Genomic DNA, 57,671 nt, shown 5'->3' with positions numbered 1-57,671 from the left:
GGCCGAAGCGGTCGGGGTGCGGCTCATCCAGCTGGCCGGATACGACGAATACTACCGCGAATCGAACGCGCGCACGCGGGAGAACTTTCTCCGGAACCTGCGCCGGGCGGTGCACTTTGCCGCCGCGCACAAGGTGCAGCTCGGTTTCGAGACGATGGAGACGCCCTTTATGGACACCTGCGAAAAGGCGATGCGCTACGTCGCGCAGATCGGTTCGCCCTATCTGTCCGTCTATCCCGACATCGGCAACATGACCAACGCGGCGAAGCTCTACCGCACCGACGTGCTCGACGACCTCGCCAGCGCGGGCGGGCACATCGCGGCGATGCATCTCAAGGAGACGCGCCCGGGCGTCTACCGCGAGGTCCCCTACGGGACCGGACATGTGGATTTCCCCGGCGCGGTGCGAAGGGCGCTCGATCTCGGGGTGCGCGCCTTTACGGCCGAATTCTGGTATACGGGGGAACCGGACTGGAAGGCCCGGCTTCTGGAAAACAACCGGTTCCTGCGCCGCCAGTTTGAGCGGTGCGGGGACTGTTGAGGGGGGATAAAGACATGCTGGAAGCGCTGAAACAGGAGGTCTGGCGGGCGAACATGCGGCTGCCCGCCCACGGGCTCGTGACCTTCACCTGGGGGAACGTCTCGGGCGTCGACCGGGAAAAGGGGCTCGTGGTGATTAAGCCGTCGGGCGTCGAGTACGAGGCGATGCGTCCGGAAGACATGGTGGTTGTTTCGCTCGGGACGGGCGAACGCGTGGAGGGGGCGCTCAACCCCTCCTCCGACACGCCGACCCATCTGGAGCTCTACCGGGCGTTCCCCGGACTTGGGGGAGTGGTGCACACCCACAGCCGGTGGGCGACCATCTTCGCCCAGGCGGGGATGGGCGTCCCCGCCTACGGCACCACCCATGCCGACTACTTCTACGGGGAGATTCCCTGCACCCGCCGGATGACGGCGGAGGAGATCGCCGGGGCTTATGAAAGGGAGACGGGCGCGGTCATCGTCGAGCGGTTCGCGGGGCTCGACCCCGCGGCGGTCCCCGGCGTGCTGGTCCACAGCCACGGCCCCTTCGCGTGGGGGAAGGACCCGATGGAGGCGGTGCACAACGCCGTCGTGCTCGAGGAGGTCGCCATGATGGCCTGGCACTGCAAGGCGCTCTCAGGGAACACCCTCGAGCCCATGCAGCGGGTGCTGCTGGACAGGCACTACCTGCGCAAGCACGGCGCGCACGCCTACTACGGGCAACAGGAAAGATAACTCTGGAAGCGGAAAAGGGCGGGGCCCGCCGGAAGGCGGGCCCCGCCCTTTTTGTGACTGCCCGGGGCAAAAATACTGGAAATCTTAGATTTTCTTTGTTTACTTCTGTGGGAACTGTATAGCAAATCCACTTGTTTTTTAGAAATATATGGGATAAAATAATAATTACGAATCACAAAACGATCACAGGCCCGCAGACGGCCGGAAAGAAGGAGAGCATGAACCAGCTGGAACAGGATTCCCTGCGTTTTGTCGCCCTCCTTTCGAGGATGTACTTTGCAGAACGCGACCTCGACGGCGTGCTCGCGCGGATGACGGACGACGTGGAATGGATCGGCACCGGCCGCCAGGACGGCTGCCGCGGCATCCGCGAAGCGCGAAAGATGCTGGAGATGGAACGGCGCGTGTTCCACGGCTCCTTTTCCCTCGAGGAGGACGGCTACGAGGCCGCCGCCCTTACGGAGGAGCTCTGCCTTGTCACGGGGGAGATCTGCCTGCGGGAGAAGGACATGCCCGCCGGGCAGCCCGATCTGCTGCTGCGGGTGTCCTGCATCTGCCGCCGGGAGGCGGACGGCCTGAAGCTGCGCCAGCTGCACCTGTCGACGCCGAGCAGCGAACAGCTCGAAGGGGAATTCTTCCCGCACACCGTCTCGGAGGAGGGGACCGGCCGTCTCCGCCGGATGCTCAACGAGCGCACCGCCGAGCTGGAGGAGATGAACCGCGACCTCAACGCGCTGACCAACAATATCCCGGGCGGCGTCATCTGCTGCGAATACGGCGAGACCCTCAAGCTGATCCAGTACAGCGAGGGGTTCCTCTCGATGTTCGGCTATACGGCGGAGGAGCTGCAAACCCGGTTCCATAACAATTTCGCCGGGATGATCTATGAAAAGGACCTGCGCGGCGTCTGGGAGACGGCGCTCCGGCAGCTTGCGAAGAGCAACACCAAGGAGATCGAATACCGGGTGCGCTGCAAGGACGGGCGGCTGGTGTGGGTGCTCGACCGGGGCCAGCTGGTGGAGGACGAGCGCGGCCGGAAATGGTTTTACTGCATCCTCATCGACATCACCCGCACCAAGAAGGCGCAGGAGGAGTTGCGCCTGAGCCTCGAGCGTCACCAGATCATCATGGACCAGACGACCGACATCATTTTTGAATGGGACATCAGCCGGGACTATCTCAGCTGTTCCTCCAACTACCACAAAAAATTCGGCTACCACGCGCTGAAGGAAAACGCAAGCGTCGCGATCGCCGGGGGCTCCCACCTGCATCCGGACGACATCGAGCGCTTCTGCCTGCTGGTGCGCAACGTCCGGGAGGGGACCCCCTACAGCGAGACGGAGTTCCGCATCGCGGACGCCGCGGGGAATTATATCTGGTGCCGGGTCCGCGCCACCCTTCAGGTGGACGAGAACGGCCGCCCCGCAAAGGCGGTCGGGGTGATCATCGACATCGACCGGGAGAAGCGCAGGACCCAGAAGCTTCAGGAGAAGGCGGAGCGGGACGCGCTGACGGGGCTTTACAACAAGGGCACGACCCAGACGCTGGTGGAAAAATACCTCGCGGAGGACGCGGGGGAGACGAGTTCCGCCCTGATGATCATCGACGTGGACAATTTCAAGCTCGTCAACGACCTCTACGGCCACCTGAGCGGCGACGCAATGCTCTCCGACGCGGCCAGCGCGCTCAAGAAGATGTTCCGTTCGGGCGACGTGGTCGGCCGCGTGGGCGGCGACGAGTTCTGCGTGCTGATGCGCGGCATCCGCGACGCCGGGATCGTCTCGCGCAAGGCGGAGGACATCCTGAAGGTCTTCAGCGACCTGAGCCGGAAGGAAGCGGCGGGGGAGAACCTCTCCTGCAGCGTCGGGATCGCGCTCTATCCCCAGGACGGCGCGGATTTCAACACCCTTTTCTGCAATGCGGACCGGGCGCTCTACCGTGCGAAGGAACGGGGAAAGAACGGCTATGCCTTCCATTCGGAAGCGTCGGTTAGGGGACGGAGGGACAGCGTGCGGCTGATGCCGAGGACCTCGGTGGGCGCGCCGATCGATTCCGACCGCAACGCCGGCGTCATGGACGACCGGCTCGCGGAATATGTGTTCCACGTGCTCTACCGGGCGGCCGACGTGGAGGCGGCGATCCCGCTGATCCTCGAGATTGTCGGGCGGCAGTTCGACGTCTGCCGCGCCTATCTCTTCGAGATTTCGGAGGACGGGTGCAGCTTCCGCAACACCTTCGAGTGGTGCCGCGAGGAGGCCCGCGAAAAATTCGGCGAAACGGCCGGCGAGACGTTCGCTTGCGGGGATTTTTCCCGCCAGCTCGACATGCTCCGCGAGACGGGCGTCTTCTACTGCCGCGACATCTCGCTGCTGCCCGGTCCCGTGCGTGAGCTGATGGAGCGGCGGGGGGTGCGCTCCGCCCTCCAGTGCGCCATCCACGACGGCGCGGAGCTGCACGGCGGGCTCGGCTTCGACGAGTGCCGCAGCAACCGCCTGTGGACGCAGAAGCAGGTCGACACCCTCACCTTCGTCTCCGAGATCGTAAGCGCCTTCCTGCTCAAAAAGCGGGCGCAGAGCCGTGCGAACCGGCTGGTCGGCAGCCTGGAGGCGGTCCTCAACCACCGGGATTCATGGGTATTCGTCGTCGACCGGGACAGCTTCGAGATCCTTTACGCCAACGCGCGGGCGCGGGCGCTTCTTCCCGGCCTGCGTGTCGGGGAGCGGTGCCATATGGCGCTGTTCGGGAGCCCGGAGCCCTGCACCGGCTGCCCCGTGCTGCTGGAGGGTTCCCCCGCGGGCGCCGAGGTGTACAGCCCCCTGCTCAGGAAGCGCTTTTCCGCCCGCATGGAGGAGGTCGCGTGGTCGGGGGAGCGGCGCGCGTTCCTGCTGACCTGCTGCGAGACCGAGCCGGTAACCACCTGATGAAAGAGCCCCGCCATTCGGCGGGGCTTTTTGATGCCGCTCTGTCATTTGTGAAGTTTTTTCGTGTAATTATTGTGTAATCACAAATAGAAGGCATAAAAATTGAAAAAGTTTGTGGATAAATTTGACTTGTGAAAGGGGGAATCCAATGATATAATAGAAAAAATTTGTCCGGGACCTTTCGGATGCAGGGGACCGGAGGTGGAGGTTTTCGAGTATGGCGACGCATCTGCTCGATTTGCAGCAGCTTTCCATTGGGGAAATCAATGATCTTCTCGACCTGGCGCAGCATTACCGGGACGGGGGCCCGCTTCCCGATTGCAGCGGCGCTATTGTTGCCAATTTATTTTTTGAGAATTCGACCCGCACTCAGTATTCCTTCCAGACGGCGGAAGAGAGACTGAATATGCGGGTCATTTCTTTTGTCCCGGAGACCTCGTCGCTCCAGAAAAACGAGAGCTTCTACGACACGGTCAAGACCTTCGACTCGTTCGGCGTGAACGCGCTGGTCATCCGCCACAGCGAGAACGAATACTACAACGACCTCGTCGGGCATGTCCGCGCCGCGATCTTAAACGGCGGCGACGGCACCGGAAGCCATCCAACCCAGAGCCTCCTCGATCTGCTGACGATCCGGCAGGAATTCGGCGGCTTCGAGGGGCTCAAGGCGGTCATCGCAGGGGACATCGCCCACTCGCGGGTGGCGCACACCAACTACGACATCATGACACGCCTGGGGATGGAGGTCGTGATGAGCGGCCCGAAGGAATACATGGAGGACCGCTACCCCTACGAGCCGTTCGACGAGGCGGTCGCCACGAGCGACGTGGTCATGATGCTGCGGGTGCAGCGGGAACGCCACCCCGACGGCACCCCCTTCGATCCCGCGCGCTACCACAGGGAGTACGGGCTTTCGGCCAAACGCGCCGCCTCGATGAAGAAGGGCGCGATCATCATGCACCCCGCGCCGGTCAACCGGGGGGTCGAGGTCGCGGACGAGGTGGTCGAGTGCCGCCGCAGCCGCATCTTCAAGCAGATGGAAAACGGCGCCTTCGTGCGCATGGCCGCGCTGGTGCGCGCGCTCGAGAGCTGATGGCGCTGCTCATCCAAAACGGGCGCGTCTACCGGGAGGGCAGGCTGGAACGTGCCGACCTGCTCGTCGAGGGGGACCGGATCGCGGCGATCGGGGAGGGCCTCCCGCAGGCGCCGGGCGCGCGGGTGTTCGACGCCTCCGGCTGTGTGGTATCGCCGGGCTTCACCGACCTGCACGTCCACCTGCGCGAGCCCGGCTTCTCCCACAAGGAGACGGTCGCCTCGGGCACCGCGGCGGCCGCCGCGGGCGGGTTCACGACGGTATGCGCGATGCCAAACGTCTCGCCTGTGCCCGACAGCCCCGCGCGCCTTCTGCCGCAGGCGCGCCGGATTGCGCGGGACGCGCGGGTGCGCGTGGTTCCCTACGCGGCAATCACCCGCGGGCGGCGGGGGGAGGCGCTCTCCGAAGTCGCCGCGCTTGCCCCGCACGTTGCCGGGTTTTCGGACGACGGGCGCGGGGTGCGGTCGGAGGAAACGATGCGCGCGGCGATGGAGCGCGTCGCGGCGGCGGGGAGCTTCGTTGCCGCCCACTGCGAGGTGGAAGCCCTCATCCCGGCGGGCGGCTGCTGCCACGACGGGGCGTTCGCGCGGGCACAGGGCTTCCCGGGCATCCCGTCGGAGAGCGAATACGCGGAGATCGCGCGGGACATCCGGCTTGCCGCCGAAACGGGGTGCCGCCTGCACATCTGCCACCTCTCGACGAAGGAGGGGGCCGCGCTGGTGCGCAAGGCGCGAAAACGCGGCCTGCCGGTCACCTGCGAGGCGGCGCCCCACAACCTGCTCCTCTGCGACGGGGAGATCCCGGAGGATGAGGGACGGTTCAAGATGAACCCGCCGCTGCGCGCGGCGGACGACCGCGCCGCGCTCGTTGAAGCGCTGCTCGACGGCACGATCACGGCAATCGCCACCGACCACGCGCCGCACACGGCGGAGGAGAAGTCGGGCGGCTTCCGGGGGAGCCTCTATGGGGTCGTGGGCCTCGAGACGGCGTTCCCGGCGCTCTACACCGGGCTGACGGAGCCGGGGCTACTGCCGCTCGGGCTGCTGCTGAAGCTGTTGACGGCGGGGCCGCAGGAAATCTTGGGGGAGCGGCGGACGCTCGCGCCGGGGGAGGAGGCCTCCCTCACGGTGCTGGACCTGCGGACGGCGCGAAAGGTGGAGCCGGAGCGGTTTTTGAGCCGCGGCAGGGCGACCCCCTTCGCGGGGCGGACGCTGCGGGGCTGGCCGGCGCTCACGCTCTACCGCGGAAAAGAGGTCTACCGGCGCTGGCCGGGAATTCAGACAGAGGGGTGACAGGATGGAAAGACCACGGAAGAAGCTGGTGTTTGAAAACGGCCGGGTATTCGCGGGCGAGGGGTTCGGCGCGGATGCCGACGCGGTGTGCGAGGCTGTTTTCAACACCTCGATGGTCGGGTATCAGGAGATCTTCTCCGACCCGTCCTACTGCGGGCAGTTTGTCTGCATGACCTATCCGCTGATCGGCAACTATGGGCTCGCGGCGGACGATTACGAGACGAAGACGCCGCGCATCGGCGGCTTCATCGTGCGGGAATATAACGACAGCCTCTCCAACTTCCGCGCGGCGCGGACCCTTTCAGAGGTGATGGAGGAGTACGGCGTCCCCGGCATCGCGGGGCCGGACACCCGGGCGATTACCCGGATGCTCCGCAGCGAGGGGAGCATGCGCGCGCTGCTGACGGACGCTGACACGCCCGACGCGGCGGCGCTTGAACAGCTGGCCGGCACGCCCGTCCCGCGCGACCAAGTCGCGCGGGCGAGCTGCAAAAAGCCCTGGCGCTACCGCACCGCCAACGCGCGCTATTCCGTCGTGGCGGTCGACTGCGGCGTCAAGCACAACATCATCCGCTCGCTGGCGGCGCGCGGCTGCGACGTGACGGTCGTGCCTTACGATACCCCCGCCAAAGCGGTGCTGGCGATGGAACCGGACGGGCTCTTCCTCTCGAACGGGCCGGGCGACCCGCGGGACGTCCCCGAGGCCGCCGCGCTCGTGCGGGCGCTCCAGGGCAGGCTGCCCATCTTCGGCATCTGCCTCGGCCACCAGCTCATCGCGCTTGCGAACGGCGCGCGCACCTATCAGCTCAAATTCGGCCACCGCGGCGGCAACCACCCGGTTAAAAATCTGCTGACCGGCAGGATCGAGATCACGAGCCAGAACCACTCGTTCGCGGTCGACCCGGAGAGCCTTTCGGGGACCGGCCTTACGGTGACGCACCAAAACCTGCTCGACGGCACGGTCGAGGGGCTGGAAAACGCGGCCCAGCGCATCTTCTCGGTGCAGTACCACCCCGAGAGCGCGCCCGGTCCGCAGGATTCGGCCTACCTGTTCGACAAGTTCATCGCCTCGATCGAGGCGTTTTTAACAGAGAGGGGGGACCGGGATGCCGAAGCGTACTGATATCCGCAAGATCCTCGTGATCGGCTCGGGCCCGATCGTCATCGGCCAGGCGGCCGAGTTCGACTACTCGGGCACCCAGGCCTGCCTCGCGCTGCGGGAGGCGGGCTACACCGTCGTGCTCGTCAACTCCAACCCGGCGACGATCATGACCGACACCGACGTCGCCGACCGCGTCTATATCGAGCCGCTCACGCTGGAATTTGTGGCGCGCATCATCCGCAAGGAGCGCCCCGACGCGCTCCTGCCGACCCTCGGCGGCCAGACGGGGCTCAACCTCGCCATGCAGCTCGCCAAAAAGGGGGTGCTGGGGGAGTGCCGGTGCGAAATCCTCGGCACCGGCTTCGACGCGATCGAGCGCGCCGAGGACCGCGAGCTCTTCAAGGAGCTCTGCGCGGCGACGGGGGAGCCGACCCTCCCGAGCGACGTCGCCACGACGGTGGCGGAGGCGTATGAGAAGGCGCGCGCCATCGGCTATCCGGTGGTCCTGCGCCCCGCCTTCACCCTCGGCGGCACGGGCGGGGGCTTCGCGGAAAACGACGCGGAGCTCGGTCCTCTCGCGGAAAACGCCCTGCGCCTTTCGCCCGCCGGGCAGGTGCTCGTCGAAAAGAGCATCAAGGGCTACAAGGAGATCGAATACGAGGTCATCCGGGACAGAAACGACACGGCGCTCGCCATCTGCAACATGGAGAACGTCGACCCGGTGGGCATCCACACGGGGGATTCGATCGTCGTCTGCCCGAGCCAGACCCTCACCAATAAGGAGTACCACATGCTGCGGGACGCCGCCCTGCGGCTCATCCGCGCGCTGGGCATCGAGGGGGGCTGCAACGTGCAGTTCGCGCTCGACCCCGACTCCTTCCGCTACTACGTGATCGAGGTGAACCCCCGCGTCTCCCGCTCCTCCGCGCTGGCGAGCAAGGCGAGCGGCTACCCAATCGCGCGGGTGTCGGCGCTCATCGCGGTGGGCTTTACCCTCGACGAGATCGCCCTCGCCAACACCCCCGCGAGCTTCGAGCCCGCGCTCGACTACGTGGTCACCAAGATCGCGCGCTTCCCCTTCGACAAGTTCGACAAGGCCAGCCGCCTGCTCTCCACCCAGATGAAGGCGACGGGCGAGGTCATGGCGGTCGGGCGCACCTTCGAGGAGAGCCTGCTCAAGGCGGTGCGCAGCCTCGAGGCGGGCGCGAACTGCCTGCGGCTTGAAAAGTTCGACGCCTCGTCCGACGCGGAGCTGTGGGAAATTCTGCGCAATCCGACCGACGAGCGGCTGTTCGCCATCGCCGAGCTGCTGCGGCGGGGCGCGCCGGTGCGGAGGATCTGCCGGACGACGAAGATCGACCGGTTCTTTGTGGAAAAGCTCGCGGGCGTCGTCTCCTTCGAGTGGGAGCTCGCGGCGCGCCCCGGCGACCTCGAGCTCCTGCGCCGCGCCAAGCGGATGGGGATTTCGGACGGCGGCGTCGGGCGGCTGTGGGGGAGGAGCGAGTCGGAGATCTTCCTCCTGCGGAGGGAAAACGGCCTTCTGCCCGTCTACAAGATGATCGACACCTGCGCCTCCGAATTCGAGAGCTACGTCCCCTACTTCTACTCGACCTACGAGGAGGAAAACGAAAGCGTCGTGACCACCCGCAAAAAAATCGTCGTGCTCGGCTCCGGCCCCATCCGGATCGGGCAGGGGGTGGAGTTCGACTACTCGACCGTCCACGCGATCTGGGCCATCCGGGAGGCGGGGTACGAAGCAATCATCATCAACAACAACCCCGAGACGGTCTCGACCGACTACACGGTGAGCGACAAGCTCTACTTCGAACCGCTCACCGTCGAGGACGTCATGAACGTGCTGGCGCTCGAGCGGCCCGACGGGGTCGTCGTGACGCTCGGCGGCCAGACGGCGATCAACCTGGCGGCGCGGCTCGACGCGCTGGGGGTGCCGCTCGCCGGGACCGGTTGCGAGGCGATCGGCCGGGCGGAAAACCGCGGCAGCTTCGAGGCGCTCATGGAGCGGCTGGGCATCCCGCAGCCGGAGGGACGCGCGGTGACGACGCTCGAAGAGGGGCTTGAGGCCGCGAAATCCCTCGGCTACCCGGTGCTCGTGCGGCCGAGCTTCGTGCTCGGCGGGCGGGCGATGCAGATCGTCGTCTGCGACGACGACCTGCGCCGCTACCTCTCCGAGGCGGTGCGCGCGAGCGAGGACGCGCCGGTGCTCGTCGACCGGTACGTCGAGGGCAAGGAGCTCGAGGTCGACGCGGTGTGCGACGGGACCGACGTCTTCATCCCCGGCATCATGGAGCACGTCGAGCGCACGGGGGTGCACTCGGGCGACTCGATCAGCGTCTATCCGACCTTCTCGGTGAGCGGGGCGGCCTGCCGGACGATCGTCGACTACACGGTGAAGCTGGGACTCGGCATCGGCATCAAGGGTCCCTTCAACATCCAGTTCATCGTCGATCCGCAGGAGAAGGTGCACGTCATCGAGGTGAACCCCCGGTCGTCGCGCACGGTGCCCTTCCTCTCCAAGGCGACGGGGATCAACCTGGCGGGCGTCGCCGCCAGAGTGGCGCTCGGCCAGTCCCTCCGGGAGCAGGGCTATGAAACCGGCGTTGCGCCGAGGCGGGACCGCTGGTACGTCAAATGCCCCGTCTTCAGCTTCTCAAAAATCCGGGGCGCGGACGCCTATCTCTCGCCCGAAATGAAGAGCACGGGCGAGGCGCTCGGATGCGACAAAACCCTCTACCGCGCCTTCTACAAGGCGCTCAAGGCGGCGGGCCAGCGGGTGGTCAATTACGGGACCGTCCTCTTCACGATCGCCGACCGGGACAAGGAGTGGTCGCTGCCCTACGCCCGACGGTTCTACGAGTTGGGCTTCAACATCGAGGCGACGCAGGACACCGCCAACTTCCTCAAGCGGCACGGCATCCGGACCCGCCTGCTCCACAAGATCAGCGAGGGCTCGGAGGAGATCCCCGACAGCCTGCGCGCCGGGCATGTGACCTACGTGGTCAACACCCTCGGCCCCGGCTGCGGGGAGAATCCGGCCAAGGACGGCTATCGCATCCGCCGGCTCGCGGTGGAGCATAACGTGACGATCTTCACCTCCCTCGATACCACGGCCGTGCTGCTCGACGTGCTCGAGGAGTTGACCGTCGGCGTTTCGACGATCGATGCGGGGAGGGGGGACGCCGATGTATAAAAACGCCCTCTACCGGGTGGCGGAAAACCGCCCCATCGCGCGGGAGGTCTTCCGGATGCGCCTTCTCGGCGACACCCGCTGGATCACGGCCCCCGGACAGTTCGTGAACGTGCGCGTGGACGGGTGCTACCTGCGCCGCCCGATCAGCGTCTGCGACTGGGACGGCGGCGGGCTCACCCTCGTCTACAAGGCGGTGGGGAAGGGGACGCGCCTGCTGTCCCGAGCCCTCCCCGACGAAATGCTCGACCTGCTGACCGGGCTGGGCAACGGCTACGACCCTTCGGCGGCGCGGGGGAGGCGGACGGTCCTCATCGGCGGCGGGGTGGGCGTGCCGCCCCTCTACGGCCTCGCCAGGCGGCTCGCGCTCGCCGGCGAGCCGCCCGCCGCGGCGCTCGGCTTCCGGACGGCGGCCGACGCCTTTTTGGCGGAGAGCTTCCTGACGCTCGGCTGCGAGGTGCTCGTCGCCACGGCGGACGGCAGCCTCGGGGAGCGGGGCTTCGTCACGGAGCCGCTTTCCCGGCTCGATTACGGTTATTACTTCGCCTGCGGCCCCGAGCCGATGCTCGCCGCCGTGCACGCGCTCGGGCGCGAAAAGGGCGCGGAGGGCCAGCTCTCCTTCGAGCGTCGGATGGGCTGCGGGTTCGGCGCCTGCATGAGCTGCTCCTGCGAAACGCTCGCGGGCCCCAGGCGCATCTGCGTCGAGGGGCCGGTGCTCCGGTCAGGGGAGGTGCGGTTCTGATGGACACTTCGGTAAAGCTCGGGGAGCTTACCCTTCGGAACCCGGTCATCCCGGCGAGCGGGACCTTCGGGTTTGGCCATGAGATGGCAAAGTGGTACGACCTCAACCGCCTCGGCGCCGTCGCGCTCAAGGGGACGACGCGGGAGGCGCGCTTCGGCAACCCGACGCCCCGCGTCGCTGAATGCGAGGCGGGGCTCTTAAACGCGGTGGGGCTTCAAAACCCCGGCGTGGACGCGGTCGTCCGGGAGGAGCTTCCCAAGCTCCGCGCGGTCTATTCCGGGCCGGTGATCGCGAACGTCTGCGGCTTCTCGGCGGAGGAATACGTGGAGGTCGCGCGGCGGTTCGACGAGGTGGGCGCGGACATCCTCGAGATCAACGTGAGCTGCCCCAACGTGAGGCACGGGGGCCTTGCGTTCGGCGCTTCGTCCGAGGCGGCCGCGGCGATCACGGCCGCCGTCAAAGCGGCGGTCAAAAAGCCGGTCTACATGAAGCTCTCCCCCAACGCGGCCGACATCGCGGCGGTCGCACGGGCGTGCGAGGAGGCGGGCGCGGACGGGCTGACGCTCATCAACACGCTGCTCGGGATGCGCGTCGACCCGCGCACCGGCCGCCCGCTCGTCTCGACGGTCACGAGCGGCTTTTCCGGCCCCGCGATCAAGCCGGTCGCCCTGCGGATGGTTTTTGAGGTGTGCAGGGCGGTGAAGATCCCGGTCGTCGGGGTGGGCGGGATCGCCAGCGCGGACGACCTGCTGGAATTCCTCTCGGCGGGCGCGAGCGCGGTGCAGATCGGCGCGCAGAACCTCGTCGACCCATACGCCTGCCTGCGCGTGGTGGAGGAGCTTCCGAAAAGGATGGAGGAATACGGGATCCGCGATTTAAAATCGATCATCGGGAGGACGGGAAATGGTAAATAAAGATGTAATCATCGCCTGCGACTTTGGGACCCGGGAGGAGACGCTCGCGTTCCTCGACCGGTTCACGGCGGAAAAGCCCTATGTCAAGATCGGCATGGAACTTTTTTACGGGGAGGGCCCGCAGATCGTGCGGGAGGTGAAGGCGCGGGGGCACCGGGTCTTCCTCGACCTGAAGCTGCACGACATCCCCAACACGGTGCGCCGCGCGATGAAAAATCTCGCGAAGCTCGGCGTCGACATGACGAACGTCCACGCGGCGGGCACGATCGAGATGATGGAGGCGGCGAAGGCGGGCCTCGAGGAGGGGGCGGCGGGCCGCCGCCCGCTGCTCATCGCGGTGACGCAGCTCACCTCGACGAGCGAGCCGCGGATGCGGGAGGAGCTGCTCATCCCGGCCCCGATGGGCGAGGTGGTGACGCGCTACGCCGCCAACGCCCGCGCGGCGGGGCTCGACGGGGTGGTGTGCAGCCCGCTCGAGGCGGCGCTCGTCAAGGGGAGCTTTAGCGGCGGCTTCCTGGCGGTGACGCCCGGCATCCGCTATCCGGACGCGCGCGCGGACGACCAGGCCCGCGTGACCACCCCCGCCCGGGCGCGGGAGCTCGGCGCGGACTACATCGTCGTCGGGCGGCCGGTCACGGCGGCGGACGACCCGGTGGGGGCCTACCGCCGCGTCAGATTTGATTTTCTGGGGGAGTGATGAGGATGCGGACAGAGACGAAGATCGCAAAGGACCTGCTTTCCATCGGGGCTGTATTCCTGCGCCCCGATGAGCCGTTCACTTGGGCGAGCGGCATCCGCTCGCCCATCTACTGCGACAACCGCATCATCCTCTCCCATCCCGCCGTCCGGCGGGAGGTGGAGGCGGCGCTGGCGGCGCTCGTGAAGGAACGCTATCCCGGCTGCGGGCTGCTCGCCGGGACGAGCACGGCGGGCATCGCCCACGCCGCCTACGTGAGCGAAATCCTCGGCCTGCCGATGTGCTATGTGCGCGGCGCGGCCAAGGACCACGGACGGGGGAACCGCATCGAGGGACGCGCCGAACCGGGGGCGAAGGTCGTCGTGATCGAGGACCTCATCTCGACGGGCGGCTCGGTGCTCGAGGTGGTGGACGCGCTGCGGCAGGCAGGCTGCGAGGTGCTCGGCATCGCGTCGATCTTCACCTACGGACTTGAGAAGGGTGTGAAGCGCCTCGCCGACGCGGGAGTCCAAAACGCCTCCCTCTCCTGCTACGACGCGCTGCTTGCCGCGGCTGTGGAGGAGGGCGTGATCGCGCGGGAGGATGTGCCCCGGCTCGAACGGTTCCGCCAAAACCCGCAGGACGGGGGCTGGATGAGCCTGTGACGCAAAATCCGCATTGACATCCGCCCGCCGCGGTGGTATTTTATCTCGTGGAATTCATGGATGAAGGAGAGTTTACAATGCACCAGATGAAATACAGCAGCATCGCCTTCGACGTGCCCATCCGCGAGGAACTGATCGCGGCGGAGCTGGAAAGCAACCGCGTCCCGCTGCCGAAGATGACCCCGGAGGAGCACATCCGCGACGCGCTCGCCCATCCCATCGGCACGGGCACGCTCGACACGGTCGTGAAGGCGGGGGAGACGGTCTGCGTCGTTATCCCCGACACCACCCGCAAATGGCAGTCCCCGGCAATCTACGTGCCGATTCTCGTGGAGGAGCTGAACGCCTGCGGCGTGCGGGACGAGGACATCCTCATCGTCAGCGCGACGGGCACCCACCGCCGCCAGACCCGCGAGGAGTGGGCCGGCCTCGTGGGGGAGGAGATTCTCGGCCGCGTCCGGTGCGAGGACCACGTCTGCACCGACGACGCGAACCTCAAATTCATGGGCGTCACCTCGCGCGGCACGCCGGTGTGGCTCAACGCCCACGCGATGGCCTGCGACAAGCTGATTTTGACGGGCGGCGCGGTCTATCACTTCCTCGCGGGATACGGCGGGGGCCGCAAATATGTCCTGCCGGGCATCGCCGGGCGGGAGACGATCATGAAAAACCACAACCTCGCGCTCAACGAGGGCTTCGGGAGCGGTTCCAACCCGATGGTGCGCAGCGCGAACCTGACCGGGTCGAACCCCTTCCACGCGGACATGGCGGAGGCGGCGGAGCTGGCAAAGCCCTGCTTTCTGCTGAACGTCGTCGCGGACGGGGACTTCAACATCATCCGCGCCTTCGCGGGGGACTATATCGAGGCGCACGCGGCGGCCTGCAAGCTGGTGGACGACATCGACGGGGTTTACGTGGAGGAGCGCACCCCGCTGGTGATCGCGTCGGCGGGGGGCTATCCCAAGGACATCAACCTCTACCAGACCTCCAAGACGCTCAGCAACGCGCGGGCGGTGGTCGCGGACGGCGGGACGATGATCCTGCTGTCCGAGTGCCGCGAGTCGTTCGGCGACGCGGACTGCGCGCGCCAGATCTGCGGATTCGACAATATGCTCGACCGGGAGCGCGACCTGCGGGAGAACTTTTCGATCGGCGCGTATGTCGGGTTCCTCTTCTGCGAGAGCGCGGAGCGGTACCGGTTCATCATGGTGACGGACATCCCGAAGGAGAAGTTCGCCAATACGAAGATCCACGCGGTCAAAACGCTCGGGGAGGCGCTCGCGCTCGCGAAGGAGCTCAACGGCGGCTCGCTGGAACTGCGCACGACCCTGCTGCCCCACGGCGCGAACACCCTGCCGAAATTCCGGGACGGGCAATGAAATTTTATGCCGTTTTTTTACAAAAACAGCTCCCGGCAGGTGACAAACCGGGGGCGCGGGTGTTACAATAGAGGTAACCAAACAGGAAGGGGTGTCAGCTATGAGAAAATTTACCATCCGCTTAAAGGAGATCAACGACGTCAAGGAGTTTGTCAACACCGTATCCAGATTTGAGGAGGACGTGGATCTCGTCTCCGGCCGCTATACCATCGATGCGAAATCGATCATGGGCATCTTCAGCATCGATTTGGCCAAGCCGATCGAAGTGATCGTCCACGGCGACAACGAAGCCCGTTACGCCGAGGCGCTCAAGGCCTATATCATCTGAATCAGGCGGTATCCTGAGGGCGCGCCCCGCTTTGGGGCGCGCCCTTGTTGCATTGCGCCGGCCGATCGGGTACAATGGACGGAGGAAAGGGGGGCGTATGTGATGGAAAAGCCCGCGCGGCTGGAATATTTTGGGACGCTCGGCCCCGCCTGCGCCGACCCCGGCATTCTGTCGGAGCTCTTCGAGGCGGGGATGACGGGGGTGCGGCTCAACCTGTCGCACACCTCGCTTGACCGGTGCGGCGGCTGGCTTCGCAGCCTGCGGGAGGCCGCCTCCCGCACGGGTGCGTGCCCCGAGCTGCTCATCGACCTGCGCGGTCCCGAGCTGCGGGTCGGGGAGCTGGCCGTCCCCGTGCGGCTCGCGCGGGGGGAGAGGGCCGTGCTCGGCGAAGGCGGCCTGCCGGTCCCCGGGCTGATCTTCTCCGCGCTGCGCCCGGGGCAGGAGATCCTGCTCGACGACGGCGCGCTTCTCCTGCGCGCCCTGCGCTGCGATGAAAAAAGCGCGGACTGTGAGGTGCTGCGCGGCGGAACTCTGCAATCCCGCAAAAGCATCGCCCTGCCCGGGGCGGCGCTGCATCCGCCGACCTTGCAGGAGAGCGACCGCGAAAACCTCGCGCGCATCGGGGAATGCGGCGTGACCGGCGTGATGCTTCCCTTTGTGCGGGGCGCGGACGACCTGACCGCCCTGCGGGACGCGCTATCGGCGGCGGGGGCGGAGGGCACGCGCGTCTTTGCCAAGCTCGAAAACCGGGAGGGCCTCGCAATGCTGCCGGAGCTTTTGCCCCACGCGGATCACATTGTGATCGCGCGCGGCGACCTCGGCAACGATCTGCCCCTCTGGGAGCTGCCCGCGGCGCAGAAATCCGCGGCGGAAACCTGCCGCGCGGCGGGAAAACCGTTCATGGTGGTCACCCAGCTGCTCCATTCGATGCACCACAGCGCGGTGCCCACCCGCGCCGAGGTGTGTGATATCTTCAATGCCGTGCTCGACGGCGCGTCCTCCCTCATGCTGACGGGGGAGACGGCGGTGGGGGAGCACCCCGCCGCGGCGATGCGCGTTTTGGTAAAGACCGGGGAAGAGGCGCTGCGCTGGCGCGCGGCGCATTGAGCGGACCGTCCGTTCGACCGGACACGTCAAAATTTCCTCCGTAATTGGGAATTTTATATTGACAAGCCCCCCATTGGATGCTATAATAAATCTCGCGGTCTGAATTAGGATCGCCGCAAAAATTGGGGGCGTAGCTCAGCTGGGAGAGCGTACGGTTCGCATCCGTAAGGTCGAGAGTTCGATCCTCTTCGTCTCCACCAAAAAAACAACTGCTATCGAATCAGATAGCAGTTGTTTTTTTGCCTGTGAGACAAATTTCTCGTGCGCGTGCCGTCATCGGATATAAGCGGATTCTGGGACGGCTAACGCCGCCTTATTCCTCCATCATGTAGTAACGCCGTTTCCCCTTGGAAATGGTCTTATACTCAATTGCCTCAGTTGGACAGCCGCAGATGCAGGCCATGCAGTGGGTGCAGTTCCCCTTCCAGACAGGCTTCCCATCCACCATTTCGATGTTGTTTAGTGGGCACCGCTTTGCGCACTTGCCGCAGGAGACACAGGCATCCGAAACTGTAAAGCCCTTGTCTTTGATATAAAACCGATAATAGAGCGGGTTGAACGGCCCGCTGATGAAGCGTCCTCCCAAAGTAACCGTTGTCTTGGAGAACGGTTCGCCCCGTCCGATCTTCTGGGAAAGCGCTGAAAAGACCGGCTTCGCCCGGGCGATCATGGCCGCGCATTCGCTCTCGCTGGGCACTGTGGACAGGGCAATATAGTTCTCCGGCATCTGTACCGACGCAAGCCCTTGGTAAGTCAATCCGGTTTCCCCGCACAGCTTCGCGGCGTAGGCCGCCGCATTCCCCTGGGTGCCGCCGCCGCGGGTCAGGACAAAATAGGCGTCCCGGCTGCCTTCAAATTTCATCTCCCGAATCCACTGCTCCACCACCTTCGGCACACGCCAGGCGTAGATCGGTGCGGCAAACACCAGCGGACGTTCCGAATGGAACGTCTTTTTTTCTCCCTTTTTCAAGCAGTCATTGATAAAAACCAGTTCATCGCCCAGCTCCGCCGCGATTTGTTTCGCCGCAAGCTGGCTGTTGCCGGTGCCGCTGAAATAAAAGACCATTGATCATGTACCTCCGCGTCAATCTTTCATGATGTAATATCTGCGGTTACCCTTGGAAGCGGATTTATACTCGATTGCCTCGGTGGGACAGCCGCCGATACAGGCCATACAGTGGGTGCAATTGCCTTTCCACCTGGGCTTTCCGCTCTTCATGTCGATGTTATTCAGCGGACACCGCTGGGCGCATTTGCCGCAGGAAACGCAGGCTTCCGACGCGGCAAAGCCCTTGTCATGGACAAAAAGGGCGTAAAACAGCCCGTTGACCGGCCCGCTGTTCATCCGGTCCTTGAACGAGATGGCGGCTTCGGGAAACGGTTCCCCCTTTTGTATCAGCGCGGCCAATGATGCTATGCGCTCCCCGGCTTTTTCCAGGATCGCCGCGCATTCCGTCTTATCCGGCGTATTGGACAACGCCACATAGTTATTCGGCATGGCGACCAGCGCCAGACCCGAGAAGCGCAGTCCCTTTTCCCCACAGAGCTTCTTTGCGTAGGCGGCGGCATTGCCCACGCTCCCGCCGCAGGTCAGGACAATATAGATGTCTTTCGTCCCCTCAAACTCCGTCTCACGAATCCACCGCTCCACCACCTTTGGCATCTGCCAGGCATAGGTGGGAGCCACGACCACCAGTGGGCGTTCCGAATGGAACGCTTCTTTTTCGCCTCTTTTGAGGCAAGCATTGATGGAGACAAGCTCATCTCCGAGCAGTTCCGCAATTTGCTTTGCCGCCCGCTGGCTGTTGCCGGTACCGCTGAAATAAAAAACCATTCCCATACACTCCTTCTCTTATTCAGGTTCGATCCCGCTGACCATCTGCTTCAGATATTCTTTCGCCTGCTCCTTGGAGCACTCCTTTTTGTCCAGGTATTTCCACTCCAAAATAATCAGGATCACCTGGCTGTACAGGTTCGCCGCCATCTCCTGGGGCACCTTGAAGCGGTGGGAATCCGGATTGCTCTTAAAGGCCGCCGACATATTGGACAGCAGGTAAAACCGGATTTGGTTGATAAAATACAGGTTGGGCGGGTTATTCTTCAAGATCGCCCCCACCGTCTCAATGCTCCGATCCAAAAAATCGAAGCAGTTTTCCATCAACTTATTCATCCGCTCCACGCAATTCCCTGTGTCCCGGCAGCCGCTGTCCAACCGGTCGCGGACCGCCATCATGCAGTATTCCAGAAGGTCGTATTTGTCGTCAAAATAATTATAGAAGGTAGCCCGGGGCAGCATGGCCTTTTCGCACAGTTCCCCGACGGCGATCTCCTCAAAAGATTTTTCAGAGAGCAGAGAAAGCAGCGATTGCTGGAGAGAATAAAGGGTGCGGCTTGCTCCAATGGTCAATTTTTTCGTCAAGTCATATTTCACTTTTTGCAACTCCTTTGACAAATTTTTGGTTTTGTCTAAATTTCTACGTCCGTTTAATTCTGTCACTTGCCTTTCCATGAAAACCATTATAGACTAAAGACGAAATCCAGACAAGTGCAAAAATATAAACATTTGAAAAAACAACTATCTGGATGTGTAAATGGTCTGTTCCGCCACAATCAAAAATCAAAGCGAGGTTTCAAATATGGAATATCCCCATTTGTTTACACCCGGGAGGATCGGCCCGGTGACGGTCAAAAACCGTCTGGTCATGACCGCCATGTGTGTCGGGCTTGCCCACCACGACGGCGCGGTGAGCGACGCGCTTGCCGCCTATTACGAGGAGCGGGCCGCCGGAGGCGTGGGGCTCATGATCACCGAATGCACCCGTGTGAACGAGACGGACGCCGTGGCTTACCCCAGCATGCTGTCCATGTCCCACGACCGGTATATTGAGCCGCTCCGCAAAGCGGCGGAACGGGTGCACGCCCATGGAGCCAAGCTGTTTATGCAGCTCTACCACCCCGGACGGCAAAATGTGGTGCTCTTTCCGACCATCTGGCGGTTTAACGAACGGATGGCGCGGATCTTCCCGTCTTATTGGGATTGGTATTTCAAGATGGCTGGCAGGTTCGACGCCTCCATGATCGACGATCCCAAAACCGCGAAGCGGATGGAAAAGTACATGAAGCCGCTTCTGGCCCCCAGTGACGTCCCCTGTGGGCTTGGGGACAACCCCGTCCGCCATCAGAAGACCGTCCCCATGACCATCCCGCAGATCAAAACCCTGATCGGCCAATTTATCGCCGCCGCGGGGCGGGTGAAAAAGGCCGGGGCGGACGGAGTGGAGCTCCATGCAGCCCACGGCTATCTGCTCCAGCAGTTTTTAAGCCCCTACACCAACCGCCGGGAGGACGATTACGGCGGCTCGCTGGAAAACCGGATGCGGCTTCTAAAGGAGATCATCGAGGGCGTCAAGGCCGAATGCGGACCGGATTTTCCCATCAGTGTGCGCCTCTCGGTGGAAGAATTTTACGACACGATCGGTTATCCCGGCCAGGGCATCCTCTTGGAGGAGGGCGTGGAGATGGCAAAGCGGCTGGAACGCTTCGGCGTCGATGCGCTCAACATCAGCAGCGGCAACTACGACACGGCGCAGACTTCCTGCGAGCCCATCAGTTTCCCCCCAGGCTGGCGCAAGTATCTGGCGAAAGCGGTCAAGGAGCAGGTCAGAATCCCCGTCATTGCGGCCAACCTGATCCGCACACCGGAGCAGGCTGAGGCGCAGCTCAATGAGGGGACGCAGGATTTCATCGCCATGGGCCGTTCCTATCTGTCCGACCCCGAATGGGCCAAAAAAGCAATGGAGGGACGGAGCGGGGAGATCAACCGCTGTATCTGCTGCCTGCGCTGTATGGAGTCTTTTCAGGAGAACATCATGAACGGCAAGCCGGTGGAGTGCGCGGTCAATCCCCGTGCCTGCCGGGAGAGCAAGTTCCCCCGCACCGCGCCGAAGGATGGGTGGCAGCGGCCGGTCGTAGTGGTGGGCGCCGGCCCGGCGGGACTCACCGCGGCCAACGAGCTGGCGGCGCGGGACTTCAAGGTGACCGTGCTGGAACAGGGCGGCGCCCCTGGCGGACAGCTCATCCTGGCGGCGGCCCCACCGCTCAAAGAGAAAATGGACTGGTTCATCCAGTATTTGACCCATCAGGCCCTCCAGCAGGGCGTGGACATCCGATACAACACCAGGGCTGCCAAAGAGGTCATAGAAAGTTTTCGCCCCTACGCGGTGTTCCTCGCCACCGGCGCGGAAGCGGCAGCGCCGCGGATTCCCGGCTCCGATTCGGACACGGTGACCACGGTCACGCCGATTTTGACAGGCGAAAGGACCTACGCCGGAAAGGAGGTTGCCGTCATCGGTTCCGGCATGACCGGGCTTGAAACGGCGGAGCTTCTGATGGGGCAGGGGAACACCGTTACCATCATCGAGATGGCGGATCAGATCGCCCCCGGCGCTTACCCCATCAACGCCTCCGACGTGATCGGGCGGCTGGAAAAGGGCGGCGTGCGGTTCCTGCCGGGCCGGAGGCTGGAGCGCATCGGCGACGGGATGCTTTATCTGAGGCGCAAGGACGGCGTGCTGGAAGAAATCCGGGCCGACGCCACAGTGCTGGCCATCGGTGTGCGTAGCAATAGCGCCTTGGAGAAAGAATGCACCGGGCACTTCGAGCGGCTTTATTCCATCGGCGACGCGGTCACGCCCGGACGCATCGGTAACGCCACCCGCAGCGCCTTCATGCGGGCCCGCGGGTTGCAATAAACCCATTTACACGGATTTAAGGAGCCAAATATTATGAGAGAGCACAGAATAGAAATCAGCCATGACAAATGTATCGGATGCGGGATGTGTGTGCGGGATTGCCCCGCCTACAACCTTGGACTGAAGGATAAAAAAGCGGTGGTAAGGTCGCAAAGCTGCCTGATGTGCGGGCATTGCGTCGCCATATGTCCCAAAGCCGCCGTTTCCATTACAGGCTTTGATGAGCCGCCAATCGAAATAGAGAAACCGGTGGCTTTGGACCCGCATCAGCTTCTGGAGGCCATCCGCACCAGGAGAAGCATCCGGCAGTACAAAGAGAAGCCCGTCGCCCCGGAGGTCCTTGCGCAGATCATCGAGGCCGGCCGTCTGACGCCAAGCGGCGGCAACGCGCAGAATGTCTCCTACATTGTGCTTCAGAAGGAAATCCGCCGTTATGAGCAGATCGCGGTGCGGTTTGCGAAAAGGCTGCTGCCTGTGGTGAAGCTGATGAGCACGACCGCGCGAAACGCCGTCATCGACGACCATTTTTTCTTCAAGAACGCACCGGTTGCCATTGTTGTGGTTTCAAAGGATGAGATCAACGCTTCGTTGGCCGCCTCCAATATGGAGCTGATGGCCGAGGCCCTTGGCTTGGGCGTCCTGTACAGCGGCTTTTTTGCCCGGATTGTAAACACTTTCCCCACCCTTCGCCGCCAGCTGCATCTGACCCATGCGAAAGCGGTGACCACGCTGGTATTGGGATATCCGAACGTTCACTATCGCCGCACCGCGCAGAAGGACCCGGCGGATATGTATTATCTGTAACGCGGGAGTCCATTTGGGACGAAATTGATACGGCGTACCATGGCATGGATGCCGGATGTCGGTGTAAGTCGCGGTAACCCTTTGGAACTGTACAGCGTTTATCAATACACTGTAGATAAGTACACGGATTTTCGGGGAAAAGGGCCCGCTTTGCGGACCACTCGGGAGAGCGTACGGTTCGCATCCGTAAGGTCGAGAGTTCGATCCTCTTCGTCTCCACCAAAAAAACAACTGCCATCGAATCAGATAGCAGTTGTTTTTTGCCTGCGGAATAAGCACGCCGAACCGTCAGAGTGCTCGACTCAGCGATTCAAGATATCCCGGTGAATCACTTCCATGTTGAACCCCTGCGTTTGCGTCCGAACCCTCCTCAATGCTGCGAGCCTCCCCGTCTCCCGCGTCTGCGGCCGTCCACGGTTGTTTCAGTGTCATAACATATTCTTTATCACGAATCCAGGTTTGTGCTTGGCTCGATAGACCAAAACTTTTGGTGAACGGGTGCTCGGTGAGCAGTTTGACTTTCGAGGTCCGTCCTTTTTGATTGCCGCCAAATCGCGCATGACCGTGCCTATATAGCAAGTGAACCAAACGATAGCAATGCTTTATAGAAATTAAAGGGTGGAAATGTTATAATTATTATAATGTGAAATACGGCAAGGAGATGTCATGGTGGGAAGCGAACTGGAACTGCATCAGGTCATATACGCATATCTGCTTGCCCAAATTCAGTTTGGATATTATCGCTGTGGGGAGAGCCTTCCCAGGATGGAGGAGTTGTGCCGGCAGTCTCATATTTCAATCGATACCGTTGCCCAGGCATATCACCGTCTGCGCCGCGAGGGAGTTATCTCACTGACCCAAAAAGCCGGGGCCAAGGTGTCTGTCTCCTATTCTCAGGAGGAGATCGACGGGCATGTACGGCACTATTTCGCACAGCGTGAAGCCGCACTTCGCGACCTGAGCTGGTCTATTTGGCCGCTGTTCGGCTGGGCTTTGTGGCTGTCCCTGAAGCACTCGCCGCCGGAGGCTGCGGAGCGGATGGTGCATCTGACCCGTGATGAGGAGAGGCCACCCACCGTCATTTGGCATTACCTAGAGCAGCAGTACGGCGCGCTGGGAAACGATCTGCTGATGCGGTTGATGCGATACCTCTACCTCTTTTTCCAAGGGCCGTTCTACAGTGTAAAGGAGAACACGCCCTATTTTGAAAAGGGTCTGTTTTGGCAGCAAAACGTGGCGGTCCTCAGCCGCAACGGAAACTGGGCCACGCTGAGAGACGTTCTGAAGACCGCACAGGACGACCTCGCGCACGCGTTGTCCCGATTTTATGAAGATCGGATCGCAGAACCAGTTCCGCAGATCGGCTTTTGCTGGAACGCCTATAAAAAGTCTGCCCAACTTCGGTATTCCCTGGCCGTCGAGCTTCTGACCGACATCAGTCGTGGGATCTATCCAGTGGGCAGTTTCCTCCCGCCGGCCCACCGGCTCGCCGTCGAAAAGGGAGTTTCCATCAGTACGGTCCGCCGGACACTCAGCCTGCTGGGCGGCATCGGAGCGGTGAAATCGTTCAGATCCCGCGGCGCTCAGGTCCTATCCCCCATGGAGAGTACGGAGAACGCCGACCTCACACAGCCGGATATCCAGAACCGGCTGCTGGATATGGCCAAATGCTTACAAATATACGCCCTGTCCGCCCGGGCCGTGTCTGAACTCACTCTGGCTTCCCTGGACTGCGGCGGGCTCCGCCTGTGGAAGGAACGCCTGCTGGAGCTCCGGGACAGCCGGCGCCTTGAATTAATGACCTATGTGTCCATGGGACTGATCTCTGAGCACACCCCCAGCCAGACGATTCGGACCATCTATTCTGAACTCTTGCGGCTTCTCTTCTGGGGGCATCCGCTGCGTGGATTGAGGGGGACCCCCGAAACAATAAACCGCGTCGCCGCACCGTTCCTGAACCGGATGCTCCAGGCATTGGACGAACGGGATGTCTTCGGCTTTTCCACCGTACTGGAAGAACTGGTGGTTCGTGAGTTGTGCATTACGGTTAATCAACTGGTGCAGTTAGGGATCCGAGGCGCGGAAAATATCCTGATCCCCGTGAAAGGAGAATTCTGGGAAATGGAGAAATGAAGTGATCCTAACGAAAATCTAACAAAGAGTATGATATCCTTTCCACAGTATCCCGCGCTGCCAAGGCATTGCGGAAGTGGAAAGGATTTTTTTATGAAGACAACTCTTTATGCGAAACTGATGGCGGCGTCGCTTAGTTTGCTCCTGGCGCTGACCGCATGCATGGGTCCATCCCCCAATAAAAACACCTCCAGCACCACGCCCACTCCCATCGAGACCGCCACAAAGCCGATGACCGTTGGCGCGCTTGCCGACTATTTCATCCAGGCCGCGGACGACTACCATCCCGGCGCCGATCGCGTCGGGGTGCTGGAGGGCTTTGACGAGGCGGAGCAGGCCACCTGGCTCCAGATGTTTGTCATAGCCAGCCGGGCGTTCGGCCAGTTGCCCGCTCCCATAGGCAACGGTAAAAACACCGCACCGCCCCCCGTCGATCTGACCGACGCGCCCGAGTGGGCCTGGAGTGCGCTGCGTAACCTGTCCAATGGGGGCGTGCTGGCCGCCTCCGACCTGGGCCTGCCCGAGCTGGAGACTGCGCCCGAGACCACGGACCAGGACGCTCCTACCTCCGATGGCGAGGGGATGTCTGCCCCGGAGACCGACATGACGGACAATATGGAGAGCGACCCCGCCAAGCTCGCCGATCCCAAGGACGCTTCCTCCGGCGAGGACGGCAATGACAAGATGAACGCACTCGTAACCCGCAAGGACGCGGAAATCGTGGCCCAGCGGTTTTTCCAGGTCTTCGGCACCAATCTCAAGGACAACTTCTACGCCGCCGTCAACAAGGGTGAGCTGGACGCTCTGGAGCTCCCTGGCGACGGTTCCACCATGGGCGGCTCCAGCACCGTGGTGGCCAACACCGACAAGCAGCTTCACGACCTGATCCTGGAGATCGTCCACAGCGGCGAGGACTACCCCCAGGGCAGTGCCCGGCAGAAAATCCGGGACCTCTACCAGAGTGTTCTGGCGCTGGAGGAACGCAACGCCGCGGGCGTAGAGCCCCTGCGGAAGTATCTGGACGCAGTAGACGCGGCCAAAAATTTCTCTGAGCTCAACGCGGCCATCGCCCTGGCGGTCAAGGAACTGGGCAACTTCGGCAACGGCATTTTCCCCATGGTGGCCGTCACCGACACCCAGGACAGCAGCAAAAAGGTCATGCAGCTCATGACCATGTACCCCATGTTTACTCCCGAGGACTATGCCGACCCGGAAAACGGGATGGTGAAGGAATACCGGGAGGGCATGATCTCCCAGCTCATGGCGGCAGGCGAAGGCCGGCCCGAGGCGGAACAGCTGGCTGACGGCATCCTCCGTATGGAGAAGGCCCTGGCGGAAAACGCCTCCAGCGCCGAGGAGATGGGCAGCCTCCAGAGCCAGTCCAACCGCTACACCCCCACGTCTCTGGACGAGCTGATGCCCCAGGCCAAGCCCTCCGAGCTGCTTGTCGCCATCGGACTCAAGGCCGACGCCCGGATGCAGGTCTTCGACGACAAGCAGTTCGCAGCCTACGCCACATGGTTTACCGAAGAGAACCTGGAGCTATTCAAGGCGATGCAGAAGAGCGCCCTGATTTCCGGCTTCAGCCGGTACCTGAGCCAGGAGCTGGCGGAGAAGTTCGGTTATGAAACAGGCGCCCCCGAGGAGGCCGCCAACGAGGCCGTGCAGTCCTTCCTCTCTGAGGAACTGGGCCAGCTTTACGTGGAGCGCTACTTCCCCGCCGAGTCCAAGGCCGAGGTGGAGAAGATGGTGCGGATGATGATTGAAGCCTTTAAGACCCGCATCAGCCGGCTGGACTGGATGGAGGAATCCACCAAGCAGGAGGCCATGAAGAAGCTGGACAACATCACGGTCCTGATCGGCTACCCCGACCAGTGGGATTTTAACAATGCCGACATCAAGAGCGTTGCCGACGGCGGCAGCTACTTTGCCAATGTGTCCGCCTCTGAGGCGGACAAGTGGCAGAAAGCCGTTCAGGGCCTGGACGAGCCGGTGAATCCCCGGCGTTTCCCTATGGCGGCCTTCACCGTCAACGCCGCAGCCAGCCGGAACACCAACACCCTCATTTTCCCCGCGGGTATCCTCCAAGCTCCTTTCTATGATAAGAATGCCTCCTTTGAGGCCAACCTGGGGGCCATCGGCAGCACCATCGCCCACGAGATTACCCATATGTTTGACGATGGCGGCGCCCAGTACGACGCCACCGGCACCGTGCGCAACTGGTGGGCGGACAGCGATTACACCCACTTCCAAACGCTGTGCAAAAAGGCGGAGCATTTCTACGACGGTTATGAGGCCGCCCCCGGCATCCCCGCCAATGGCAAGGAGACCCTGAGCGAGAACATTTCTGACATCGGCGGCGTTGCCTGCGGCCTGGAGGTTCTCTCCACCATGGAAAACCCCGACTACGACGCCTTCTTCCGCAGCTTCGCCCGCCAATGGCTGCGCGCGGGCAGCTATGAGACGCTGGCCGGGCTGGCCCAGTCGGATGTGCACGCCCCCAATATCCTGCGCACCAACCGGGTGCTCTCCAACTTCCAGGAGTTTTTCGACACCTACGGCATCCAGCCGGGCGACGGGATGTATGTCGCCCCTGAGGATCGCATCGTGATCTGGTAATACTAATTGGCGGAGGCGTTGGAAGCGCCTCCGCCATTGACAAGCCTGGAAAAGTCCAGTGCGCTGGAAAAAGGGAGTGGAGCCATGAAACTGCTTTTGGTGGAGGATGAAGCCCTGCTGTCGAAGAATATCGCCAAGGGACTGCGCCTGCTGGGGTACGCGGTGGACTGCGCTTATGACGGCTTGGAGGCTCTGGAGCTGTATGGCCTTAATGATTACGACCTGATGATTCTGGACCTGAACCTGCCCAAATTGGACGGCATGGAGGTGTTGCAGCGCATCCGGGAACAGGACGCCGACTTTCGCATCCTCATTCTCTCCGCCCGGGACACGCTGGAGGACAAAATCAGCGGCTTGGATGGGGGGAGCAACGACTACCTGACCAAGCCCTTCGAGTTCAAGGAATTGGAGGCCCGCATCCGTGGACTGCTGCGCCGGAGCTTCACCACCGCCGATCCCCAGCTGCGCTGCGGGCGCCTGCGGGTGGACACGGCGGCCCGGCGAGTCTGGTGCGGCCAATCGCCGGTGGAACTGACCCGCAAGGAGTACGCGCTGCTGGAATACCTGCTGACAAACGCCAGGCGGGTGATCGGCGCGGAAGAGCTGATCGAGCACGCCTGGGACAGCGAGGCCGACCCCTTTTCCAATGCCTTCCGCTTCCACATCCACTCGCTGCGCAAAAAGCTGGACGAGGCGGGGGCCAGAGACTATATCATCACCCAGCGGGGCCAAGGCTACCGCATCCAAAACCCGGAGGAGGCTTCATCTTGAAAACATGGACCTTGCAGGCCCGTTTGACAGCCATTGTGGCCGCCATCCTGCTTTCGGCCTGTCTACTGCTGACCACCAACTCCCTGTTCGCCGCACGCGCCTATTACGGGGACTATGCCGCGCTGCTCGAGTCCGGTCTGGTGGAGGTGGATCCCGCCTGGGAGGAGGGCGCGGGGCCGGACGACGCGCTGGCCTCCCCGATTGAATTCTATCGGGAGGCATCCCAAAAGTTTTCCGCCCAATCCCTTTTGGCCATGGCGCTGATAGCGCTGTTGGCCGTGGGTTCCACCTATCTGGCCACGGGGCAGGTGCTGCGTCCGCTCAAAAACCTGACGGCGTCCGCAGGGAGAATCGATGGCCGGCACCTGGATCGGCGTGTCCCAGAAGCGGGCGCCCAGGGGGAGGTGCTGGCCCTCACCCGATCCTTCAACGGGATGCTGGGGCGGTTGGAGGAGTCTTTCCTCATCCAGAAGCGCTTTGCCGCCAGCGCGGCCCATGAGCTAAAGACCCCGCTTGCCGTCATAAAATCCGCCCTTCAGGTGCTGGAGATGGCCCCCCACCCGTCGGAAGCGGACTACCGGGAATTCATGGCGGACACCGGCGAGAGCCTGGAGCGCATTATCAAGACGGTGGACGGGCTCCTGTCCCTGGCGAACCCAAAGGAGGTGCCGATGGACGAGACGGTGGAATTGCGCCCGGTGCTGGATCTGGCGGTGCGGGAGCTTTCCGGCAGGGCGGAGGAATGCGGGGTAACGCTGTCCGTCGGCGGCCAGGCGCCGCCGGTGCGGGGGGATGCCGACCTCCTATACCGGGCATTCGCCAACTTGATTGAGAACGCCGTCAAGTACAACCACCCCGGCGGGGCGGTCACCGTGACGCTGGGGCGGGAGGGACGCGAAGTCAGCGTCACGGTGAAAGACGACGGCCCGGGTATCCCGGCAAACGCGCTGCCCCACATCTTTGAGCCTTTTTACCGGGCCGACCCCTCCCGCTCCCAGCAGATCCCCGGTTCCGGCTTGGGGCTGGCCGTGGTCCAACTGATTGTGGAGCGCCATGGCGGGGAAATCCAGGTGCAAAGTCGGCCGGGGGCTGGTTCGGCGTTCAAGGTCCTATTGAAAGGGTAGCTGCCCATTGCTCCGGCCACGCGGGGGCGCGGCGTCCGAAATCTCCAAAACCCATTGCGATTGCCGGTTTTTTTTGCTATACTGATAGCAAAACAGAATAAAACGGTATGTGAACACAATGGCTCAAACGGGCGTTGCTCCCAAATAGGTGGTTGGAAAAGTGGATAAAAGGGCGAGAAGCACAAAAGACGCGCCCGCGGGCTGCCCCGCGGGAATTGAATCTTTGAAGGCCGGCGTAATCCGCTGCCTGCTGGATGACCCCCTGACGATTTTATGGGGAAACTCCAGCTTTTTTTGTATGGCGGCATCCGCGGGGGAGGGCTTTGGCAGCTTAAAGCAGCTATATGAGCCGCTGCCCGGCGAATTTGCAAAAATCCGCCGGGCGGCGTTGCAGGCCGCGCACAGCGGCCCCGGCATGTCTTTGACCGTCCGTCTGCCCCAGCGGGGAGGCGGCTTTTGCCATGCGCGGCTTTTGGGGACGATAGCAAATGAGGAGACGATGGGGGCGCAGGTGCTCCAGGCTGAGTTCACCGGCGTTGACGATCTGGTGGCGCAGACAGAGGAGCAGGCCCGGCTGTACCGGCAGCAGCGGCATTGTTTTCGTTCGGTATTGGACATCTATGAGGGCAACGCCTATGTGAGCGACATGGAAACCTATGAGCTTTTGTATGTGAACCAAACCTCCTGCAAGGTGCTGGGAGCCCAGGCCCACCAGCTGGTGGGGCGCAAATGTTATGAAATGATCCAAGGGCGTACTTCCCCCTGCCCGTTCTGCACCAACGGCAAATTGTGCAGCGAGACGTTTTACACCTGGGAATTCTACAACCCGAACCTGGAGCGCACCTTTATCATCAAGGACCTGGAGATCAACTGGGAGGGCCATCGGGCGCGGCTGGAATTGTCCCATGACAGCTTCAGCGCCGAATATAAGCTGGCGAAAAAGGATCAGGAGCGGGACGCGCTGCTCAACAGCGTCCACGGCGGGTTTGCGCGGGTGGACGCCCGGGATCTGCGGACAATCCTCTGGTACGGCGGCGAATACCTGGACATCATCGGCTATACAAAAGAGCAGTTTGAGCAGGAACTGCAATCCAAATGCACCTATGTGCATCCAGATGACATCGATTATGCCGAGGAAGTCATGCGCCAGTCCCGGGAAACCGGCGAGGCCACAGCGGTGGAGCGGCGGATTGTCACCCGCGCGGGGGTGACCAAAATTGTGTCCGTCACCTTCCGGTATGTCAGCGCGGAGGATAGCTGGGACGGTGTCCCCTCCTATTACAGCGTGGGCCTGGACATGACCACCGAGCGGCAGGAGCAATCCCGCCAGCGGCAGGCGTTGGAGGCCGCCTGCCAGGCGGCCCGCGTCGCCAACGACGCCAAGACGAATTTCCTAGCCTCCATGTCCCACGATATCCGCACCCCCATGAACGCCATCATCGGCATGTCGGTCATAGCGCAGGCCAACCTGCACTCCCCGGAAAAGATGCGGGACTGCCTGGGGAAAATCAACATCGCCAGCCGTCACCTGTTAAACCTCATCAATGAGGTTTTGGACATGTCCAAAATTGAGAGCGGGAAAATCGACCTGGAGCCTGAGGCGGTTTCCCTCGCCGATTTGATTGAGGATGTGATGGAGGTGTTCCGGCCCCTGGCCACGGAGAAGCGCCAGACGCTCCAGGTCAACGCCGAACGGGTCCGACATGAGAAGGTGGTGACCGACGGCGGGCGCTTGCAGCAGGTCCTGGTGAACCTGCTGTCCAACGCCGTCAAGTATACCCCCGATGGCGGGACGGTGGGCTTGCGAATCCAGGAGATGCCATCCTTTGCCAAGGGCAAGGGGCAGTATTCCTTCAGTGTGACCGATTCCGGCATCGGGATGTCCCGGGACTTTATCCCGCATCTTTTTGAACCCTTTTCACGGGCGGACGACGTGAAAACCAGCGATATCCAAGGCACGGGCCTGGGCATGGCGATCACGCAGAACATCGTGCGCATGATGAACGGCACCATCGAGGTCAAGAGCAAGCCGGGGGAGGGCAGCGAGTTTATCGTCACCATCTCCTTCGATTTGTGTGAGGAGGAGACGGCGGATACCGCAGCGCTTTCCGGGCTGCCGGTCCTGATGGCGGACGATGATCCGATCATCTGTGAAAGCGCCTGCGAAATACTCAATGAACTGGGCATGCGCAGCAGCTGGGTGCTGTCCGGCCGGGAGGCCGTCAGCCGGGTGGTCGCGGCCCATGAGGCGGCGGATGACTTTTTCGCCGTGATACTGGACTGGATGATGCCCGGCATGGACGGGCTGGAGACGCTCCGGCTCATTCGGCAGAAGGTAGGCCCGGATGTGCCCATCGTCATCATTTCCGCCTATGATTACTCGGAGATAGAGGAGAAGTTCCGGCTTGCGGGCGCCGACGCCTTTATTACAAAGCCGCTGTTCAAATCCAAAATGATACATACCTTCCACAAATTCTGCCGCCAGGACCGCCTGGGCGTCCAGGCCGCCCCCGCCGGGAAACGCCGCCCCCGCATGGAGGGCAAAAAGCTGCTGCTGGTGGAGGATAACGAGCTAAACCGTGAGATTGCGGTGGAGCTGCTGGCGATGCACGGCCTCTTGGCCGACACGGCTGAAAACGGGCAAATCGCGGTGGAAAGGTTCCAGGCATCCGCTCCCGGGGAGTACGCCTGCATCCTGATGGATATCCAAATGCCGGTGATGGACGGCTATCAGGCGTCAGAAGCCATCCGGCGCCTGGAGCGTGAGGACGCGCGCGCCATCCCCATCTTAGCCCTGACGGCCAACGCCTTCGCCGCCGATGTGGGCAGGGCGCACAGCGCCGGCATGAACGACCACATCTCGAAGCCAATCGACGTGGACCAGCTCATAGGGGCGATTCAGCTTTGGACGAATAATAAAAGAAAGCAAAAATAATTTGAGTCAAACAGGCTTGAAACGGCGGAGCAGGAAAATAGCGTCACCTTTGCCGAGATGGCGATTCAATTTATCCAGCCAGTCGAAAGCGACAGTGCATCAGCGACGGGATGCCCGCTCTGCACCGCAAGGACGGCATGTAGAAGCCCGAACCGAATGTCACGATACTGGCGTAGGAATGCGCGGGCGGTATCTACAGCCTTTGTGTTGTTCCGTACGTTACAGCAGCACGGTATGTTCATAAAAGGGCCCGCTTTGCGGACCACTCGGGAGAGCGTACGGTTCGCATCCGTAAGGTCGAGAGTCCGATCCTCTTTCATTAGCCCAATTTGGATGCGTAGGCATCAAAGTGGGCAACAAAATGGGATTACGGGGTTTCCAGTTTCGAAACTGGAAACCCCGTTTCTTGTGGGTGCAACTTTCGCAATTTGTGGCAAGTAATAAACGATGATTTAGGGAAATGGCATGCAGCAGCATCAGGTTTGATGCAAGATTGGAAACAGCCGGTACCAGCGCTTTGTAAATCAAAAATAATGGCTTCATGGGGCGGCATCTGTATGCCGGCATCCATAAAGCCGTTATTTCTGATGAGGTGTTCCGTGCTGCTTAAGGCAAAGGCCAACCTAAATCGCGGGATAGAGGTCTTGTACTGCAATCGCCTTGATGTACATCAAAGGCCGATACGGAAACCAAATCTTCGCGCACGTTCAAGCCAACGATCGAGCCGCTTCTCCGCCGCCCGTCGGTTACGGTGCGACGGCGGGATCTTTTCCCATACGGTCGCGCAGAATCCGTGCAGGGCGGCGACGTTTGGATAATCCCGGCAGGCTGCGGATTGCCGGGCGGCAATCCAGGCGACGGCGGCCTCGTTCCCCCATACCACGATCTCCATCCTGATACGGACGAACCATTCCCGCGGGATAAAACAGACCTTGTATTGGGGACGCTGTTCCAGCGCGCGTCGGATCGCTGCCAATTGATCCACCAGCTCCTGCGTATCCAGGTAGATCCGCCTTTTGCAGACGGCGCTCAAGGGCCGGCAGAGGTGCCGCGCATTGTCCAAAGTCTCGTCAATGCTCTCCGCGCAGAAGATATGGCGAACCTCAGCCTCCTTGTCTATTTCCCATAGAGAGATCGTTAAAAGCCCAAACTGGCGCTGCAGCAGCGCCAGTTCGCACGGTTCCAGCCGCAAAGCGACGGTTTCCCACCGAATCCCCAGATCCGGAAGCGCTTGAATCAGGTACATCGGTTTTTCCCGGTTGTACACCGCGCCGCGCAGGAAGTCTTGCGGCTCGGAGAAAAAATTGTAGCGAAAACGCTGCCTGGAACGTTTTAAGCAGGCGTCAAAGTGTGCTTCCACCTCGGCCACGCCGGCGGGGTCGGTGCGGATGATGGCCGTTGGGCCGTTATCCTCCACCCGCACCTGGATCATGAGCCTACCGCGCAGGCCGATCAGGATTTTTTCATGCTCCAGCAGGCGAAAGTCGTCGTAATAATAGCTCTGGATATATCCCATCAGATGCGCCCACAGCCACGGGCCGCAGGCAGACGCAACGTCGCTGGGCCGGTAGTCGGTGCGCAGCACAACTTGCAGTTGCTTGCCGCGTTCCAGCACCTGGCGCAGTTGTTCCTGCAAGGGGAGGTTGTAGCCCTCGTCCCTCGTAAATAGCTCCAGCCCTTCTGGGCAGGCAAACAGGATCCGTCCAGAACCCGTCTGCGTGAGCGCATAGTCAAGGAACTCCCCCAGAAGATTGCGCACCACCGCGTCCCCAGAGCGCATTCCCGCACCCAAAAGGTGCTGGGGACGCGCTTGGTTTTTCCTACGTAAGCGCCCGCTCCGGCACAAAAAAAGCAGCTCCTCCCGGTGCTCCCACGATCCGCCCGTTTCTCCGAGCCACTGCTCCAAGAGCTGCAGCGGCGGGATACCCTGTGCCAGGCCCAGCGGAACGGCCTCGGCCAGCAGCGTCCGGACTTCATTACCGCACGCGTCGAGAAAATAGTCCGCCAGCTTGCGCCGCCAACGGGCGTTTGGCCTGCGTGAACCGGTGCGCCAGCGAGAAATGAGCGAGGGGTCTGTTTCCAGCGCGCGGCTGAGCTTCTCCGGATCCACACGGGCCAATTCCATCAGAAGTGCAAAATTCGTCAGCATGTCTCTCATCAAATTCGTCTCCTTTTCTCGATTCACCCGGGGCCTTCCGCTCCGGGTTCTTTTAATTTAACGAGGTTTTAAAATGGTGTCAATTTATTGACAAAGTTTATATTTTTTGGAAACAATTTGACAAATAAGTTCATAATTGACAAAACATGGAGACCAAATTACGATAAAGGTACCGATGGGCCCACCGGAAATTAGATAAGGAGGCATTTTTTGAGTATGGTCGTGATTTGCCTAGATACAGTGGTAAAAGATAAAGAAGTCTCAAAAGAAGACTTCTGCAAACAGTGGGACGATCTGATGAACATGGCGAAAACGCAGACTGGGACTTTCGAGGTGCAGCTCAAGAGCGATAAATTATCCGTCAGCCTGGAGATTGACCCCAAGACCCTTTATGTCGTAAGCAAAAACGCGGCGATATCATACAGTATAATCCCCGTGGACACTGAAGTGAAAATTACCATGATTAACTTGATAGACGCCATTAACAACTTGATTAAAAACGGGGAGCACGCAGATAAGAAATGCAAAGCGCTTGCGGTTTTCACCGTCAGCGAGGCCGCGCGCTTCTCACTGCTCAGAAGTGTTTTGTATTGGACGACACAGGGCGCGGAATTCTCTTGGAACAAGATCCTTCCGCTGCTCCGCCTGTGGGAAAAAATCCGCGAAGAATCAGGAATTACAGAAGTGACCACTCCAATCAGCGTAACCAATTTGGAAGACTACATAAAAAAGCAGGCGGCGGGAACCGGCGGCAGTCAGCTCCAGAATTATAAGAATGCCGAAAGCGCATTCGACTATATCCAAAGTATCATCGAACCGATGTTGTCCTCCCCCTGTTGAAAGGAGCGTAAATATGGCTGAAAAAAGCATCCTGCAGTCGCTGCAGGAGAATTCGTCCGCCGACGTCATGAACGTCATCTACGACAACGTCAACAGGCTGCTGGGGGCGGGGAACCAGCTCTTTGTCATGGAATTCCCGGCCCGCCCGCTCAACGCCCACACCTACGAATACAACACCGACGACTGCTACAGCACCCTGACAAAGCCCTACCCGGTGCAGGAGGCGGAATTTCTGCTCAGCGACCAGCTCTTCGACGTCTCGCCCGTGGTGCAGGGGCCGAACGGGGAACGCCTCTCCACCGTTTTCAACACGGTGATCAACAACTATGTGCCGCGGCTGGAAGCGCTGAGGAGCTTCGTCCACGACCAGAAGAACCTGCGCGAATGGCTGATGACCCCCGTGGAGGACGAGGTGCGCGGCGAGCGCAAAACCCTCTCCCGCATGGCGATGGCCAGAGAACTCTACGACGAGTTCCTCGAGCGGCGCAACGAGTGGTACAGCGTCAAGAATCAAACCTATGAGGAGTACAAAGCGCGGGACGATTTGGATGGCTACGCGCGGTGGCTTTCCTCCGAGGGGCTGGTCCAGGAGGAGATCGTCAGCAACTTTTACAACGACGCCGTGGTGCGCGGGCACTACCACGAGGTGCTTACCATTCTGGGCTTCCTCAATGTCTCATCGCCTTCTGAAGCGCTGGAAAGCACAAAACAGAAGATGCGCTCCAGCCTGCGCCGCTCTCTGGACGGATCCACGGACGTTTATCCGGTACAGTTTCAGCCCAGCGACTGGTTCAGGGCGTTGCGTCCCAACCTGAGTCCCAAGGACCTGACCATGGCCACCGACAGCCTCGTCGCGGATTACCGCGCCAAGCAGAAGCACCTGCGCAGCCTTAAAGAGCAGCTGGGCGAACAAACTGTCGTTGAGGTGCCTCCGGAGGAACAGGAACGGTTACAAAACGAGATCAGAACCTGCGAGCATCGGCTTTCCGAATCCCAGCAGCAGCTGATCGCCCAGTACGGCGAGGGGGCGGTCTCAGCAATCAAAGCGGTCGTCAGCGTCTACAAGGAAGCGGTGGATCCAATCTCCAAGGCCCGGACGGTGATCGAACAGATCCAAAAGGCGGGCGAGGGAAACCTGAGCCCCACCGAGAGCCGCATTTACGGGCTTATCGAAGGGATTGCCGGGGAGGTGGTGAACGGGGTCCTCAAATCCTGTCAGGCGCAGGAAAAGATCCAGCAGGACATGAAGCAGCTCAACGACGCCCGCATGGCCTACTCGGAATCCAAGGTCAAGGACCTGCGCCTGCAAAAGATGCGGCTTGAGGAGCAGATCCAAAACGTCCAGGCGGATCTGGACTTTCTCGCCCCGCTGGTCACCGGCACCATTTCCGAAGCCGACAGGCAGGGCGACCAGGTGCCGGACGCATCCCTGATGACGGCGACAGATGGGGCGGCGGACGAGAACTTCATGGACGTCGTCATTAAGAGCGACGAAACGGGCAGTTTTTCCAGCAGCGGCAGCTCCTCCAGCGCCAGCCAGAGCAGCTGGAGCGTGGGCGGCTGGTTCTGGTCCGCCAGCGCTTCGCACTCCCAGCAGAGCGCGGAGGAACACCAGAAAAAACTGGACATGAACAAAAAACTTGAGATTGGTTTTCGGATTAAGAAAGTTACATTTGACCGGGGAGGCTGGTTTAATCCCACCCTCTTTAAGCTCAGCGATCATTATTTCCGTCTGGCGGACATCCGGGTTAGCAGCGGCCTGACCAAGGATCAGATCCGCGCGATAAGCGCCTCGGGGCAGAATGTGGCCGGCCGTCTGCGATCGCTGGTCACTTATGACGCCGTGGTGGACGGCGCGAACAAGCAGCTCGATTATGTGCTGCCCGCTTTCCCCACCGGCTTTGTGGTCGCCAAGGACGTTACCATCCGGATCCAATCGAGCAAGGAGGAATCCGAGTCCAGCCGGCAGTATATGGAAAACCACGAGGCCAGCGGGGGCGGCATCTTTGGTTTCCGCCATAACTCATCCAATTCCAGCAGGAGCCAGAGCGAATCGGCCTATTTTGGCAGTTCGGCCAATTATTTCTATATCCGCATCCCCGGACCGCAGATTTTAGGCTGGTTTCTCGAACTCACGCCGGCGGATAACGCCTCCCCATACCGCGAGCTGGATCCCAACCTCTATTCTGACGCGTTGGAGGCCCTTGCACCTAAAGAGCCCATCCCGGAAAGCGAGGGGACGCTTTGAGCCAGAAATTGATTCTGCCGATCAATCAGGCGCTGCTCACCGCGAGCATGAAGACGCAGGCATATCTGGACAGATTCCATTTCGTCCACTATGGCGTGGACCTGGTGAGCAGCCGAGGGGAGCGGACCGTCTACGCCTCGGGGGAGGGGACGGTTTTGGATACCGGGACGGATTCGGTGGTGGGAAACGTCGTCGCCGTTGTGTATCCCCAAGCGCAGGGGCGTGACGGCGGGAGCGTCGATCTCGTCCTGCGGTATTTCCATCTGGAGCGTATCCTTGTGAAAAAAGGGAATGCTGTCAACAAGGACACGCAGATTGGCCGCTATGGCAACACCGGGTCGTTGAAGATGGCCCCCCACCTGCACCTGGAAGCCGACGCGGATACCGCGCACCCTCTTTTCAGCCCCACCGTCCTGCGCTCCAGCTTTCTCCATGGGCGGTCGGCAGGTGCAAACGATGAGACGATCCGCAATCCGATCGACTGGCTGTTCTGCAAGCAGAGCCCGCCCGACTGCCAAAGCTACCGTACCGCCGGGGATGAGTACATCCGTCCCGAGGACCTGGAAATCGGGATGGTGTAGACCGTGCCGGCCTTCGTCCGGCAGCTCTTTGCCGAACCTATTTTGAGCGGATAAAGCAGGGCGCCGCCCCCCAAGGTACCAGCTTGGGGGATCGGCGCCCTGTATTGCTATGCCTGATTCTGATGACTCCTAAGCCCATTCCATGTTTCCGCTATGCAAGCCATATCCTGCATAAACAGCATCTGTTTAACCCGTTAATCAGCCAGTTGATCAAGCCGTCTTCCAGATACGCCTTCTCAGGAACCTCTGTGTGCGCCGCCCCTTCATATTCTGTAACTTGGATATCGGCGTTGCGTTCTGTCAGGGCCGCCGCGCAGTTTATGGTGGACTGAGGGGTTACCACCGTGGCCGATGTACCCGTTCCAGCATGCGAAGCAATCCCGTGTCTTTCACATATTCAAAAATCTGGTACTCGTTCGCTCCATCCACCGGCTGCCAGGAGAGCTCGATCGCGCCAGAGGATACGGCTGCTGCCGTTACAACAGGCGCCGCCAGGGTTGCAAGCTCCACCTTTTGTTCCGGTTCTTTGCCATGCAGCACCTGGATCACACGGAATCCCACGTCCTCATATCCGGACGATTTCTTCCATTTCAGAGATGATTTTCTCACCGCCCGGCTTGCCCGCGGCCTCGCCCCGCAGTTCGGACAGCTTTTCTTCTTTTCTCGCGAGAACAGCGTTGTAATTCTTGATGACAACGTCCCGCAGATTCAGATAATTTTCTTCTGTCGGGCTTTTCTGATACAGCGAAATCAGTTGTTTCGTTTCTTCTGTGAGTTCCGGTTGTTCCTTTTCGATCAACGCGCTTTTTTCATACGATGCGCATGCTGTCAGTGCAACTGAGAAAAACAGGCATATGGTCATACACGCTGCCAACAGGTAGGAAATCCGTTTCTTCTTCATTGCGGGTAGCCTCCTTTTATGATGTTTTTATCATACAGGAGCCGCCCCTGGAAAAACGACGGCATAACTGTGGCCATTCTGCGGTAGCCATTTACCAAACATCCGGCGCCCCAAAAACGCGGTATTTACTGCGGCCAGCCATGCTCATCCCGTTTGGCAGCGTTCAAAACCAAGGTGAAAACGGCGCCGCCGGCCGGAAGGTTCGCCGCCCTGAGCTCCCCGCCCATATTCTGCGCGGCGGAACGCGCGATGGTCAGCCCAATGCCAAAGTTGCCGCCCTTCCCCTTGTAGCAGCGGTCAAACAGATGCGGCAAATCCTTTTCGGAAATACCTTCGCCGTCATCGGATACCGTAATGGAGATCAGGCCCTTTTTAGCGGTCACCAACATGGTCACTGTCTTTTTCGCGTAGCGGATTGCGTTGGTCAGCAGATTTTCCAGCACCTTGCAGACCAGCTCGTATTCACCCTCCACATAAAGGCTGTGGTCAAAGGAAGGCAAGGAAAGCGTAATCCCCTCCTCAATCGCGAGGCCGTTCACCCGGTCGAGGCAGTCCTCCACCGGGCCGGCAATCCGCACAGGGCCGAGCGCACCGTTTTGCCCGCTTTCAAGGCGCGACAGGGTCAACAGGCTGTTGACCCTGTCGGTGAGACGGGCGCTCTCCTCGAGGATGGTGTGGGCGGCCTCGCCAGGGCTGCGGAAAAGTCCGCGTTCGATCCTCTGCGCATATCCGCCGATGGACATTAAAGGGGTGCGCAGGTCATGAGATACGTTCTGGAAGAAGTCTCGCTGGGCCTCGTCCGACAATTTCAGCTTTTGCACCATCCGGTTCATGGCGAGCCGCAACTCCTCCAATTCCAACAGCGGGAAAGACTGCGCAATCTCCTCAAAACCGCCGCCTCCGATCCGCTCGGACTCCCGACAAAGCCGCTGAAGCGGCCGTGTAATGCCGCGGGCGGTGATCCAAAGCGCCGCAAGGGCCAACAGGGCAAAGAGCGAGGAAATGACGAGCACCAGGACCGACGCATCCCGGACCCAGCCGCCGATCTCGGAAATCGGGCATTAGGTGATCAGATATTTTACCAGCATGGACCCGCTCGGTACTCCATAGAAGCAGACCAGGTAGTCGCCGCCATCCGCCGTTTCCAGTGGAACCGCCTCGCCTGCTAAGGGAAGCGCTGGACCGGATGTATTGGGCACAGGCGTTGGAGAGCGGCGTGAGCGCTTCGCGCTCCTGTTCGTCGCGGCATAGACCACCCGCATCCGGGATTGAAAAACCAGAATGTTGGCGCTGCCGCCCATTTTCTTTACCAATGGGCTGACGCTTCGCAGAAAAACGGCGGCCTGCTCCGAAAGATCGTCATCCGGGCTCTTATCGAAGCTGGATTCCATCAGCGGCAGCGGCTCACCACAGAGCGTGGAGGTGCGGAACGCGGGCGAGAGACAGAGCGGCCCGAAGTGAAGCTCCTGGAGAGGGCCGGCAGCGGTCGGCGCTTTCTTTGCCCTTCGCAGCAGCGCGTACCCGCGCCACCAGTTCGAGCGGCAAAAACGGCTTCGCCCTGGCGCAGTTGGGAACAGAGGCTCAACCCGTCTACGCCGGGCATCATGATGTCGAGGATCACCAAATCGGGCATCGACTGCCGGCAGGCAGCCTGCAGGGCGGCCCCGTCCGGGAATGTCCTGACCGCAAAACCCTCCTCCGTAAGGAAGGTTTCAATCAGGTCGCGGATCTTTTTTTCGTCATCCGCAAGGTAGATGGTCTGCGGTATAAAAAGCACCCCTTTAAATACCGATGCTCTTATCATAAAGCATTCCGGGAAAATGGTAAAGGGCTGACACACTTCTGCCACGGGTTTCCCGTCGCAATGCCAGCGGGGTTGGGTTATGATGGAGGTGAAAAATCGGACGCGGAAAGGACGCGAAATGGGGCGGCGCAGTCGCATATCCATTCGAGCGTCCCGCTCCGGACAAACGATTTCAGGAGCAGGTCAGGTGATCCATATGGAAAAAAGAACCGATATCCCGGTGCTTCTTACAATTCCACAAAAGTCCGCAACGGTTTCGTTGCGGACTTTTTTGTAGTGTTCGGCCCATTTTTCGGGGCGGAAGATTAAATCGGGGGGACGGCAGAAGCCGTCCCCCGATTTTCGCAGCCGTTTAGGTTATGTCGTCCCGGAGCGCGTCGATGATGTTTTCCTTTTTGATTTTGCCGACGGCATAAGCCATCGTTACGAATATGACCAGCAGCACGCTGAACACGCTGATCCCGATGCTCGTCCACGGCAGCGTAAACTTCACGCGGTCCACGACCATCACCTTGTGGATGAGCCAGGAGGACACCGCCGCCAGGGGAAGCCCGAAAAGCAGGGCCCTCGCGCCGTAGAACACGCACTCAAACCGCATCATTCTGTTGAAATCCCGGTCGGACATTCCCACGGAGCGGAGCATGGCAAGCTCCCGCCTGCGCAGCTTGATGTTCGTGGAGATCGTGTTGAACACATTGGCGACCGCGATCAGCGAGATCATGATGATGAACGTATAGGCGAACATGTTGGCGACGAAGATGTAGCTCCGGTTTTCCTCGAGCATTTCGGAGGCGTTGAGCAGCAGATAGGGGACCGTCAACCCCTCCGCCCGGATGATCTCCTTCATTTCAGCCGCCGACCGGGACGGGTTTTCCGATTGAAAGGTCAGGCCCTTGACCCTGACGTCCACCGGGTCGCCGGAGGGAATGAACGCCTCCTTGAGCGACCAGGGGGCCATCACCTGGAAAACATACGGCTGCTGCGGGGAGGCCCCCATCACCGGGGGCGTATCCGGAGGAACGAATTCCACAAAGGTAAGGCTTACCTCCCGCCCGAGCTCCGTCTTCGGCGTCCCGCCCGACAGGGGAATGATGGTTACGTCCGCGGCGGGAGCGGCGAACAGGCCGCGAAGCTGGCTTAAGGATTCCGCACGTCGGTCCTGCATCTTCGCGACGGCGATGAGCCTGGCGTTTTCCCCTGCGTATTCTTCGGCCGGCAGGCCCAGCCCGCGGATGATTTCCAGGTAGGCGTCGTCGTCGAGGAATTGGAGCTCCATCGGCAGCTTCACCGGTTCCCCCGCGGGATCCACCCCCGCATATTCCCGGTAATCGTCCGAGAGGATGCCGGCCGGGACGGTACAGGCGTATTCCACCACCGACTGGCAGGTGCTCCGGGTGACGCCCCCGGCGGTTTCGAGGCTGTCATAGAGCCGCAGCAATTCTCCGTCGTCCAGCTCCTGCGCGCCGAAGCCCACGTCGTAGTCGGTGACCACTTTCGCGTCTTCCGACATCCGCTTCAAGTCGGCGACAAGGGCGCTCGTTGAGATAAACAGCACGACGCTCAGGATGAGCGACATCACGATGCTGCGGTACCGCTTTTTGTTCCGCTTGAAATTCTTCAGCGCAAGGGTGCCCTCCAAACCGCAGACACGCTCCGCCAGCCTCGACGTTTTCACCGCCCGGGATTCCATTTTGACTTCGTTCGTCTGGCGGATGCACTCCATCACCGGCGTGTTAGAGGCCCTCCTGGCCGGGATATAGGCCGAAATCAGGATCGTGACGAGGCTGACCGCTGCCGCGCCGGCAATCGCGAGGGCGGACACATGCATGGTCAGGGGAATCTCGGTGTGGAAGATATCCCCGAACTGACGGGAGGCGGAGGAGATCACAAGCCCGATCCCGCCGAGCCCCACAAGAACGCCGGCCGGGATGCCGACCGCGCCGATGCAGAGCCCCTCGAAGAGCACCGAATTCCGCAGCTGTTTCGCCGTGGCGCCCACGGAGGCGAGGATCCCGATCTGCCGGGTGCGCTCGTTCAGGGAGATGCTGAAGGCATTGTAAATGAGAAAGATCGAGCCGACCATGATGATCACGACCACGATGCACCCGAACGAAAAGAGCAAGGCGTTGAAGATTCTGTCGCCCGGGTCGTTTGAGAGGCCCATCATGCGCAGGACATGGTGGTTCAGGATGTACGGACGGCCGTCCGCCGCGCCGCGCAGGTAGGCGTGCACCCGGCGCGGATTCTTCAGCTTGACGAAGAGGGCGGAGCTGTCCGCGCCTTCCGCCGCGTCCGTCCGCGTGATTAGGGTGTACCCCGGCGCGGAATCCGGCTCAAAGGCGGGCGTCCCGCAGATACCAACCACCGTGTAGGTCTTTTCGCCCCGCGGCTGAAGCGTTTCCGTCCCGGCCTCGTATGGGTCGCCCTGTCCGAGTGCCGCGCCGTCCAGCACGCGGCTTCCCACCGCGAGGGAGAGTGTGTCGCCCGGCGCGCAGGAGACGCCGCCGTCCGTCGAGGCATTCCCTGAAACGAGGACCTCCCCGCTGTTTTCGGGAAGCCTGCCGGACAGCAGGGTCAAGGGCAGAGCGTCGAAGGTCTCCGCGTTGAAACCGGCGATGAAAAGGTACGGCCTGTTTGGGTTTTTGCCGCCTTCCAGCGCCGCGTAACCGATGTTTTCAAAGGACACGGTCTCCAGAACGTCCCGGTCGAGCGCCCGTTCCCGCGCAAAGGAGGGGTCGGCGTCCAGAAACGCCAAATGCCAGCCGCCGTATCTCTGGGCCGCGCCCTTTGCCATATAGTCCAGCAGGGAGACGCCGAAGGTGGAGACGGCCGTAATCATGGCGGCGGACAGGATCACGCCGAAGATGGTGACGGCCGTGCGCGTGCGGTTCTTTTTCAGCCCCTGGAGGGCGACTTTATGCAAGATATTCATGGCCGCACCCGCTCGTCTCTCACGACCCTGCCGTCCGATATGCCGATGATGCGGTCCGCCTGCAGGGCGATGTTTTCGTCATGCGTGACGAGGAGCAGGGTCTGCCCGTACTTCCGGTTGCTCTCCTTCAGCAGCTTGACGATCTCATGCCCGTTCCGGCTGTCCAGACTGCCCGTGGGTTCGTCGGCCAGCATGACCGCCGGGGCGTTCATCAGGGCGCGCCCGATGGCGACGCGCTGCTGCTGCCCGCCGGAAAGCTGGTTGGGCAGGTGGGACCTGCGGTCCTGCAGGCCGAGCAGGCGCAGCAGGTCCTCCAGACGTTCCCCGTTGACCCGGCGCCGGTCCATCAGGATCGGCAGGGTGATGTTCTCCACCACGTTCAGGGTGGGGATGAGATTGTGGAACTGGTAGATCAGCCCGACCTGCCGCCTGCGGAAGACCGCCAGCTTCTCGTTGTTCTGGGCGTAGACGTCCTGCCCGTCCAGATAGACCTTGCCGCCGGTGGGCACGTCCACGCCGCCGACGATGTGGAGCAGCGTGGATTTGCCCGAGCCGGAGGGGCCGATGATGGCGGCGAACTCCCCCTTTTCAACGGTCAGCGAAACGTGATCGAGCGCAACGACGCGGTTTGCGTCCTTTCCGTAGACCTTGCACAGGTCTTCGATCCTTAAAAGCTCCATGATGGGAGCCTCCTTTCCCATGGCTTACCCATATCATAGAACATTTGGCTGACATCCCGGTGACTTTCGGGTGAGAGATCCGTCACTTTGGAAAACGGATCGAAAAGACCGCGCCCCCCTGCGGATGGTTCCCGGCGGTCACCGTCCCGCCCTGCCGCGTGATGATCGTCTTGCAGAGGGCCAGCCCGATCCCGCAGCCCGCGGCGTTTGTGCCTTTCCCGCGGTAAAACCTGTCGAAGAGGCGGGGCAGCTCCTCCCGCTCGAAGCCCGCGCCGCTGTCGTGGATGACGATTCCGGCATACAGGGGGTTATCCTCGCAGACGACCTCGATCTTCCCGTGGTCGCCCGCGCTTTCCATGCAGTTTTTGAGGATGTTCCGGAGCGCTTCCGAAAGCCACCCGGCGTCGCCCCCAATTTCGATCCCTTCCGGCGCGTCGACCCGCAGGGAGACGTCATGCAGCTCCATGGGGATTTGGAGCGGACGGAGCGCGGCGTCGACAAGGCTAGCCACGTCGACCCGTTCGCTTTGGAAAACCACGATGCCCGCGTCCAGCCGGGACAGCTTGAGCAGGGAGGTGAGCAGCCAGTCCATCTGTGTAAGCAGTTCCTCCGCTTCCCGCAGCAGCGCCTTGCGTTCGCCCGCGTCCGGCTGGTTCGCCAATAGGGAGAGCACCAGGTTCACGGATGTGAGCGGGGTACGGAGCTGGTGGGCGATGTCCGCCAGCGAATCGGCAAGGTGCTCCTTCTCCTGCTTCAGCGCGTCGTTCTGCTCCCGGAGCCGCAGCGTCATTTTCGTGACCTCGCTTTGCAGGATCGACAGCTCGCCCTCGTCCGATCCGCCGATGAAGATCCGGTCGGCATGGTGGAGCACAAGGTCGATCTGCTCTGAGACCTCCGCGATCTGTTGATAGCGGGCGCGGGTAAACGCGTAGAACGCCGCCCCAAAGGCCGCGGAAGAGAGGAGGGAGAGGATTCCGGCCGCCGGGCGGATAAGAAAGCCGATCACGGCGGCCGTCACGGCGACCGCGGCAAACAAAACAGCGAACCGCCGGACCTCCCTATTCCGAAACATGGCTGCCTCCCAGGCGGTATCCCGTCCCGCGGACGGTCAGGATGATCCGCGGGTTGGCGGGGTCGTCCTCGATCTTTTCGCGCAGGCGCTTGATGTAGACGGTCAGGGTGTTGTCGTTGACGAACTCGCCGGCGGCGTCCCACAGCTCGTCCAGCAGGCGGTCCCGCGTGAGGATGCTTTGGGGGTTGTTGACAAACACCAGCAGCAGGCGGTATTCCAGCGCGGACAGAAAAATTTCCCGACCCTCTTTTTTCACGACGCCGCTGGACGGGTCGACCCGGAGCCCGCACACATTGAACGCGGCGGGGGAGCGCCCGGTTTTCCGCAGGGCCGTTTTGATCCGCGCGACCAGTTCGCGCGGGCGGAACGGCTTGGTGATATAGTCGTCCGCGCCCATGTTCAGCCCGGTGACCACGCTCGCCTCATCCCCGGAGGCCGTCAGAAAGATGACGGGGATCTCCCGCGCCGCCTTGATCTCCGTGTAAACCGTGAAACCGTTCCCGTCGGGCAGGGAAATATCGATGAGCGCCAGGTCGAACGGGTCCCCGGCGAGCGCGGTGAGGGCTTCCTCACGCGTGGGAGCGTGGATGACCGAAAAGCCCTCCGAGCGGAGCAAAAGCGTCAGGTTTTTTGCGATCGCCCGGTCGTCCTCGACCAGAAAAATGTTCGGCATGGGTTATCCTCCTGTCTGCGCCCGGCAGTAGTGTCATGTTCATTATGCGGCATCGGTATTAGAAAGTCAAAGCGTATCCTGCATTTTCCTGATTGTTCCCTCAAATGGACCGCGAAATTACGCGTTAAGGCGGACAAGGACGTGGGAGGCGGCATCCGGCCAAACGAGAAGAGCCGCGCGGACGAATCCGTCCGCGCGGCTCTTCTTTCACAGGGGCCTCCGGCCGGTCACACACCGGCGGTGAGAATGTGGGTGCACGACCAGCTTTCGCCGGGCGCGAGGGTGGTGAGGCAGGGGCGTTCGGAGAACGCGTGCCCCAGGTCCGCCCGCCCGGGCAGGCCGTGCCACGGCTCGATGCAGAGAAAGCCCGGAATGCCCGGCTTGCTCCAGAGCAGCGTATAGGGGTACCCCTCGCAGGAAATGCGCAGATACCGGCCCGTTTCCGCTTCCTCGAGCTGGACCCAGGAGGAGCGCAGGCCCTTCATGCAGATGCTGTCGTCGTCGAAGAGCCCGGGTGTGAGCGGGACGGCGGACTGCCCGGGGAAGACGGGGGTCTCCTCGCCGGTGGCGAGCCCGTTTTCGTCGCAGCGGACCCGCAGGGGGGATTCCTCCCGCTCAAAGCGCACGAGGTAGTCGGTCGCGGCCTTTCCCGGCGTGAAGGGGCAGCGCAGCGCGGTGTGGAAGCCGAGCTGGAAGGGCATCGGGCGGCTGTCCTCGTTCTGGACGCGGCAGACGGTCACGACGGAATCCCCCTCCAGCCGGTGGGTGGTCTCGAGCGAAAACTTCCACGGCCAGAGGGCGAGGGTCTCTCCGTTCCAGCCGAGGCGGAAGGTGAGGAAATCCGGCCCCGAGGCGGACAGCATATGCTCCATGTCGCGGGCGAAGCCATGGGACCCCGCCTCATAGCGGCGGCCGCCCTCCTCGAAATAGTTGTCCCGCATGCGGCCGCACCAGGGGAAGCAGAGCGGCGCGTGCCGCCCCCAGACCGCCGGGTCCGCGCTCCACAGCAGCTCGCCGGGCCCGCCCGCCTTGCGCAGCGAGCAGAGCTCCGCGCCGTGTGTGTCGGCTTCAAGGGTCAAACTGCCGTTTTCAATCTGATGTCTCATAAGAACCCCTCTTTCCCATCCTGTTTCATGCCTTGGAACACCAATTGTCTGCGCTTATTATAGCATAGCGGCAAGCCCAATGGGGCTTGCGCGCCGCACCGCGGCGCAAAACCAGCAGCGCTGGTCTGCGCTTATTATAGCCGATGGGCGGGGAAAATGCAATTTGCGCGGGAGCGCCTCTGCGCCCGGGAATTGAATCCCGGGCGCTTTTGTGTTATCCTTGTTGGGAAGTACTGACAGGAGGAATCACAAATGCAGGTCAAGGATCGGTTTTTGAAATATGTCTCTTATGACACCCAGTCGGACGACGACAACCTCGCCGCGCCGAGTACGGAAAAGCAGCTTGTGCTGGCCAACGAGCTCGTGCGGGAGATGCGGGAGATGGGGATCACCGACGCGGCGGTCGATGGAAACGGCATCGTGACGGGCACGGTTCCGGGCAATGCGCCGGACGCGCCGGTGCTCGGGCTGATCGCTCATTATGATACGTCGCCCGCGCTTACCGGCACGGATGTGAAGCCGCGCGTCATCGAGGGCTACGACGGCTCGGACATCCCGCTCGACGCCGAGCGCGGGATCGTGATGAAGGTGTCCGAGTTCGGGATGCTCCGCGACGCGGTGGGGGAGGACCTCATCGTGACCGATGGAAACACGCTGCTCGGTGCGGATGACAAGGCGGGCGTGGCGGAGATCATGACCGCCGCCGAGCGGCTGCTCGCGGACCCGGGCCGTCCGCACGGGACCATCCGCCTCGGCTTCACCCCCGACGAGGAGGTCGGCCGGGGGGCCGACCACTTCGACGTGGCGGCGTTCGGCGCGGACTACGCCTACACCGTCGACGGCGGCCCGGTGGGGGAGCTGGAATTTGAAAACTTTAACGCCGCGACCGCGAAGGTAACGGTGACGGGGCAGGGCATCCACCCGGGCGACGCGAAGGACCGGATGATCAACGCCAGCCGGGTGGCGGTCGAGTTCCAGTCGATGCTGCCCGAGCGCCAGACGCCCGAGAACACCGAGGGATACGAGGGCTTCATCCACCTGATGCGGTTTGACGGCGGGGTGGAGGAAGCAAGGCTCGCATACATCCTGCGTGACCACGACGCCGAAAAGCTGGAGGAGAAAAAGCGCGTGATGTGCGCGGCGGGCGAGTTCATCAATGGGAAATACGGGAAAAAGCTCGTTTCGGTCGAGCTGGTCGACGAGTACCGCAACATGAAGGAGCAGATCCTGCCCCATTTCCACCTGATCGACAACGCGCGCCGCGCAATGGAGGAGGTGGGGATCGAGCCGAACGTGATCCCCATCCGCGGCGGCACCGACGGGGCGCGGCTCTCCTACATGGGGCTGCCCTGCCCGAACCTCGGCACGGGCGGGCAGTGCTTCCACGGGCGGTACGAGCACATCACCGTCCAGTCGCTCGAGCGCAACGTGGAGCTGCTCATGAAGATCGCGGAGATCTACGCGAAGCGGCCGGGCTGACCGCAAATGATGCCTGATACCGGGAAAAGACCGCCGGCGGAACTTCCGCCGGCGGTCTTTCTGCGTCTCAGAGGCTTAAAAATTGGTCCACCAGAACCTCCATCAGCAGGTCCTCGGCGGGCGCCTGGTCGAAAAGCGCCGACTGCATGATGGCGCTCTCAAAGAAAAAGAGGAGGCTCGCGGCCGATTTTTCCGGGTTCGGGACGGCTTTGGCGCCCCGCTTCAGGCGGGAGGCCAGCGCATTAAAAAGCAGCGCGCGCTCCTCGGCGACCAGCTCCTTAACCTCGGGCATCGAGAGGGAGAGGGAATAGAGCATCATGACGAAGCGGTTCCGGTCGCAGCTGCCGACCAGCTCGTGCAGCTGCTCCCGCTTTCCCGCCTCGTCCCGCGCGAGGTAGAGCTCGTCGATATCATTGCGGATGGATTCGAAGAGCATGCGCGCCACCAGCATGAGGATTTCGTCCTTGCTCTTGAAATAGTGGTGGATCAGCCCGGCCGCCATGTCGGCGCGCTGCGCGATGTCCTTGACGGAGGTGGATTCGTAGGAACCCTTTTCCAGCATGCAGGCCTGCAGCGCGCGCCCGATCTGGATGCGGCGCTGCTCGGCGATTGATTGTCTTCCCATGGACTACTCCCCTAAATTTTTTTATAAATCCGAGATTTTTTTATTGACATTCCTCAAACGGTATGCTTATAATATAAAATAGATTGGTTGGTTAGTCAACAAATAAATTTTGTTCCGATTTCATTATACCATGATTTCAAAACGATGCAATCGATTTGGGGCCGTAAAATAGGAGATGGGAAAATGAAGCTGCTGGTTGGAATTCTCATCCTGGGACTGGTGATCGGAGCGGTTGTCTGGATTCGCCTGGCCGGGCCCTTCCGGGCCGGGAACCACCGCAGGTACAGCCTCGGCGGGGTAAAGCGGGGAGCGCCCAACGCGCTGACGGGCAGGACCGTCCTCTGTCTCGGCTCGTCGGTGACCCGCGGGCTGGCGGCCGGGAACGTCTCCTTCGCGGACTATATCGCCCGCCGCAGCGGCTGCAATTTCATCAAGGAGGCGGTATCCGCCTCGACGCTGGCGGGCCGCGGCCGGCGGTCGTACATCGCGCGCCTCGAGCGCCATCCCGCGGTAAACCGTGGGATCGACTGCTTCCTCTGCCAGCTGTCGACCAACGACGCCACCTTTAAAAGCGATCCCGGGGACGTGAGCGACTCCTTCGACATCGCCTCGTTCGACACCGGGACGACGGTCGGCGCGATGGAATACATCATCGCCTTCGCGAAAAAGACCTGGGACTGCCCGGTCGTCTTTTTCACCGGGACGAAGTATGACAACCCCCGCTACCACCGGCTGGTCAATCTGCTGCTCGAGCTGCGGGACAAGTGGGGGATCGAAGTGATCGACCTGTGGCACAACCGCGAAATGAACCGGGTCAGCCCGGATGATTATAAATTCTACATGAACGATGGCGTCCACCCCACCAAGGCCGGCTATTTGGAGTGGTGGACGCCGGTGATCGAGGAAAACCTGTGCAGGATTTTGGAGGAATGGAACGAACGAAAGGGGCTGTGTGAGCCGACGCCGGGTCCCTGAAGGACCCGGCTGCTTCGCAAGAGATTTCATCATTTTAAAACAGCGGCTGCTGTCAGAAACAGCAACAGGAGGAGGATATCATGTTAAACTTTTGGCGCGCGATTTTCTATTCGGATTTGCTTGCCCCGGTCTTTAAAGCCGTCGCGACCGCGCTGGGCGTGACCCCGCAGGTCTGCAAGGAGTACTGCACCAGCGGCGTCATGATGTACGGCCTGCAATTCACGATCATCGTTTTGATCGTGATCGCCGCGATCGTCCTGATCCGGCTGTTCGGCCTGCTCAACCCCGGCAACCTCCCGAAGTATAACCCCGGAAACATGGACCAGGTCAAAAACAGCCCTCTCAAAGGCAAGCGGTTCATCTTCCTCGGCTCTTCCGTGACCAAGGGCTTCGCGTCCTTTGGGAAGTCCTTCGTGGATATGGTCGCCGCCCGCAACGGCGCCGTCTGCGTCAAGGAGGCTGTCTCCGGCACGACGCTGGTCGACAACGGCCCAAAATCCTACATAAGCCGCCTGAAAACCATCGACGCCAAGACCCCCTGCGACGTGTTCGTTTGCCAGCTTTCCACCAACGACGCGACCAAAAAGCTGCCGCTCGGCAAACTTTCCGCGGGCACCGGGCTGGCGGATTTCGACACGAAGACCGTCTATGGCGCGATCGAGTACATCATCGCCTATGCGAAGGAGACCTGGGACTGCCCGGTCGTCTTCTACACCAATCCCTTCTATGCCGATGAGAAATACGCCGCGATGGTCTCTGCGCTGAAGGAGATCGCCGGAAAATGGGAGATCTCCGTGATTGACTTCTGGAACGACGGAGAGATTTCCGAGCTCTGCAAAAAGGGCAGCTACCGCAACGATCAGATCCATCCCACCAAGAAGGGCTATCAGGCGATGACCCCCACTGTTGAGGCCGCGCTGGCCTGCGTCCTGACCGGCAAGGCGGTGCCCGCACCCAAGAAGAGCGGCGCGCTCTCCGGGGAGGCGCTCAAAAAGAAGGTCAACGGCAGGCGCGTCAAAAAGATCGTCCTCCGCGTTCTCGCGGTGATCCTGGCGATCCTGATCGTGGTCGGCGCCAGCACGGTGCAGCAGCTTGTCACCGTCACCGGCATGAAGAACGAGGGCAACAGCGACAAGTACGCCCCCGAGGTGCAGGCCGCCAACCCCGACAGCCCCATCAGGGGCAAGACTCTCCTGTGGCTCGGTTCCTCCGTGTTCCAGGGCTTCGGCGCGGGCAAGACCTCTCCCGCCGCGTGGATCGACGCGATCGACGGCACCAACTCGATCGTCGAGGTCAAGGGCGGCACCCTGCTCGCAGGCGTGGAGGCCTCGATCGGCAGCGGGCTCGGCAGCGTCTCCTCGTCCGATTCCTACCTGCCCCGCCTGATGAACCACACCGCGGAGACCGACCCGGTCGTGGACCTCGTGGTGGTCCAGCTCTCCACCAACGACTCCAAGGGCCAGTGCGAGACGGGCGAGGTCAGCGCGAGCTTCGACATGGACGACTTTGAGCTCACCACCACGGTCGGCGCGCTGGAAGCCATCACCGCCTACTCCAAGGAGACGTGGGGCGCGCCCGTCCTGGTCATCACCGGCACCCAGTTCGAGGATGAAATGACCTACTCCGGCGGACAGAACAAGGACATCTACCAGCTGATGATCGAGCGGTGCCACGAGCTCGACGAAAAGTGGGGAGACGAATTCTCCGTCCTCGACCTGTGGCACAACGACATCATGTATGAGAACGTCGTGACGGGCGACACCCTCTGGCGCTCCTACATGAGCGACGCCATCCATCCCACCAAGAAGGGCTACCTCGAGTGGTGGGGACCCTACGTTGAGGAACGTCTGTTTGAGCTTCTCGGCTGATTCATCGTTCAACCCGACACTTCCATAGCTCAGCGCTGACGAGCGCCGCAAACAGGGGTCTGATGAGCGGGCCCCTGTTTGCGTGAGGCAAAAATACGGACATCCCGATAGTGGAAAGGAAATGCCTATGCAGGGAATCCTGGAAAAACTGCGGCGTGACGCGCGGGAAAACCCCAACCGCGCCGTCTACAATTTTTTGGACTGCGAAACCGAGCCGTTCGGGCAGAACGTTGTGACGATGGGACAGCTCCATGCCCGCGCCACGGACATCGCCGCCGACCTCAAACGCAAGGGCGCGAAGCGGGGGGACCGCGCGATCATCCTGTCGATGCAGGACGCGGGGACGGTCTACGCGATCTTCGGCTGTATGCTGGCGGGCGTGGTGTTCACGGTGATTCCGCCGCCCATCGATGCGGGCAAGTTCGCGCGCTTCGTCTCGGTGCTCAAGTCGTGCGGGCCGCGCTTTCTCATCTCCAACGAGGGGATGGAGCGATCCTCCGACACGAAGGTGACGGCCCCGCTGCTGCGGAAGGCCTTCTTCCAGGCGGTGGCCCTCAGACGCGTCTATACCGACCGGACGGAGCGGTACGAGGGCCCCGAGATCTTCTGCGGCTACGGCGCGGACGATCTCGTCTATCTGCAGTACACCTCCGGGTCCACCTCCGAGCCAAAGGGCGTGATGGTCTCCTACGGGAACCTGACCGCCTGCATCGACCAGTGCCGGGAGCTCTTCGACTTCACCGTGGGCAACCACAACATTGCCTCCTGGGTGCCCTTCTACCACAACATCGGGCTGATCGCCGCCCTCTTCATCCCGCTGATCCCCGACCACGGAGTCTCCTACCTGATCCCGACGCTGCAGTTTCTGGCGAAACCGACCGTCTGGCTGAAGGTGCTCTCCGACTTCCGGGTCAACATCACGGCGGCCCCCAACTCCGCCTATGACGTCTGCACCCGGCTGATCGGTGAAGAGGACGCGAAAAACTACGACCTCTCCCACGTCACCCACCTCGTCAACGGCTCCGAGTTCGTCAACCTGCGCACGGTCGAAAAGTTCTGCGGCCTCTTCCGCATCAGCCCCGACGCCTTCGCGCCCGGTTACGGGCTGTCGGAGTGCGTCTGCATCGCCACGCTGGCGAGCGGCGAATTCCGGTCGGTGGAGATCGACCGGGAGGGGTACGCAAAGGGACGCTTTGCCCCGGTGCCGTCGGATGGAAAGGCGATCGTCGGCGTGGGGCGCATGCCCTCCGGGATGCGGATCGTCGCGGTGCGCGCGGACGGGTCCCCCTGCGGGCCGGACGAGATCGGCGAAATCTGCCTGAGCGGGGAAAACGTCTGCGGCGGCTACTGGAAAAACCCGGAGGAGACAAAGCGGTTTGAAGCGGAGATCCCCGGGTACCCGGGCCGCTTTTACCGGACGGGGGACATGGGCGCGCTCTACGACGGGCAGCTCTACCTGACCGGCCGCATCAAGGAGATGATCGTGGTCAGCGGGAAGAACATCTACCCCAGCGACATCACGCTGCTGCTGCACGAGCAGGGGCTCGCCCCCGCCGTCGACGCGGTGGGCGTCTTTTCGGTGGAGTCGGAGGGCGGCGAGCGGCCGGTGCTCTGCGCGGAATGCGGCGGGGAGACGGACTTCCGTTCCCTCGCGGCGGAGATCAACCGCGCCGTGGCCGGGTCGTTCGGGTTCTCCTTCCACGACACGGTGTTTGTGGAGGCGGGCTCCCTCCCGCGCACCGACAACCGCAAGATCAAGACCCACGCCATCAAGGAGGCGTATGAGGCGGGCGGGCTGAAAATCCTTTACAGCACCCGCCGGAGCGGCGCAGAGCAGGAACCGCCCGCGCCCCGGCCGAAGGCTGCTTCTGCGGACGCGTCGGAGGAGGAGCTGCGGACGGTGGTGCGCGCGGCCTTCCGCCGCGCGGCGCCGGGCGTCGGGTTTTCCGACGAGGACAGCTTCCTCGAGATCGGCGGCGACTCGCTCCAGATGATGGAGCTGCTCTGCGGGCTCGAGCGGGATCTCGGCATCTCCATCGACCTGCGCGAGATGGCCGCCGCCCCGACGGTGGCGGGCATCGCCGGTTACCTCCGCCGGGTGCGCACGGGCGAGGGGCCGGGGGAGAAGCCCGACCTGCGAAAGGAGTGCGCGCTGGACGAATCGATCCGCCCCGAGGCCCCCTACACGACGCCTCCGGAGGAATGCCGCAGCATCTTCCTGACCGGTTCGACGGGCTTTCTCGGCGCGTACCTCATCCGCTCGATCCTAGAGCGGCGGGCGGGGAGCGACCCGGTCGTCTACTGCCATGTGCGGGCGAAGGACCCTGCCGCCGGGCTGGAGCGGATCGCCGCCAACATGAAGGATTTCTGCTGCTGGAAGGAGGACTACCGCGACCACATCGTCCCGGTCACGGGGGATTTGAACCTGCCCAACCTCGGGCTGGATAAATTCACCTACCGGCGGCTCGCGGATGAAATCGAACTGGTGATCCACAACGGGGCGCTGCTGAACTTCGTCTATCCCTACCGGCAGATGAAGCGGACGAACGTCACCGGAACGGCGGAATGCCTGCGGTTCGCCTGTACGGGCAGGCCGAAGTACTTCCACTACATCTCCTCCTACAGCGTCTACGACACGCCCGGCCAGTTCGGGAAAACCGTGGCGGAGGACGATCCGCTCCTTTCGCCCGAGGGGTATTTCCTCGGCTATTCCGAGACGAAATGGGTCGCGGAAAAGCTCGTGGGCATCGCGCGCGAAAGGGGTCTGCGCGCCGCCGTCTACCGCCCCGGCGACATCACTGGGACGCTCCGGGACGGCGTCTGGAAGCTGGAGGACATGATCAGCCGGTCGATCGTCGGCTGCATCCAGATGGGCGCGGTCCCCGACATCGACGTGAACCTCCACCTGACGCCGGTGGACTACGTCAGCGACGCGGTCGTGGCGATCGCCTTCCAGAGCGGCTCCGACGGCAGGGCGTACAACATCATCAATCAAAACCTCATGCCGATGAACCAGGTGGGCCGGCTGATGCGCAGGGCCGGCTACCGGGTCGAGACCCTCCCGTACGACGAGTGGTGTGTCCGGCTGGCCGCCTGCCCGGCGGAGGAGAACGCGCTGCGGATTCTCTCCTGCCTCTTCACCGACCGGCGCGCCGAGGGGGAGAGCCTCGTCGACCGGTTCGGGAAGCGCCAGCCGCGCTTCCGGACGGACAACGCCGACCGGATGCTGCGGGGGACCGGCGTCTCCTGCCCGCCGGTCGACGCCGCCCTGCTCAAAAGCTACCTGAACTATTTCCGCCGGTGCGGATACATCGGCGCGCCCGCGGTGCGCGCGCTTCCGGCCTGGAAGCGCTGACGGCGGCGGGACTTTCATCCAGCTCCCTCGATGGATGGTCTTCTTGAGAACAAACAAAACGCCCGGCGCGCAGTTATGCGCGCCGGGCGTTTTGCCGTGGTCATCCGCGGAGGATGGAGATGTCGCCGCTGATGGTATCGAAGGAGAAGCGGGCGCTGCCGTCCTTGTAGACGCGGTGGCCCTTGTCGCCGGTCGTCGGGAAGTCGGAGGAAAAGTCTCCGCTGACCCGGTCGTAATCGGCGGTGAAGCCGTCGTTTTCGGGGATCGTGATGTGGACGCTCCCGCTGACCGAGGAGCCTTCGATCCGCTCGGGGCAGATCGCCGAGCCGGCCCGGAAGGAGCCGGAGATGGTGTCGTACTGAATCTTGCCAAAGGAGCCTTCAAGCTGCACCGGGCCGCTGACGCTGTCGGTCTCCGCGCTGCCGGCGGTGAGGCCGGAGGAGCGGACGCTCCCGCTGACGGTGTCGAGCTCGAAGCTGCGGCAGCTGGTGTCGGTGATATCGGTGCTTCCGGAGACGCTGTCGATTTCGAGCTTGTCGGCGGTGATCCCGGAGACCTGGATGGAGGCGGAGGCGACGGAGATTTCCGCCTCATCCATCCGCGCCGCGAGGGATTCCGGGACCAAAACCTCCAGGGTTTTGACGGGGGAATTGGCGGAGCGGAAGACGCTTTGGCGGGGTGCGCAGAACTGGATGACGAGGGTGCGGTCCTTGAGATAGTGGCGCATCCGCATGCTGTCGTCGGCCTGCCCGCGGATGGTTTCGTCGAAGGCGAGCTCGCTGCCCTCGTAGGACCGGACGGTCACCCCGCCCGAGACCCAGTTGATTTCGATGCTGTCGACCTGGTCGGCGGGGAAGCTGCCGCCTCCGGCGGTATAGCGCCCGGCGTCCGGGTAGGAAAAGCCGCTGCCCGAAAAGCCGACGCCGGAAAAGCCGAACGGCAGGGGACGGCCCAAAAGTTCGCCGCCCGAAAGCCCGACGGCGAGGATGCAGGTCAAAAGCACGACGACCATCGACCAGAGAATGATCCGGATGACTGCTGACGTTTTCATATCCTTACTCCTTCAAATCGAAGATCGCCTTGATGATCGAATTGACCGCCGCGGTGATCAGGAAGATGACCCAGGTGATGTGCCACGCCATCGTGATGAAGCTGAGGATGAAGTAGACCGCCAGGGCGGCGGACCAGATCGCACCGGAAATCGAACGGAACGCCTGCCTGCGGTGGCCGCTCTGCATCTTCCACTCCTTGAACTCCTCGACGACGGTGTCGTCCTGCCTGACATAGACCGGCTTCGACATGCTGTTCCAGATGAGCAGGCCGGTCGCGGCGGCGATCATGGCGAACATCGAGACGACGCCGATCTGGCGGTCGATCAGCATCACGGGGATGACCGAAAGGATATAGAGGATCACGGCGATGGGAACGACCACCGCGGAACGCCGCCTGTAACGCATCAGCTCCTCCTGCTCGCGGGTGGAGTCCCCCTCCTCCCGCCTGAGGTAGCGGAGCAGCTCGCTCACGTCCCCGACGCTCGCCACCGCGAGATTGTAGGCGGCCTCCTCGCTTTTCCCTTCGGAGAGCAGGTCGCTGTATTTGTCGTTCAGGTTTTGGAGCATCTCCTCCTTGAGCTCGACCACCTTTTTCCCGGCGGGCGCGTCCTCAAAGAGGGTGTCGATGAAAGCGCGAAGTTTATCCTGCATGGTCCGTTTCCTCCTCATCAGTAATCAGCGCGTCGATCAGCGCCTTGGCGGTCTGCCATTCGGCTTTGAGACGCTCGAGGGCCTGCCTGCCCTCGTTGGTGATCGTGTAGTACCTCCGGCGCGCCCCGGTGCTCTCGTCCCCCCAGTAGGAGGAGATATATCCGTTTTCCTCCAGCCGCCGGAATGCGGTGTAGAGGGTGGCTTCCTTCAGCTCATACTGGCTGCGGGTCTTCCTCTGGATGGCTTTGTTAATTTTATAGCCGTAACTGTCCCCGAGCCGCAGCTGCGCGAGGATGATCGTGTCGGTGTTGCCGCGGATCAGATCGGATGTGATGGACAAAGCATCCACTCCCTTCCTGAAACTTTAGTTATATTAAAACACAATCTACCTCGCCTGTCAATGTATATTGGAAATATATTTATTTCCTTTCTGTAAAGACTGGCGGAGCGCACCTGTCCGTGGTATAATTTGACTGTCAGAAACCATTCCGGACGAAAGAGGGGTCAAGTATGAAAGAGTCCATGCTGGCGCTTGTCTACCGCGGAAACCACGAGATCGGCCTGGAGGAGCGCCCCGTTCCGAAACTCCGGGACCCGCGCGACGCGATCGTGCGGGTAACCCGCTCGACCATCTGTACGAGCGACCTGCACATCCGCGACGGCTTCGTCCCGCGCGCGAAGACGGGGGTCATCCTCGGGCACGAGTTTGTCGGCGAGATCGCCGAGGTGGGGGAGGGGGTCGGGAACCTCCGGCCCGGCGACCGGGTGGCCGCCACCTGCGAGACCTTCTGCGGCGACTGCTTCTTCTGCCGCCACGGTTACGTGAACAACTGCACCGACCCGCACGGCGGAT

General features: G+C 61.9%; 47 protein-coding genes and 1 tRNA gene (1 of these 48 running past the window's edge). 30 read left to right on the top strand and 18 right to left on the bottom strand.

Annotation, left to right across the window (positions count from 1 at the left end; genetic code table 11):
• The 15 genes from ACZO3G_RS03055 to ACZO3G_RS02985 form a co-directional block, all read left to right on the top strand.
• Positions 1–541: the 3' portion of an L-ribulose-5-phosphate 3-epimerase gene (locus ACZO3G_RS03055; protein WP_121585831.1), read on the top strand. 308 nt of this gene lie to the left of the window's left edge; only the last 541 of its 849 coding nucleotides appear in the window; the start codon falls outside the window, past its left edge; it ends in the stop codon at positions 539–541.
• Between the two features lie 14 nt (positions 542–555).
• On the top strand, positions 556–1,257 hold the full coding sequence (gene araD, locus ACZO3G_RS03050) for an L-ribulose-5-phosphate 4-epimerase (RefSeq protein ID WP_276870849.1): 702 nt from the start codon (positions 556–558) through the stop codon (positions 1,255–1,257).
• Positions 1,258–1,475: 218 nt separating this feature from the next.
• The gene (locus tag ACZO3G_RS03045; RefSeq protein WP_276870846.1) at positions 1,476–4,178 is read left to right on the top strand and encodes a diguanylate cyclase domain-containing protein; all 2,703 of its coding nucleotides are present in this window, start codon (positions 1,476–1,478) and stop codon (positions 4,176–4,178) included.
• A 217-nt stretch (positions 4,179–4,395) separates the two neighbouring features.
• Positions 4,396–5,271, top strand: coding sequence for an aspartate carbamoyltransferase catalytic subunit (locus ACZO3G_RS03040; RefSeq protein ID WP_101551109.1), 876 nt, complete (start codon positions 4,396–4,398; stop codon positions 5,269–5,271).
• Positions 5,271–6,563, top strand: coding sequence for a dihydroorotase (locus tag ACZO3G_RS03035; RefSeq protein ID WP_276870843.1), 1,293 nt, complete (start codon positions 5,271–5,273; stop codon positions 6,561–6,563). The genes ACZO3G_RS03040 and ACZO3G_RS03035 overlap by 1 nt, the downstream gene beginning before the upstream one ends.
• A 4-nt stretch (positions 6,564–6,567) precedes the next feature.
• Positions 6,568–7,686, top strand: a complete 1,119-nt coding sequence (gene carA / locus ACZO3G_RS03030) for a glutamine-hydrolyzing carbamoyl-phosphate synthase small subunit (RefSeq protein WP_276870839.1) — start codon at positions 6,568–6,570, stop codon at positions 7,684–7,686.
• Complete coding sequence (gene carB / locus ACZO3G_RS03025; RefSeq protein WP_277138452.1) at positions 7,670–10,873, top strand: carbamoyl-phosphate synthase large subunit; 3,204 nt, start codon at positions 7,670–7,672, stop codon at positions 10,871–10,873. Before carA ends, carB begins: the two co-directional genes overlap by 17 nt.
• Positions 10,866–11,612 carry a dihydroorotate dehydrogenase electron transfer subunit gene (locus ACZO3G_RS03020; RefSeq protein WP_276870835.1) on the top strand — a complete coding sequence of 249 codons (747 nt, stop codon included), beginning with the start codon at positions 10,866–10,868 and terminating at the stop codon, positions 11,610–11,612. Before carB ends, ACZO3G_RS03020 begins: the two co-directional genes overlap by 8 nt.
• Positions 11,612–12,526: a dihydroorotate dehydrogenase gene (locus ACZO3G_RS03015; protein WP_276870833.1), complete on the top strand. Its 915-nt coding sequence runs from the start codon at positions 11,612–11,614 to the stop codon at positions 12,524–12,526. The genes ACZO3G_RS03020 and ACZO3G_RS03015 overlap by 1 nt, the downstream gene beginning before the upstream one ends.
• Complete coding sequence (gene pyrF, locus ACZO3G_RS03010; protein WP_276870832.1) at positions 12,516–13,223, top strand: orotidine-5'-phosphate decarboxylase; 708 nt, start codon at positions 12,516–12,518, stop codon at positions 13,221–13,223. The genes ACZO3G_RS03015 and pyrF overlap by 11 nt, the downstream gene beginning before the upstream one ends.
• A 5-nt stretch (positions 13,224–13,228) precedes the next feature.
• The gene (gene pyrE, locus ACZO3G_RS03005) at positions 13,229–13,867 is read left to right on the top strand and encodes an orotate phosphoribosyltransferase (RefSeq protein ID WP_276870830.1); all 639 of its coding nucleotides are present in this window, start codon (positions 13,229–13,231) and stop codon (positions 13,865–13,867) included.
• 77 nt (positions 13,868–13,944) lie between these two features.
• Positions 13,945–15,246: a lactate racemase domain-containing protein gene (locus tag ACZO3G_RS03000; protein ID WP_101551096.1), complete on the top strand. Its 1,302-nt coding sequence runs from the start codon at positions 13,945–13,947 to the stop codon at positions 15,244–15,246.
• Positions 15,247–15,346: 100 nt separating this feature from the next.
• Positions 15,347–15,574, top strand: a complete 228-nt coding sequence (locus ACZO3G_RS02995; protein ID WP_101551093.1) for an HPr family phosphocarrier protein — start codon at positions 15,347–15,349, stop codon at positions 15,572–15,574.
• Between the two features lie 102 nt (positions 15,575–15,676).
• Positions 15,677–16,681 (top strand): pyruvate kinase, encoded by a 1,005-nt coding sequence (locus tag ACZO3G_RS02990; RefSeq protein WP_242970843.1) that lies wholly within the window; start codon positions 15,677–15,679, stop codon positions 16,679–16,681.
• 124 nt (positions 16,682–16,805) lie between these two features.
• Positions 16,806–16,881, top strand: a tRNA-Ala gene (locus ACZO3G_RS02985).
• A gap of 113 nt (positions 16,882–16,994) precedes the next feature.
• On the opposite strand, the gene ACZO3G_RS02980 is transcribed toward ACZO3G_RS02985, so the two are convergent.
• From ACZO3G_RS02980 to ACZO3G_RS02970, 3 genes are read right to left on the bottom strand one after another with little or no spacing between them, the layout of a single operon-like run.
• Positions 16,995–17,747, bottom strand: a complete 753-nt coding sequence (locus ACZO3G_RS02980) for an EFR1 family ferrodoxin (RefSeq protein ID WP_276870826.1) — start codon at positions 17,745–17,747, stop codon at positions 16,995–16,997.
• A gap of 18 nt (positions 17,748–17,765) precedes the next feature.
• Positions 17,766–18,515, bottom strand: a complete 750-nt coding sequence (locus tag ACZO3G_RS02975) for an EFR1 family ferrodoxin (RefSeq protein ID WP_276870824.1) — start codon at positions 18,513–18,515, stop codon at positions 17,766–17,768.
• 18 nt (positions 18,516–18,533) lie between these two features.
• On the bottom strand, positions 18,534–19,112 hold the full coding sequence (locus ACZO3G_RS02970) for a TetR/AcrR family transcriptional regulator (RefSeq protein WP_276870823.1): 579 nt from the start codon (positions 19,110–19,112) through the stop codon (positions 18,534–18,536).
• A gap of 160 nt (positions 19,113–19,272) precedes the next feature.
• On the opposite strand from ACZO3G_RS02970, the gene ACZO3G_RS02965 reads away from it, so the two are divergent.
• From ACZO3G_RS02965 to ACZO3G_RS02935, 7 genes are all read left to right on the top strand, one after another.
• Positions 19,273–21,432, top strand: a complete 2,160-nt coding sequence (locus ACZO3G_RS02965) for an NAD(P)/FAD-dependent oxidoreductase (protein WP_367399585.1) — start codon at positions 19,273–19,275, stop codon at positions 21,430–21,432.
• A gap of 33 nt (positions 21,433–21,465) precedes the next feature.
• Positions 21,466–22,236: a nitroreductase family protein gene (locus ACZO3G_RS02960; RefSeq protein ID WP_276870815.1), complete on the top strand. Its 771-nt coding sequence runs from the start codon at positions 21,466–21,468 to the stop codon at positions 22,234–22,236.
• A 669-nt stretch (positions 22,237–22,905) separates the two neighbouring features.
• A complete protein-coding gene (locus ACZO3G_RS02955; RefSeq protein WP_353939242.1) occupies positions 22,906–24,369 on the top strand; it encodes a GntR family transcriptional regulator in 1,464 nt (487 codons plus the stop codon).
• 93 nt (positions 24,370–24,462) lie between these two features.
• Positions 24,463–26,988, top strand: coding sequence for a M13-type metalloendopeptidase (locus tag ACZO3G_RS02950; RefSeq protein WP_277138450.1), 2,526 nt, complete (start codon positions 24,463–24,465; stop codon positions 26,986–26,988).
• A gap of 84 nt (positions 26,989–27,072) precedes the next feature.
• The gene (locus ACZO3G_RS02945) at positions 27,073–27,759 is read left to right on the top strand and encodes a response regulator transcription factor (RefSeq protein ID WP_101551071.1); all 687 of its coding nucleotides are present in this window, start codon (positions 27,073–27,075) and stop codon (positions 27,757–27,759) included.
• Positions 27,756–28,883, top strand: coding sequence for a sensor histidine kinase (locus ACZO3G_RS02940; protein ID WP_276871191.1), 1,128 nt, complete (start codon positions 27,756–27,758; stop codon positions 28,881–28,883). Before ACZO3G_RS02945 ends, ACZO3G_RS02940 begins: the two co-directional genes overlap by 4 nt.
• A gap of 223 nt (positions 28,884–29,106) precedes the next feature.
• On the top strand, positions 29,107–31,818 hold the full coding sequence (locus ACZO3G_RS02935) for a hybrid sensor histidine kinase/response regulator (protein ID WP_276871188.1): 2,712 nt from the start codon (positions 29,107–29,109) through the stop codon (positions 31,816–31,818).
• Positions 31,819–32,488: 670 nt separating this feature from the next.
• Here ACZO3G_RS02935 and ACZO3G_RS02930 read toward each other — a convergent pair.
• Positions 32,489–33,976 carry a hypothetical protein gene (locus ACZO3G_RS02930; protein WP_276871185.1) on the bottom strand — a complete coding sequence of 496 codons (1,488 nt, stop codon included), beginning with the start codon at positions 33,974–33,976 and terminating at the stop codon, positions 32,489–32,491.
• Between the two features lie 210 nt (positions 33,977–34,186).
• On the opposite strand from ACZO3G_RS02930, the gene ACZO3G_RS02925 reads away from it, so the two are divergent.
• From ACZO3G_RS02925 to ACZO3G_RS02915, 3 genes are read left to right on the top strand one after another with little or no spacing between them, the layout of a single operon-like run.
• Positions 34,187–34,816, top strand: a complete 630-nt coding sequence (locus ACZO3G_RS02925) for a hypothetical protein (RefSeq protein WP_276871183.1) — start codon at positions 34,187–34,189, stop codon at positions 34,814–34,816.
• A 13-nt stretch (positions 34,817–34,829) separates the two neighbouring features.
• Entirely contained in the window at positions 34,830–37,064 is a 2,235-nt protein-coding gene (locus ACZO3G_RS02920; RefSeq protein WP_276871177.1) for a hypothetical protein, read from the top strand.
• Positions 37,061–37,645, top strand: a complete 585-nt coding sequence (locus tag ACZO3G_RS02915) for a M23 family metallopeptidase (RefSeq protein ID WP_101551059.1) — start codon at positions 37,061–37,063, stop codon at positions 37,643–37,645. Before ACZO3G_RS02920 ends, ACZO3G_RS02915 begins: the two co-directional genes overlap by 4 nt.
• Positions 37,646–37,981: 336 nt before the next feature.
• On the opposite strand, the gene ACZO3G_RS02910 is transcribed toward ACZO3G_RS02915, so the two are convergent.
• The 10 genes from ACZO3G_RS02910 to ACZO3G_RS02865 all read right to left on the bottom strand — a co-directional run bounded on the left by ACZO3G_RS02910 (position 37,982) and on the right by ACZO3G_RS02865 (position 46,813).
• Positions 37,982–38,194, bottom strand: a complete 213-nt coding sequence (locus tag ACZO3G_RS02910; RefSeq protein WP_276871173.1) for a hypothetical protein — start codon at positions 38,192–38,194, stop codon at positions 37,982–37,984.
• 16 nt (positions 38,195–38,210) lie between these two features.
• Positions 38,211–38,546 carry a hypothetical protein gene (locus tag ACZO3G_RS02905; RefSeq protein ID WP_276871171.1) on the bottom strand — a complete coding sequence of 112 codons (336 nt, stop codon included), beginning with the start codon at positions 38,544–38,546 and terminating at the stop codon, positions 38,211–38,213.
• Positions 38,547–38,671: 125 nt separating this feature from the next.
• Entirely contained in the window at positions 38,672–39,559 is an 888-nt protein-coding gene (locus ACZO3G_RS02900; RefSeq protein WP_276871169.1) for a sensor histidine kinase, read from the bottom strand.
• Between the two features lie 48 nt (positions 39,560–39,607).
• Positions 39,608–39,937, bottom strand: a complete 330-nt coding sequence (locus ACZO3G_RS02895) for a hypothetical protein (protein WP_276871166.1) — start codon at positions 39,935–39,937, stop codon at positions 39,608–39,610.
• Entirely contained in the window at positions 39,937–40,494 is a 558-nt protein-coding gene (locus ACZO3G_RS02890; protein ID WP_276871163.1) for a response regulator, read from the bottom strand. Before ACZO3G_RS02890 ends, ACZO3G_RS02895 begins: the two co-directional genes overlap by 1 nt.
• Positions 40,495–40,702: 208 nt before the next feature.
• Positions 40,703–43,282, bottom strand: coding sequence for an ABC transporter permease (locus ACZO3G_RS02885; RefSeq protein ID WP_276871161.1), 2,580 nt, complete (start codon positions 43,280–43,282; stop codon positions 40,703–40,705).
• Complete coding sequence (locus tag ACZO3G_RS02880; protein WP_101551052.1) at positions 43,279–43,962, bottom strand: ABC transporter ATP-binding protein; 684 nt, start codon at positions 43,960–43,962, stop codon at positions 43,279–43,281. The genes ACZO3G_RS02885 and ACZO3G_RS02880 overlap by 4 nt, the downstream gene beginning before the upstream one ends.
• A gap of 82 nt (positions 43,963–44,044) precedes the next feature.
• On the bottom strand, positions 44,045–45,034 hold the full coding sequence (locus ACZO3G_RS02875) for a sensor histidine kinase (RefSeq protein ID WP_276871155.1): 990 nt from the start codon (positions 45,032–45,034) through the stop codon (positions 44,045–44,047).
• On the bottom strand, positions 45,021–45,707 hold the full coding sequence (locus tag ACZO3G_RS02870; protein ID WP_101551048.1) for a response regulator transcription factor: 687 nt from the start codon (positions 45,705–45,707) through the stop codon (positions 45,021–45,023). The genes ACZO3G_RS02875 and ACZO3G_RS02870 overlap by 14 nt, the downstream gene beginning before the upstream one ends.
• A gap of 227 nt (positions 45,708–45,934) precedes the next feature.
• Positions 45,935–46,813 carry an aldose 1-epimerase family protein gene (locus ACZO3G_RS02865; protein WP_101551046.1) on the bottom strand — a complete coding sequence of 293 codons (879 nt, stop codon included), beginning with the start codon at positions 46,811–46,813 and terminating at the stop codon, positions 45,935–45,937.
• A gap of 252 nt (positions 46,814–47,065) precedes the next feature.
• On the opposite strand from ACZO3G_RS02865, the gene pepT reads away from it, so the two are divergent.
• A complete protein-coding gene (gene pepT, locus ACZO3G_RS02860; RefSeq protein ID WP_276871150.1) occupies positions 47,066–48,292 on the top strand; it encodes a peptidase T in 1,227 nt (408 codons plus the stop codon).
• Between the two features lie 67 nt (positions 48,293–48,359).
• On the opposite strand, the gene ACZO3G_RS02855 is transcribed toward pepT, so the two are convergent.
• Positions 48,360–48,917 (bottom strand): TetR/AcrR family transcriptional regulator, encoded by a 558-nt coding sequence (locus tag ACZO3G_RS02855; protein ID WP_121585806.1) that lies wholly within the window; start codon positions 48,915–48,917, stop codon positions 48,360–48,362.
• A gap of 183 nt (positions 48,918–49,100) precedes the next feature.
• Here ACZO3G_RS02855 and ACZO3G_RS02850 point away from each other — a divergent pair, with 183 nt between their 5' ends.
• The 3 genes from ACZO3G_RS02850 to ACZO3G_RS02840 all read left to right on the top strand — a co-directional run bounded on the left by ACZO3G_RS02850 (position 49,101) and on the right by ACZO3G_RS02840 (position 55,115).
• Complete coding sequence (locus ACZO3G_RS02850; protein WP_276871145.1) at positions 49,101–49,892, top strand: SGNH/GDSL hydrolase family protein; 792 nt, start codon at positions 49,101–49,103, stop codon at positions 49,890–49,892.
• Between the two features lie 80 nt (positions 49,893–49,972).
• On the top strand, positions 49,973–51,760 hold the full coding sequence (locus ACZO3G_RS02845) for an SGNH/GDSL hydrolase family protein (protein ID WP_276871141.1): 1,788 nt from the start codon (positions 49,973–49,975) through the stop codon (positions 51,758–51,760).
• 127 nt (positions 51,761–51,887) lie between these two features.
• The gene (locus ACZO3G_RS02840; protein ID WP_276871136.1) at positions 51,888–55,115 is read left to right on the top strand and encodes a thioester reductase domain-containing protein; all 3,228 of its coding nucleotides are present in this window, start codon (positions 51,888–51,890) and stop codon (positions 55,113–55,115) included.
• Between the two features lie 100 nt (positions 55,116–55,215).
• On the opposite strand, the gene ACZO3G_RS02835 is transcribed toward ACZO3G_RS02840, so the two are convergent.
• Genes ACZO3G_RS02835 through ACZO3G_RS02825 form a run of 3 tightly spaced genes read right to left on the bottom strand, consistent with a single transcriptional unit; the run spans position 55,216 to position 57,158 of the window.
• Positions 55,216–56,166 carry a DUF4097 family beta strand repeat-containing protein gene (locus tag ACZO3G_RS02835; RefSeq protein ID WP_276871133.1) on the bottom strand — a complete coding sequence of 317 codons (951 nt, stop codon included), beginning with the start codon at positions 56,164–56,166 and terminating at the stop codon, positions 55,216–55,218.
• Positions 56,167–56,170: 4 nt separating this feature from the next.
• Entirely contained in the window at positions 56,171–56,818 is a 648-nt protein-coding gene (locus tag ACZO3G_RS02830; RefSeq protein WP_121585798.1) for a permease prefix domain 1-containing protein, read from the bottom strand.
• Positions 56,808–57,158 (bottom strand): PadR family transcriptional regulator, encoded by a 351-nt coding sequence (locus ACZO3G_RS02825; protein WP_101551031.1) that lies wholly within the window; start codon positions 57,156–57,158, stop codon positions 56,808–56,810. The genes ACZO3G_RS02830 and ACZO3G_RS02825 overlap by 11 nt, the downstream gene beginning before the upstream one ends.
• A gap of 170 nt (positions 57,159–57,328) precedes the next feature.
• Here ACZO3G_RS02825 and ACZO3G_RS02820 point away from each other — a divergent pair.
• Positions 57,329–57,671: alcohol dehydrogenase catalytic domain-containing protein (locus ACZO3G_RS02820; protein WP_486846789.1), on the top strand; the 343-nt coding region annotated here is incomplete at its 3' end.

The organism is Anaerotruncus sp. (genome assembly GCF_057433415.1).
This window is presented reverse-complemented; position numbering and strand designations above follow the sequence as displayed.

What these genes read in the sequence shown, in the direction of transcription:
- ACZO3G_RS02930 (WP_276871185.1), bottom strand. Translation starts at nt 33,976, where the DNA reads ATGAGAGACATGCTGACGAATTTTGCACTTCTGATGGAATTGGCCCGT.
- ACZO3G_RS02855 (WP_121585806.1), bottom strand. Translation starts at nt 48,917, where the DNA reads ATGGGAAGACAATCAATCGCCGAGCAGCGCCGCATCCAGATCGGGCGC.
- ACZO3G_RS03045 (WP_276870846.1), top strand. Translation starts at nt 1,476, where the DNA reads ATGAACCAGCTGGAACAGGATTCCCTGCGTTTTGTCGCCCTCCTTTCG.
- ACZO3G_RS02975 (WP_276870824.1), bottom strand. Translation starts at nt 18,515, where the DNA reads ATGGTTTTTTATTTCAGCGGTACCGGCAACAGCCAGCGGGCGGCAAAG.
- ACZO3G_RS02880 (WP_101551052.1), bottom strand. Translation starts at nt 43,962, where the DNA reads ATGGAGCTTTTAAGGATCGAAGACCTGTGCAAGGTCTACGGAAAGGAC.
- pyrF (WP_276870832.1), top strand. Translation starts at nt 12,516, where the DNA reads ATGGTAAATAAAGATGTAATCATCGCCTGCGACTTTGGGACCCGGGAG.
- ACZO3G_RS02885 (WP_276871161.1), bottom strand. Translation starts at nt 43,282, where the DNA reads ATGAATATCTTGCATAAAGTCGCCCTCCAGGGGCTGAAAAAGAACCGC.
- ACZO3G_RS02920 (WP_276871177.1), top strand. Translation starts at nt 34,830, where the DNA reads ATGGCTGAAAAAAGCATCCTGCAGTCGCTGCAGGAGAATTCGTCCGCC.
- araD (WP_276870849.1), top strand. Translation starts at nt 556, where the DNA reads ATGCTGGAAGCGCTGAAACAGGAGGTCTGGCGGGCGAACATGCGGCTG.
- ACZO3G_RS02840 (WP_276871136.1), top strand. Translation starts at nt 51,888, where the DNA reads ATGCAGGGAATCCTGGAAAAACTGCGGCGTGACGCGCGGGAAAACCCC.
- ACZO3G_RS02830 (WP_121585798.1), bottom strand. Translation starts at nt 56,818, where the DNA reads ATGCAGGATAAACTTCGCGCTTTCATCGACACCCTCTTTGAGGACGCG.
- ACZO3G_RS03035 (WP_276870843.1), top strand. Translation starts at nt 5,271, where the DNA reads ATGGCGCTGCTCATCCAAAACGGGCGCGTCTACCGGGAGGGCAGGCTG.
- ACZO3G_RS02990 (WP_242970843.1), top strand. Translation starts at nt 15,677, where the DNA reads ATGGAAAAGCCCGCGCGGCTGGAATATTTTGGGACGCTCGGCCCCGCC.
- ACZO3G_RS02965 (WP_367399585.1), top strand. Translation starts at nt 19,273, where the DNA reads ATGGTCTGTTCCGCCACAATCAAAAATCAAAGCGAGGTTTCAAATATG.
- ACZO3G_RS02945 (WP_101551071.1), top strand. Translation starts at nt 27,073, where the DNA reads ATGAAACTGCTTTTGGTGGAGGATGAAGCCCTGCTGTCGAAGAATATC.
- ACZO3G_RS03000 (WP_101551096.1), top strand. Translation starts at nt 13,945, where the DNA reads ATGCACCAGATGAAATACAGCAGCATCGCCTTCGACGTGCCCATCCGC.
- pyrE (WP_276870830.1), top strand. Translation starts at nt 13,229, where the DNA reads ATGCGGACAGAGACGAAGATCGCAAAGGACCTGCTTTCCATCGGGGCT.
- carA (WP_276870839.1), top strand. Translation starts at nt 6,568, where the DNA reads ATGGAAAGACCACGGAAGAAGCTGGTGTTTGAAAACGGCCGGGTATTC.
- ACZO3G_RS03020 (WP_276870835.1), top strand. Translation starts at nt 10,866, where the DNA reads ATGTATAAAAACGCCCTCTACCGGGTGGCGGAAAACCGCCCCATCGCG.
- ACZO3G_RS03040 (WP_101551109.1), top strand. Translation starts at nt 4,396, where the DNA reads ATGGCGACGCATCTGCTCGATTTGCAGCAGCTTTCCATTGGGGAAATC.
- ACZO3G_RS02870 (WP_101551048.1), bottom strand. Translation starts at nt 45,707, where the DNA reads ATGCCGAACATTTTTCTGGTCGAGGACGACCGGGCGATCGCAAAAAAC.
- carB (WP_277138452.1), top strand. Translation starts at nt 7,670, where the DNA reads ATGCCGAAGCGTACTGATATCCGCAAGATCCTCGTGATCGGCTCGGGC.
- ACZO3G_RS02895 (WP_276871166.1), bottom strand. Translation starts at nt 39,937, where the DNA reads ATGGAATCCAGCTTCGATAAGAGCCCGGATGACGATCTTTCGGAGCAG.
- ACZO3G_RS02950 (WP_277138450.1), top strand. Translation starts at nt 24,463, where the DNA reads ATGAAGACAACTCTTTATGCGAAACTGATGGCGGCGTCGCTTAGTTTG.
- ACZO3G_RS02890 (WP_276871163.1), bottom strand. Translation starts at nt 40,494, where the DNA reads ATGGATATGCGACTGCGCCGCCCCATTTCGCGTCCTTTCCGCGTCCGA.
- ACZO3G_RS02835 (WP_276871133.1), bottom strand. Translation starts at nt 56,166, where the DNA reads ATGAAAACGTCAGCAGTCATCCGGATCATTCTCTGGTCGATGGTCGTC.
- ACZO3G_RS02995 (WP_101551093.1), top strand. Translation starts at nt 15,347, where the DNA reads ATGAGAAAATTTACCATCCGCTTAAAGGAGATCAACGACGTCAAGGAG.
- ACZO3G_RS02845 (WP_276871141.1), top strand. Translation starts at nt 49,973, where the DNA reads ATGTTAAACTTTTGGCGCGCGATTTTCTATTCGGATTTGCTTGCCCCG.
- ACZO3G_RS02905 (WP_276871171.1), bottom strand. Translation starts at nt 38,546, where the DNA reads ATGAAGAAGAAACGGATTTCCTACCTGTTGGCAGCGTGTATGACCATA.
- ACZO3G_RS02850 (WP_276871145.1), top strand. Translation starts at nt 49,101, where the DNA reads ATGAAGCTGCTGGTTGGAATTCTCATCCTGGGACTGGTGATCGGAGCG.
- ACZO3G_RS03015 (WP_276870833.1), top strand. Translation starts at nt 11,612, where the DNA reads ATGGACACTTCGGTAAAGCTCGGGGAGCTTACCCTTCGGAACCCGGTC.
- ACZO3G_RS02960 (WP_276870815.1), top strand. Translation starts at nt 21,466, where the DNA reads ATGAGAGAGCACAGAATAGAAATCAGCCATGACAAATGTATCGGATGC.
- ACZO3G_RS02875 (WP_276871155.1), bottom strand. Translation starts at nt 45,034, where the DNA reads ATGTTTCGGAATAGGGAGGTCCGGCGGTTCGCTGTTTTGTTTGCCGCG.
- pepT (WP_276871150.1), top strand. Translation starts at nt 47,066, where the DNA reads ATGCAGGTCAAGGATCGGTTTTTGAAATATGTCTCTTATGACACCCAG.
- ACZO3G_RS02980 (WP_276870826.1), bottom strand. Translation starts at nt 17,747, where the DNA reads ATGGTCTTTTATTTCAGCGGCACCGGCAACAGCCAGCTTGCGGCGAAA.
- ACZO3G_RS02865 (WP_101551046.1), bottom strand. Translation starts at nt 46,813, where the DNA reads ATGAGACATCAGATTGAAAACGGCAGTTTGACCCTTGAAGCCGACACA.